This window comes from Pantoea sp., assembly GCF_028283705.1.
Lineage (GTDB): Bacteria > Pseudomonadota > Gammaproteobacteria > Enterobacterales > Enterobacteriaceae > Pantoea.
In genome coordinates this window covers 1-57671 of sequence record NZ_JAPWKD010000001.1, presented here as the reverse complement: position 1 = coordinate 57671, position 57671 = coordinate 1, and the positions used below count along the sequence as shown (strand labels likewise).

Annotated in this window: 52 protein-coding genes and 2 pseudogenes (1 of these 54 running past the window's edge); 15 read left to right on the top strand and 39 right to left on the bottom strand. The window is 55.7% G+C overall.

Annotation, left to right across the window (positions count from 1 at the left end):
* The 14 genes from nuoN to lrhA form a co-directional block, all read right to left on the bottom strand.
* Window positions 1–1340, bottom strand: the 5' portion of a protein-coding gene (nuoN, locus tag PW844_RS00270; protein ID WP_299445357.1) for an NADH-quinone oxidoreductase subunit NuoN. It extends 124 nt beyond the left edge of the window; 1340 of the gene's 1464 nt are visible here — the first part of the coding sequence; the start codon lies at window positions 1338–1340; its stop codon lies beyond the left edge, outside the window.
* Window positions 1341–1346: 6 nt separating this feature from the next.
* The gene (nuoM, locus tag PW844_RS00265) at window positions 1347–2867 is read right to left on the bottom strand and encodes an NADH-quinone oxidoreductase subunit M (RefSeq protein ID WP_299445355.1); all 1521 of its coding nucleotides are present in this window, start codon (window positions 2865–2867) and stop codon (window positions 1347–1349) included.
* Between the two features lie 91 nt (window positions 2868–2958).
* Window positions 2959–4794: an NADH-quinone oxidoreductase subunit L gene (gene nuoL, locus PW844_RS00260; RefSeq protein ID WP_299445353.1), complete on the bottom strand. Its 1836-nt coding sequence runs from the start codon at window positions 4792–4794 to the stop codon at window positions 2959–2961.
* Window positions 4791–5093, bottom strand: a complete 303-nt coding sequence (gene nuoK, locus PW844_RS00255; protein ID WP_013509877.1) for an NADH-quinone oxidoreductase subunit NuoK — start codon at window positions 5091–5093, stop codon at window positions 4791–4793. Before nuoK ends, nuoL begins: the two co-directional genes overlap by 4 nt.
* Window positions 5090–5641 carry an NADH-quinone oxidoreductase subunit J gene (gene nuoJ, locus PW844_RS00250; RefSeq protein ID WP_299445336.1) on the bottom strand — a complete coding sequence of 184 codons (552 nt, stop codon included), beginning with the start codon at window positions 5639–5641 and terminating at the stop codon, window positions 5090–5092. The genes nuoK and nuoJ overlap by 4 nt, the downstream gene beginning before the upstream one ends.
* A 9-nt stretch (window positions 5642–5650) precedes the next feature.
* On the bottom strand, window positions 5651–6193 hold the full coding sequence (gene nuoI / locus PW844_RS00245) for an NADH-quinone oxidoreductase subunit NuoI (RefSeq protein WP_013509879.1): 543 nt from the start codon (window positions 6191–6193) through the stop codon (window positions 5651–5653).
* Between the two features lie 11 nt (window positions 6194–6204).
* Complete coding sequence (gene nuoH / locus PW844_RS00240) at window positions 6205–7179, bottom strand: NADH-quinone oxidoreductase subunit NuoH (RefSeq protein ID WP_299445332.1); 975 nt, start codon at window positions 7177–7179, stop codon at window positions 6205–6207.
* The gene (gene nuoG / locus PW844_RS00235) at window positions 7176–9899 is read right to left on the bottom strand and encodes an NADH-quinone oxidoreductase subunit NuoG (RefSeq protein ID WP_299445330.1); all 2724 of its coding nucleotides are present in this window, start codon (window positions 9897–9899) and stop codon (window positions 7176–7178) included. The genes nuoH and nuoG overlap by 4 nt, the downstream gene beginning before the upstream one ends.
* A gap of 103 nt (window positions 9900–10002) precedes the next feature.
* Complete coding sequence (nuoF, locus tag PW844_RS00230) at window positions 10003–11343, bottom strand: NADH-quinone oxidoreductase subunit NuoF (protein ID WP_208617319.1); 1341 nt, start codon at window positions 11341–11343, stop codon at window positions 10003–10005.
* 2 nt (window positions 11344–11345) lie between these two features.
* Window positions 11346–11861, bottom strand: coding sequence for an NADH-quinone oxidoreductase subunit NuoE (nuoE, locus tag PW844_RS00225; RefSeq protein ID WP_299445328.1), 516 nt, complete (start codon window positions 11859–11861; stop codon window positions 11346–11348).
* A gap of 2 nt (window positions 11862–11863) precedes the next feature.
* Window positions 11864–13663, bottom strand: coding sequence for an NADH-quinone oxidoreductase subunit C/D (nuoC, locus tag PW844_RS00220; protein ID WP_084876119.1), 1800 nt, complete (start codon window positions 13661–13663; stop codon window positions 11864–11866).
* A 116-nt stretch (window positions 13664–13779) separates the two neighbouring features.
* Window positions 13780–14457 carry an NADH-quinone oxidoreductase subunit B family protein gene (locus tag PW844_RS00215; protein ID WP_084876120.1) on the bottom strand — a complete coding sequence of 226 codons (678 nt, stop codon included), beginning with the start codon at window positions 14455–14457 and terminating at the stop codon, window positions 13780–13782.
* 15 nt (window positions 14458–14472) lie between these two features.
* The gene (locus PW844_RS00210) at window positions 14473–14916 is read right to left on the bottom strand and encodes an NADH-quinone oxidoreductase subunit A (RefSeq protein ID WP_084876121.1); all 444 of its coding nucleotides are present in this window, start codon (window positions 14914–14916) and stop codon (window positions 14473–14475) included.
* Between the two features lie 661 nt (window positions 14917–15577).
* Entirely contained in the window at window positions 15578–16501 is a 924-nt protein-coding gene (lrhA, locus tag PW844_RS00205; RefSeq protein WP_007889314.1) for a transcriptional regulator LrhA, read from the bottom strand.
* A 968-nt stretch (window positions 16502–17469) separates the two neighbouring features.
* Between lrhA and PW844_RS00200 the strand changes: the two genes are divergently transcribed.
* Window positions 17470–18687: a pyridoxal phosphate-dependent aminotransferase gene (locus PW844_RS00200; protein WP_084876123.1), complete on the top strand. Its 1218-nt coding sequence runs from the start codon at window positions 17470–17472 to the stop codon at window positions 18685–18687.
* A gap of 70 nt (window positions 18688–18757) precedes the next feature.
* Window positions 18758–19357: a 5'-deoxynucleotidase gene (yfbR, locus tag PW844_RS00195; protein WP_299445317.1), complete on the top strand. Its 600-nt coding sequence runs from the start codon at window positions 18758–18760 to the stop codon at window positions 19355–19357.
* A 27-nt stretch (window positions 19358–19384) separates the two neighbouring features.
* On the opposite strand, the gene PW844_RS00190 is transcribed toward yfbR, so the two are convergent.
* The 3 genes from PW844_RS00190 to yfbV all read right to left on the bottom strand — a co-directional run bounded on the left by PW844_RS00190 (window position 19385) and on the right by yfbV (window position 21145).
* Complete coding sequence (locus PW844_RS00190; RefSeq protein ID WP_299445315.1) at window positions 19385–20044, bottom strand: sugar phosphatase; 660 nt, start codon at window positions 20042–20044, stop codon at window positions 19385–19387.
* A 14-nt stretch (window positions 20045–20058) separates the two neighbouring features.
* Entirely contained in the window at window positions 20059–20553 is a 495-nt protein-coding gene (locus tag PW844_RS00185) for a YfbU family protein (protein ID WP_084876126.1), read from the bottom strand.
* Between the two features lie 139 nt (window positions 20554–20692).
* Window positions 20693–21145 (bottom strand): terminus macrodomain insulation protein YfbV, encoded by a 453-nt coding sequence (yfbV, locus tag PW844_RS00180; protein WP_084876127.1) that lies wholly within the window; start codon window positions 21143–21145, stop codon window positions 20693–20695.
* Between the two features lie 339 nt (window positions 21146–21484).
* Between yfbV and ackA the strand changes: the two genes are divergently transcribed.
* Window positions 21485–22687 carry an acetate kinase gene (gene ackA / locus PW844_RS00175; protein ID WP_299445312.1) on the top strand — a complete coding sequence of 401 codons (1203 nt, stop codon included), beginning with the start codon at window positions 21485–21487 and terminating at the stop codon, window positions 22685–22687.
* A gap of 70 nt (window positions 22688–22757) precedes the next feature.
* Window positions 22758–24902, top strand: coding sequence for a phosphate acetyltransferase (gene pta / locus PW844_RS00170; protein WP_299445310.1), 2145 nt, complete (start codon window positions 22758–22760; stop codon window positions 24900–24902).
* 110 nt (window positions 24903–25012) lie between these two features.
* Here pta and PW844_RS00165 read toward each other — a convergent pair whose 3' ends face one another.
* On the bottom strand, window positions 25013–26098 hold the full coding sequence (locus PW844_RS00165; RefSeq protein WP_299445308.1) for an ABC transporter ATP-binding protein: 1086 nt from the start codon (window positions 26096–26098) through the stop codon (window positions 25013–25015).
* 275 nt (window positions 26099–26373) lie between these two features.
* Complete coding sequence (locus tag PW844_RS00160) at window positions 26374–27870, bottom strand: PLP-dependent aminotransferase family protein (RefSeq protein ID WP_299445306.1); 1497 nt, start codon at window positions 27868–27870, stop codon at window positions 26374–26376.
* A gap of 122 nt (window positions 27871–27992) precedes the next feature.
* On the opposite strand from PW844_RS00160, the gene PW844_RS00155 reads away from it, so the two are divergent.
* From PW844_RS00155 to PW844_RS00140, 4 genes are all read left to right on the top strand, one after another.
* Complete coding sequence (locus PW844_RS00155) at window positions 27993–29252, top strand: 4-aminobutyrate--2-oxoglutarate transaminase (protein ID WP_299445304.1); 1260 nt, start codon at window positions 27993–27995, stop codon at window positions 29250–29252.
* 117 nt (window positions 29253–29369) lie between these two features.
* On the top strand, window positions 29370–30395 hold the full coding sequence (locus PW844_RS00150; RefSeq protein WP_299445302.1) for an ABC transporter substrate-binding protein: 1026 nt from the start codon (window positions 29370–29372) through the stop codon (window positions 30393–30395).
* A gap of 69 nt (window positions 30396–30464) precedes the next feature.
* Complete coding sequence (locus PW844_RS00145) at window positions 30465–31733, top strand: ABC transporter permease (RefSeq protein ID WP_299445300.1); 1269 nt, start codon at window positions 30465–30467, stop codon at window positions 31731–31733.
* A gap of 11 nt (window positions 31734–31744) precedes the next feature.
* Window positions 31745–32572 (top strand): ABC transporter permease, encoded by an 828-nt coding sequence (locus PW844_RS00140; RefSeq protein ID WP_299445298.1) that lies wholly within the window; start codon window positions 31745–31747, stop codon window positions 32570–32572.
* 33 nt (window positions 32573–32605) lie between these two features.
* On the opposite strand, the gene yfcD is transcribed toward PW844_RS00140, so the two are convergent.
* Complete coding sequence (gene yfcD, locus PW844_RS00135) at window positions 32606–33124, bottom strand: NUDIX hydrolase YfcD (RefSeq protein ID WP_299445296.1); 519 nt, start codon at window positions 33122–33124, stop codon at window positions 32606–32608.
* Window positions 33125–33235: 111 nt separating this feature from the next.
* Window positions 33236–33877 (bottom strand): glutathione transferase, encoded by a 642-nt coding sequence (gene yfcF, locus PW844_RS00130; RefSeq protein ID WP_299445294.1) that lies wholly within the window; start codon window positions 33875–33877, stop codon window positions 33236–33238.
* 192 nt (window positions 33878–34069) lie between these two features.
* On the opposite strand from yfcF, the gene PW844_RS00125 reads away from it, so the two are divergent.
* Window positions 34070–34963 carry a TIGR01777 family oxidoreductase gene (locus tag PW844_RS00125; RefSeq protein WP_299445292.1) on the top strand — a complete coding sequence of 298 codons (894 nt, stop codon included), beginning with the start codon at window positions 34070–34072 and terminating at the stop codon, window positions 34961–34963.
* A gap of 45 nt (window positions 34964–35008) precedes the next feature.
* On the opposite strand, the gene hisP is transcribed toward PW844_RS00125, so the two are convergent.
* The 15 genes from hisP to PW844_RS00050 form a co-directional block, all read right to left on the bottom strand.
* Complete coding sequence (hisP, locus tag PW844_RS00120; protein WP_084876139.1) at window positions 35009–35782, bottom strand: histidine ABC transporter ATP-binding protein HisP; 774 nt, start codon at window positions 35780–35782, stop codon at window positions 35009–35011.
* A 7-nt stretch (window positions 35783–35789) separates the two neighbouring features.
* Window positions 35790–36506, bottom strand: a complete 717-nt coding sequence (locus tag PW844_RS00115) for an ABC transporter permease (RefSeq protein WP_084876140.1) — start codon at window positions 36504–36506, stop codon at window positions 35790–35792.
* Window positions 36503–37189 carry a histidine ABC transporter permease HisQ gene (locus tag PW844_RS00110; protein ID WP_299445286.1) on the bottom strand — a complete coding sequence of 229 codons (687 nt, stop codon included), beginning with the start codon at window positions 37187–37189 and terminating at the stop codon, window positions 36503–36505. The genes PW844_RS00115 and PW844_RS00110 overlap by 4 nt, the downstream gene beginning before the upstream one ends.
* Before the next feature lie 73 nt (window positions 37190–37262).
* The gene (argT, locus tag PW844_RS00105; RefSeq protein WP_208715920.1) at window positions 37263–38045 is read right to left on the bottom strand and encodes a lysine/arginine/ornithine ABC transporter substrate-binding protein ArgT; all 783 of its coding nucleotides are present in this window, start codon (window positions 38043–38045) and stop codon (window positions 37263–37265) included.
* 275 nt (window positions 38046–38320) lie between these two features.
* On the bottom strand, window positions 38321–38890 hold the full coding sequence (locus PW844_RS00100; RefSeq protein WP_084878532.1) for a UbiX family flavin prenyltransferase: 570 nt from the start codon (window positions 38888–38890) through the stop codon (window positions 38321–38323).
* Window positions 38891–38998: 108 nt separating this feature from the next.
* The gene (purF, locus tag PW844_RS00095; protein ID WP_299445281.1) at window positions 38999–40516 is read right to left on the bottom strand and encodes an amidophosphoribosyltransferase; all 1518 of its coding nucleotides are present in this window, start codon (window positions 40514–40516) and stop codon (window positions 38999–39001) included.
* 36 nt (window positions 40517–40552) lie between these two features.
* A complete protein-coding gene (gene cvpA, locus PW844_RS00090) occupies window positions 40553–41038 on the bottom strand; it encodes a colicin V production protein (protein ID WP_084876145.1) in 486 nt (161 codons plus the stop codon).
* Window positions 41039–41290: 252 nt separating this feature from the next.
* Window positions 41291–42028 (bottom strand): cell division protein DedD, encoded by a 738-nt coding sequence (gene dedD / locus PW844_RS00085; protein ID WP_299445279.1) that lies wholly within the window; start codon window positions 42026–42028, stop codon window positions 41291–41293.
* On the bottom strand, window positions 42018–43286 hold the full coding sequence (gene folC / locus PW844_RS00080; protein WP_299445277.1) for a bifunctional tetrahydrofolate synthase/dihydrofolate synthase: 1269 nt from the start codon (window positions 43284–43286) through the stop codon (window positions 42018–42020). The genes dedD and folC overlap by 11 nt, the downstream gene beginning before the upstream one ends.
* 66 nt (window positions 43287–43352) lie before the next feature.
* Complete coding sequence (gene accD / locus PW844_RS00075; protein ID WP_299445275.1) at window positions 43353–44261, bottom strand: acetyl-CoA carboxylase, carboxyltransferase subunit beta; 909 nt, start codon at window positions 44259–44261, stop codon at window positions 43353–43355.
* Between the two features lie 132 nt (window positions 44262–44393).
* Window positions 44394–45056 (bottom strand): DedA family protein, encoded by a 663-nt coding sequence (locus tag PW844_RS00070; RefSeq protein WP_299445273.1) that lies wholly within the window; start codon window positions 45054–45056, stop codon window positions 44394–44396.
* A 33-nt stretch (window positions 45057–45089) separates the two neighbouring features.
* Window positions 45090–45896, bottom strand: coding sequence for a tRNA pseudouridine(38-40) synthase TruA (truA, locus tag PW844_RS00065; protein WP_084876150.1), 807 nt, complete (start codon window positions 45894–45896; stop codon window positions 45090–45092).
* Window positions 45896–46906: an aspartate-semialdehyde dehydrogenase gene (locus PW844_RS00060; protein ID WP_299445269.1), complete on the bottom strand. Its 1011-nt coding sequence runs from the start codon at window positions 46904–46906 to the stop codon at window positions 45896–45898. The genes truA and PW844_RS00060 overlap by 1 nt, the downstream gene beginning before the upstream one ends.
* A gap of 70 nt (window positions 46907–46976) precedes the next feature.
* A complete protein-coding gene (gene pdxB / locus PW844_RS00055) occupies window positions 46977–48116 on the bottom strand; it encodes a 4-phosphoerythronate dehydrogenase PdxB (RefSeq protein WP_299445267.1) in 1140 nt (379 codons plus the stop codon).
* Window positions 48117–48168: 52 nt separating this feature from the next.
* Entirely contained in the window at window positions 48169–48948 is a 780-nt protein-coding gene (locus tag PW844_RS00050) for a helix-turn-helix transcriptional regulator (protein ID WP_299445265.1), read from the bottom strand.
* A 95-nt stretch (window positions 48949–49043) separates the two neighbouring features.
* Here PW844_RS00050 and PW844_RS00045 point away from each other — a divergent pair, with 95 nt between their 5' ends.
* Window positions 49044–49961 (top strand): DMT family transporter, encoded by a 918-nt coding sequence (locus PW844_RS00045; RefSeq protein WP_299445263.1) that lies wholly within the window; start codon window positions 49044–49046, stop codon window positions 49959–49961.
* Here PW844_RS00045 and PW844_RS00040 read toward each other — a convergent pair.
* Together PW844_RS00040 and tctD are read right to left on the bottom strand one after the other, a co-directional pair.
* Window positions 49935–51314 carry a sensor histidine kinase gene (locus tag PW844_RS00040; protein WP_299445261.1) on the bottom strand — a complete coding sequence of 460 codons (1380 nt, stop codon included), beginning with the start codon at window positions 51312–51314 and terminating at the stop codon, window positions 49935–49937. The two genes, PW844_RS00045 and PW844_RS00040, sit on opposite strands and share 27 nt — an antisense overlap.
* Window positions 51305–51976, bottom strand: a complete 672-nt coding sequence (gene tctD / locus PW844_RS00035; RefSeq protein WP_299445259.1) for a transcriptional regulator TctD — start codon at window positions 51974–51976, stop codon at window positions 51305–51307. The genes PW844_RS00040 and tctD overlap by 10 nt, the downstream gene beginning before the upstream one ends.
* A 165-nt stretch (window positions 51977–52141) precedes the next feature.
* Here tctD and PW844_RS00030 point away from each other — a divergent pair, with 165 nt between their 5' ends.
* The 4 genes from PW844_RS00030 to flk all read left to right on the top strand — a co-directional run bounded on the left by PW844_RS00030 (window position 52142) and on the right by flk (window position 56176).
* Window positions 52142–53074: a tripartite tricarboxylate transporter substrate binding protein gene (locus tag PW844_RS00030; RefSeq protein WP_299445662.1), complete on the top strand. Its 933-nt coding sequence runs from the start codon at window positions 52142–52144 to the stop codon at window positions 53072–53074.
* Window positions 53075–53085: 11 nt separating this feature from the next.
* Window positions 53086–53517 (top strand): tripartite tricarboxylate transporter TctB family protein, encoded by a 432-nt coding sequence (locus PW844_RS00025; protein WP_299445257.1) that lies wholly within the window; start codon window positions 53086–53088, stop codon window positions 53515–53517.
* 12 nt (window positions 53518–53529) lie between these two features.
* Window positions 53530–55038 carry a tripartite tricarboxylate transporter permease gene (locus PW844_RS00020; RefSeq protein ID WP_208717225.1) on the top strand — a complete coding sequence of 503 codons (1509 nt, stop codon included), beginning with the start codon at window positions 53530–53532 and terminating at the stop codon, window positions 55036–55038.
* 106 nt (window positions 55039–55144) lie between these two features.
* Window positions 55145–56176: a flagella biosynthesis regulator Flk gene (gene flk / locus PW844_RS00015; RefSeq protein ID WP_299445255.1), complete on the top strand. Its 1032-nt coding sequence runs from the start codon at window positions 55145–55147 to the stop codon at window positions 56174–56176.
* 23 nt (window positions 56177–56199) lie between these two features.
* Here flk and PW844_RS00010 read toward each other — a convergent pair.
* Window positions 56200–56622, bottom strand: a pseudogene (locus PW844_RS00010) (rhodanese-like domain-containing protein); the annotation flags it as partial.
* An 86-nt stretch (window positions 56623–56708) separates the two neighbouring features.
* Between PW844_RS00010 and PW844_RS00005 the strand changes: the two are divergent.
* Window positions 56709–57671 (top strand): annotated as a pseudogene (locus tag PW844_RS00005) (PLP-dependent aminotransferase family protein); the annotation flags it as partial.

Genomic DNA, 57671 nt, shown 5'->3' with positions numbered 1-57671 from the left:
GGGGTATCACGATCGCGCGTATGCAGTTCCGGCGGACTGAGGTACAGACTCACCGTTACACGCAGGTAGTAGTAAAGACCGATGGCGCTACCCGCCACCACTGCGCCGGTCAGCCACCACAGGTGCGCATTCACACCCGAAGCGATCACGTAGAACTTACCGATAAAGCCCAGCGTCATCGGGATACCCGCCAGCGACAGCATCATGATGGTCATCACCGCTGACAGAATCGGACGGTGCCAGAACAGGCCACGATAAGAGTACAGGGTGTCGGCATCCGGGCCACGATACGGGCTGGACATCAGGCTGACCACACCGAAAGCACCCAGGCTGCTGAACAGGTAACCGGCCAGATACACCCCGGCAGTTTCCAGTGACAGCTGATGGGTTTTCACCGAAATCAGCGCCACCAGCAGGTAACCCAGGTGGGCGATGGAGGAATAACCCAGCAGACGCTTGATGTTGCTCTGCGAAATCGCCATCAGGTTACCGAACAGGATTGAGACGAAGGCAATGACACCCAACACGGTGCGTACGGCTTCGCTGTCGGTCACCGGCGCGTACATAAACAAACGCATGATCACGCCGAAGATAGCGATTTTGCTGGCGGTCGCCAGGAAGGTAGAGACCGGTGCAGGTGCGCCCTGGTACACATCAGGCGTCCACAGATGGAACGGCACCAGCGACAGTTTGAAGCCGAGACCGATAATCATCATGCCGAGGCCAACCAGCAACAGCGGCTGCTGCATCATGCTGTCGTTCAGGCTTTTACCCAGCTGAACAAAGCTCAGGCTACCGGAGTCGGCATAGATCAGCGCAATACCGAACAACAGGAACGATGACGCTGCTGCCGACAGAATGGTGTATTTCAGTGCCGCTTCCAGTGAACGTTTCTGGCGGAAAGCGTAACCAATCAAACCAAACAGCGGCAGTGACAGCAGTTCGATACCGATAAACAGCGCCGCCAGATGGTTGGCGCTGGCCAGCACGATACCGCCGAGTGCCGCAATCAGCACCAGCAGATAGAACTCATCTTTGTTGTCCGGGAAACCGGCCAGCCACGGGTAAGCGAAGGTGCAGGTCGCGAGACTCGCCAGCATCACCAGCCCGGTGTAGAAGATAGAGTAGCCATCGACACGCAGCATCGGCGTGACATCCATTGGCCCGACATGGGCAACAAACCACAGAGAAAGCAGCGCCAGGTTAAGACCAATGACCGTCAGCGTGGCATTAACAAAATGGTTGCGTCGCCACGCAATGGACAGCATCACAACCACCACCGTCAATCCGACGATCAACAGCGGCAGTAACGCGATCAATTGTTGAGGAGTTATTGTCATGGCGAATTACGGCCTTGTAGTTGAAATTGAAGCGGTAAACCACTGCTGAATGTTGCTCATTGCAGCATGGGAAGTGTCGAGGATCGGCTGCGGATACACCCCGAGCAGAACCAGCAGCACCACCAGAACCATAATCATAATGAACTCACGCGGTGACATGCCTGGCAGCGGTGCCTGTGATTTTGCTTCACCGTAATAAGCGCGCTGCATCATCACCAGTGAATAGACTGAGGCGAATACCAGACCAAAAGTGGCAATCACGATAATCACCGGCACCACCTGGAAACTGCCGGTGAGAATCATAAATTCCCCGGCAAAGTTACCGGTGCCCGGCATCCCCAGATTGGCGACGGCAAAGAACAGCGACAGTCCCGGAATCCATTTAATACGTGACCACAAGCCCCCCATCTGACGCATATCACGGGTGTGCAGACGTTCATACAGCTGGCCACACAGGATGAACAGCGCAGCGGCGGACAGGCCATGCGCAATCATCTGTACCACTGCGCCCTGGAACGCCAGCTGGCTGCCGGTGTAGATAGCAATCAGCACGAAGCCCATGTGCGAGATAGAGGTGTAAGCGATCAGGCGTTTGATATCTGTCTGTGCAAACGCCATCCAGGCACCGTAGAAGATACCGATGACGCCCAGCCACATAGCAATCGGTGCAAACTCCGCCGAGGCATGCGGGAACAGCGGCAGACTGAAGCGCAGCAGACCATAAGCGGCGGTTTTCAGCAGAATCCCGGCGAGGTCCACCGAACCGGCTGTCGGTGCCTGACTGTGCGCATCTGGCAACCAGCCGTGCAACGGTACCACCGGCATTTTTACCGCGAAGGCGATAAAGAAGCCCAGCATCAGCAGATATTCCACGGTGTGGGACATCGGCGTTTTCAGCAATTCTTCGTAGCTGAAGGTCCACACGCCGGTGGCGTTGTAGTGCACAAACACCAGCGCCAGGATGGCAATCAGCATCACCAGACCCGATGCCTGGGTATAAATAAAGAACTTGGTGGCGGCGGTGATACGGGTTTTCCCGTCCGACGCTTTATGACCCCAGAGCGCGATGAGGAAGTACATCGGCACCAGCATCATTTCCCAGAAGAAGAAGAACAGGAACATGTCGATGGAGAGGAACACGCCAATCACGCCACCGAGGATCCACATCAGGTTGAGGTGGAAAAAGCCCTGATATTTCTCAATTTCTTTCCAGGAGCAGAGTACCGCCATCAGACCGAGCAGACCGGTCAGCACCACCATCAGCAGCGACAGACCATCAATCGCCAGATGGAAATGGATACCGAAACGCGGGATCCACGGCACCGAATATTCTGATTGCCACTGCGGCATTCCTGTCGCCTGCGTCAGTGAATATCCTCCCTGCAACCACAGCTGCATAGAGAGCACCAGCGTCAGCCCCATGGTGATCAAGGCGATCCAGCGCGGCACCTTCGCGCCAAGGCGCTCGGCCAGCCAGCACAGCAAGCCACCGAGAAAAGGTATGATTATTAGCCAAGGTAATAACACGGCGTACTTCCCTTTTTTTTGCCTTTATCAGGCAATTTTTACTTTCTCGACTGGGGTGAAGGAAAGACCGCCACCCCGCCCATCAATCTTTTTAAACCACCAGCAGCAGGGCCAGAACAACCACAGCACCGACACTCATGGACGCCACATACCAGCGCAGATAGCCGTTTTCGCTGACCACCAGCCCCTTGTTGCCAACGCGTGAAATCAGCGCGGGCAGATTCATCAGCGAGTTCAGCGGGTCACGGTGCAGCAGCCAGGCAATGCCGAGGAATGGCTTAACGAACACTTTGTCGTACAGCCAGTCGAAGCCCCAGGCCGCAAACCACCAGGTCCCGAAGAAACGGCCCGGTGCACTGTTGGCAACGCGGGTCACCAGCTGACGTTTGCCCAGCCACAGCGCCGCAGCAATCAGGATACCGACGATAGCCACCACGCCAGAGGTGATTTCCAGCCCCACTTTGCCGCCTTCACCAAACTCGTTCTGCGGCAGAACACCTGCCAGCGGTGGAGTAATCAGCGCACCAATGAAGGTCGACAGCACCAGCAGCACAATCAGCGGCAGATGATGAGTAATGCCTTTACCGGCATGGGCATGAATTTTTTCTTCGCCGTGGAAGACGATGAAAATCATGCGGAAAGTATAGATAGAGGTCAGGAACGCCCCGACCAGACCGGCAACCATCAGATTGATGTGGCCATTGGCCAGCGCACCAAACAGGATTTCATCTTTACTGTAGAAACCTGCGGTAATCAGCGGCAGCGCGGCCAGTGCCGCACCACCCACCAGGAAGCAGGCATACACCAGCGGGATGCTCTTACGCAGACCACCCATTTTGAAGATGTTCTGCTCGTGATGGCAGGCCAGAATCACCGAACCTGAAGAGAGGAACAGCAGCGCTTTAAAGAACGCATGGGTCATCAGGTGGAAAATCGCCGCATCCCACGCCTGAACACCAAGCGCCAGGAACATGTAGCCAATCTGGCTCATGGTTGAGTAAGCCAGCACGCGTTTGATATCGGTCTGCACCAGCGCGGCAAAACCCGCCAGCACCAGGGTGATAGCTCCCACGATACCGACCAGATGCAGCACATCCGGCGTCAGCAGGAACAGGCCATGCGTACGGGCGATGAGATAGACACCCGCCGTCACCATGGTCGCGGCGTGGATCAGCGCAGAAACCGGCGTCGGACCAGCCATCGCATCCGCCAGCCACGTCTGCAACGGCAGCTGTGCTGATTTACCCACCGCACCACCCAGTAACAGCAGGGTAGCCCACTGCAACATATGGTTGTCAGCCGCAAAGTGTGCCGGAGACAGTTCCATCAGTTCGCGGAAGTTCAGCGTACCCAGTTCGTTGTAGAGGATGAATAAGGCTAAAGCCAGGAACACATCACCCACACGGGTAATGATGAAGGCTTTCATTGCTGCTTTGCCATTGTCCGGATTGCTGTAGTAGAAACCGATCAGCAGATAGGAACACAGCCCCACCCCTTCCCAGCCGAGATACATCAGCATCAGGTTATCGGCCAGCACCAGAACCACCATGCTGGCGATAAACAGGTTGGTGTATGCAAAGAAGCGTGAGTATCCCTCTTCACCGCGCATGTACCAGGAAGCGAACATGTGGATGAAGAAGCCAACCCCGGTCACCACGGACAACATCGTCAGCGACAGGCCATCCAGCACCAGGTTGACTTTGATGTCGAAGTGCCCGACGTTCATCCAGGTCCAGAGCGCCTGCGTAAACGGCTGCTGCCCCTGGCTGAAGAAATCCATGCCGACAAAAATGGTGGTCAGGGCCGCCAGACCGACTGAACCCATCCCCACAGCGGCAGACAGGTTCTCCGACCAGCGACCACGGGAAAATGCCAACAGCACGAAGCCAATTAGCGGAAATAAAACGGTTAAGTAGAGAAGATTCATCCGCGCATCTCGCTCACAGTATCAATGTTCAGCGTCTGACGACGACGATAGAGCTGGAGCAGCAGCGCCAGACCAATACTGGCTTCCGCCGCCGCGAGGCTGATGGCCAGAATGTACATTACCTGGCCGTCCGCTTGTCCCCAGTAGCTGCCTGCCACCACCAGTGCCAGCGCAGCAGCGTTGATCATGATTTCCAGACCAATCAGCATAAACAGCAGGTTACGGCGCAGCACCAGTGAGGTCAGGCCAAGAACAAACAGCACAGCTGCCAGAATCAGGCCGTGTTGTAACGGGATCATGCGTGCTCCTCCTTATTCCCTTGCGCCTCTGCCGGACGGTTGCTTAACACTTCGCCCTGACGCTCTTCACGTCCGATATGGAAGGCCACAACCAGACCGGCCAGCAGCAGCATCGACGCCAGCTCCACAGCCAGAACATAAGGACCAAACAGGCTGATACCCACCGCTTTGGCGTCAATAACGGTGCCATCAATACCCTGATCATGTGCGGTGCTGATGGCATAAATCATCACCACCAGCAGCAGTAAGGACACGATGCCAGGACCAATCCACAGCGATGGCTTCAGCCACTCGCGCTCCTGATCCTGCTGGGTTTTGCCAAGGTTCAGCATCATCACCACGAACACGAACAGCACCATAATGGCACCGGCGTAGACGATGATTTCCAGCGCACCGGCAAAGTAAGCGCCCATCGAAAAGAACACACCCGCAATCGACAGCAGCGAAACAATCAGGTACAGCAGCGCATGTACCGGGTTGGTGTGAGTGATGACGCGTAGCGTCGTCAACACCGCCACCAGTCCACAAAGATAAAACGCAAATTCCATACCTGCTCCTTAAGGTAACAAGCCTTTGACGTCAATCGGTTTGGCTTCGTTTTCTGCATCGCCTTTACCTTTCCCGTCAATTGCCATACCCGCCATGCGGTAGAAGTTGTACTCCGGATATTTACCCGGGCCGGAGATCAACAGATCCTGTTTTTCGTACACCAAATCCTGACGCTTAAACTCACCCAGTTCGAAATCCGGGGTCAGCTGGATAGCCGTAGTCGGACAGGCTTCTTCGCACAGGCCACAAAAGATGCAGCGTGAGAAGTTGATGCGGAAGAATTCCGGATACCAGCGGCCATCCTGCATTTCGGCTTTTTGCAGCGAAATACAGCCTACCGGACAGGCTACCGCACACAGGTTACAGGCAACGCAACGCTCCTCACCATCCGGATCGCGCGTCAGCACGATGCGGCCACGGTAGCGTGGCGGCAGGTACACCGGTTCTTCCGGGTACATCTGGGTTTCGCGTTTGGCGAAGGCATGCATGCCTATCATCCAGATACTGCGCACTGTCGTGCCGAAGCCAACGACAATATCTTTTAAAGTCATCTCAAAACCCCTTACTGCGCAGACAGAATCACTGCGGCGGTCGCCAGCAGGTTCAACAGCGTCAACGGCAGACACACTTTCCAGCCGAACGACAGCACCTGGTCATAGCGTGGACGCGGAAGCGCAGCACGAATCAGGATAAACATCACCATGAAGAACGCAGTCTTAACGGCAAACCAGATGATCGGCGGCAGGAACGGCCCCTGCCAGCCACCGAAGAACAGCGTTACAATCAGCGCTGACACGGTGGTGATGGCCACGTATTCACCGACAAAGAACAGACCGAACTTCATCCCGGCGTATTCGATGTGATAACCATCGGCCAGTTCCTGCTCGGCTTCCGGCTGGTCAAACGGATGACGGTGACACACCGCAACGCCTGCGATACAGAAAGTAAGGAAGCCGAAGAATTGCGGAATGATGTTCCACAGGTGCGCCTGGCTTTCGACAATGGCATTCAGATTGAACGACCCCGCCTGCGCTACCACGCCCATCAGCGACAGACCGAGGAACACTTCGTAGCTCAGGGTCTGCGCGGAAGCACGCATCGCACCCAGCAGCGAATATTTGTTGTTACTCGACCAGCCCGCAAACAGCACCGCGTATACCGCCAGCCCCGCCATCATCAGGAAGAACAGCAGACCGATGTTCAGGTCGGTCACCATCCAGGTCGGCGTGACCGGCACAATCGCGAAGGCCAGCAGCAGCGATACAAACGCAATCACCGGGGCAAGGGTAAAGATGAAGCGGTCGGTAAACGGCGGAACCCAGTCCTCTTTAAAGAACATTTTGATCATGTCCGCTGCCAGTTGCAGCGAACCGCCCCAACCTACACGGTTCGGTCCGTAACGGTTCTGCCATAAGCCAAGCAGACGACGCTCGGCAAAACTCATGAAGGCACCACAACCCACCACCACCAGCAGGATGACGATGGCTTTGCCGATGCTAATCAGGATGTCAATAACGTCCGGTGTCAGCCAGCTCATTGCGCTGCCTCCTGCAATTTGTCAATTTGCGCACCCGAGAGGAACGGCGGTACACCCGGCATACCGAGTGGCAGACCCACCTGCCCTGCCTGCAATGATGCGGAGAAACGCACCGGCAGACGCAGAGTTTCACCGGCACACACCAGCTCCACTGCCGCACCGTTGTTCACGCCGAGCTTCTCAGCATCGGCTGGGTTGATCACCAGCGTGGCCGGAGACATACGTTTCTGGAACACCGGTGAACGTTGCGTCATCTCTTCACTACCGAACAGCTGATAGTAAGGGGCCACGCGCCACTGGCTGCCACCGACAAAACTTTCCGGCACGGCAGTGAACCACGGCAGTGAACCTTCTGCGGCCTCAAACAGACGCACACCCGGGTCGCCATTGCGCAACTTACCACCCACTTCGGCCTGGAATTTGTTCCATGCCTGTGGGGAGTTCCAGCCTGGCGCCCAGGCAAACGGAATCTGCGAACGCGCAGCATTCGGCTGGTTGTTCCCTTCCATCGAGAAGGCGAACATGGTGTCTTTATCCTGCGGCTGACGCGGTTCGTGCACGCTGATATTCGCGCGCGCCGCAGTACGGCCACTGTAACGATGCGGGGAACGCGCCAGTTTCTGACCACGAATACGGAAGCTGGCATCCGGTGCTGCATCTTTGATGCCTTTCAACTGCGGCAGCGCCGCGACGGCGGCATCAATCACATGGTCGAGCAGCGTCCAGTCAATGTGGCGACTTTCTACGGTGCTGTGCAATGAATGCAGCCAGCGCCAGCTTTCCAGCATCACCACGCTGTTGTCGTAGTAAGCCGGATCGTAAACCTGGAAGAAGCGCTGAGCGCGACCTTCATGGTTGATCGAGGTACCGTCGCTTTCGGCAAAGCTGGCTGTGGAGAACACCAGGTTGGCTTTTTCCAGCGTGGCGGTGCGTTGATGATCAACCACAATCACGTTGGCAGCCTGCGCCAGTGCCGCGTCCACCGTCTCCTTCGGCGCGTGGCGATACAGATCGTTTTCCAGCACAACCAGCGTATCGGCTTCGCCGTTGCTCAGTTGCGCCAGGGCGCTATCCAGCGATGCGCCGCCCATCAAGCCAAGGCCGATGCTGTTAGCGGCGGATGCCAGCAGGGTGATGCCGACATCCGCACCACGCGCTTTCAGCGCTTTAGCCACGTTGGCGGCCGCTTCAATCATTGCGGTGCTGCCAGAGTGAGTACCGGAGATAATCAGCGGCTTTTTCGCCCCGGTCAGCGCCTGTACCACCACATCCAGCTTACCGTTCAGCGCCTTGTCAAAATCGCCAACCGCTGGCGCGCTTTCATCCAGCGCATGCGCGATGGCAAAACCGAGACGCGCCTGATCTTCCACCGGAGCGCGATAGCTCCACGCGGCGATATCATCCAGACGGGTTTCATCGACGTTGGTCACGAACAGCGGGTGTTTGGCGTGTTGTCCGATGTTGAGGATCGCCGCGATTTGCCAGTCAGCCACTTTCTGTGCGGCGGCCATTTCGCGTGCTTTACCCTTCACCGCCTGACGCACGGACAGTGCCACGCGTGCGCCAACCTGAGTCAGATCTTCGCCCAGCACCAGCACCGCATCGTAGCTTTCAATCTCACGCAGAGACGGGGTATAGATACCGCCTTCACGCAGCACTTTGAGCATCAGTTCCAGACGCGCCTGCTCGCCTGCTGGCATACCGGTAGAGAAGTTATCCGCTCCCACCAGCTCGCGCAGGGCAAAGTTACTTTCGATGCTGGCACGCGGAGAGCCAATCCCGATGACTTTTTTCGCCTGACGCAACACATCTGCCGCTGCGTTCACAGCCTGCTCAGCATTCAGGGTGACCCAGTCATTGCCACGCAGCTGTACCGGATGGCGCGGACGGTCCTTCAGGTTGACGTAACCGTAACCAAAACGACCACGGTCACACAGGAAGTAGTGGTTTACCGTGCCGTTATAACGGTTTTCGATACGACGTAATTCGCCGTAACGCTCACCGGGGCTGGTATTACAACCAACGCTGCATTGCTGGCAGATGCTCGGCGCAAACTGCATATCCCACTTACGGTTATAACGCTCGGAGTGGGTTTTATCGGTGAAGACCCCGGTCGGACAGATTTCTACCAGGTTACCGGAGAATTCGCTTTCCAGCGTGCCATCTTCCGGACGACCAAAGTAGACGTTGTCATGCGCGCCATAGACGCCAAGGTCGGTGCCATCGGCGTAATCTTTGTAGTAACGCACACAACGATAACAGGCGATACAGCGGTTCATTTCATGAGAAATGAACGGGCCGAGGTCCTGATTCTGGTGAGTACGTTTGGTGAAGCGATAGCGACGGAAGCTGTGGCCCGTCATTACCGTCATATCCTGCAGGTGGCAGTTACCGCCCTCTTCGCACACCGGACAGTCATGCGGGTGGTTGGTCATCAGCCATTCCACCACGCTTTCACGAAACTCTTTCGCTTCACCATCGTCGATGGAAATAAAGGTGCCGTCCGATGCGGGCGTCATGCATGACATGACAAGGCGACCGCGGGTATCTTCGGCATTCTGGAATTGCTTTACCGCGCATTGGCGACAGGCACCCACGCTTCCCAGCGCCGGATGCCAGCAAAAATAAGGAATATCAAGGCCCAGAGACAGACAAGCCTGTAGCAGGTTGTCCGACCCGTTCACTTCATACTCTTTACCGTCTACATGGATAGTAGCCATAGTGAATATGCTTCCGTAAGGCCCGTCCGGGGACGAGCGTTAAACATCTATTTCTTCCCCCACGCGAGGCAATCGCGCCGGGTAATCCGTGTACGGCGGCTGATTACCAGCGCGCTTTCAGCAGGTTCGGCTGGATACCGCCGATGGCTCGGGTATTGCCAAATACCTGCGGCGCAATGCCGGCTTCAAACTCTTCACGGAAATATTTAATGGCACTCTGCAATGGCTCTACCGCACCAGGCGCATGGGCACAGAAGGTTTTACCTGGGCCAAGCTGGCGACAAAGCTGTTGCAGGGTTTCGATATCACCCGGCTGGCCTTGTTTCTGTTCCAGCGCACGCAGGATCTTCACGCTCCACGGCAGACCATCACGGCATGGCGTACACCAGCCGCAGGATTCGCGGGCAAAGAACTCTTCCAGATTGCGCACCAGAGACACCATGTTGATCTCATGGTCAACCGCCATCGCCAGCGCGGTCCCCAGACGGCTACCGGCTTTACCAATGCTGGCAAATTCCATCGGCAGGTCGAGGTGTTGATCGGTGAGGAAGTCAGTGCCAGCGCCACCCGGTTGCCAGGCTTTGAACTTCAGGCCATCGCGCATGCCACCGGCATAATCTTCCAGAATCTCACGTGCGGTGATACCGAACGGCAGCTCCCAGACACCCGGGTTTTTCACGCGGCCCGAGAAGCCCATCATTTTGGTGCCGGTATCGTCACTTTTAGAGATGTTCTTGTACCACTCCACCCCATTGAGGAAGATGGCCGGTACGTTCGACAGGGTCTCAACGTTATTAACACAGGTCGGTTTGCCCCAGACGCCGGCACTGGCCGGGAACGGTGGCTTGGAACGCGGGTTAGCGCGACGCCCTTCCAGTGAGTTAATTAACGCGGTTTCTTCACCACAAATGTAGCGACCCGCCCCGGTATGCACGATCAGCTCGAAATCAAAACCGGTGCCGAGAATGTTTTTGCCGAGAAATCCGGCTTCGGTGGCTTCGGCGATTGCTTTGCGCAGATGCACCGCCGCCTCGATATATTCACCGCGCAGGAAGATGTAGCCACGGTAGGCTTTCAGTGCAAAGGCGCTGATCAACATCCCTTCCACCAGCTGGTGTGGCAGTTGCTCCATCAGCAGGCGGTCTTTATAAGTACCTGGTTCCATCTCATCAGCGTTACACAGCAGGTAACGGATGTTCATGGATTCGTCTTTCGGCATCAGGCTCCATTTCAGGCCGGTGTTAAAGCCTGCACCACCACGGCCTTTCAGACCGGAGTCTTTCACCGCTGCGACGATTTCGTCCTGACTCATGCCTTTCAGCGCTTTTTCCGCGCCAACGTAACCGTTTTTGCTGCGATATTCGTCGATCCATACCGGCTGTTTGTCATCGCGCAGACGCCAGGTCAGTGGATGCGTTTCCGCAGTACGAATGATCTGTTTGATAGTCATTGATACTGCTCCAGTAAGTTGGCAATACCTTCCGGCGTCAGATGAACGTGGGTATCTTCATCCACCATCATGGTCGGGCCTTTATCACAGTTACCCAGGCAGCAGGTCGGCAGCAACGTAAAGCGGCCATCCGGCGTCGTCTGGCCCGGTTTGATGTGCAGGTTTTGTTCTAAAGCGGCCTGAATCCCCTGATAACCGGTGATATGGCACACCACGCTGTCGCAGTAGCGAATCACATGACGTCCTACCGGCTGACGATAGATCTGGCTATAGAATGTCGCCACACCTTCGACGTCACTGGCGGGAATACCCAGCACCTCGGCAATGGCGTGAATCGCGCCGTCAGGCACCCAGCCACGCTGTTTCTGCACGATCTTCAGCGCTTCGATGGAAGCCGCACGCGCATCTTCGTAATGGTGTTTTTCGTGCTCAATCGCGTGGTGTTCTGCCTCGCTCAGCACAAAGACCTCATTCGGGTCGATCGTTTGGATGGCAATTTTTTGATCGTGCATAATTAGCGGTCCACGTCTGACATAACAAAATCGATACTACCGAGGTAAACGATCAGATCGGATACCAGGCTGCCACGGATCACCGAAGGGATCTGTTGCAGATGCGGGAAGCTCGGCGTACGCACGCGGGTGCGGTAGCTCATGGTGCTGCCATCGCTGGTCAGGTAGTAACTGTTGATCCCTTTGGTCGCCTCGATCATCTGGAAGGATTCGTTGGCCGGCATTACCGGGCCCCAGGAAACCTGCAGGAAGTGAGTGATCAGGGTTTCGATGTGTTGCAGCGTGCGCTCTTTCGGCGGCGGCGTGGTTAGCGGGTGATCCGCTTTGAACGGCCCTTCCGGCATATTTTTCAGGCACTGCTCCAGAATGCGCAGCGACTGCCACATCTCTTCCATTTTCAGCATCACGCGGGTGTAGGCATCGCTGATCCCGGCACCGACCGGAATCTCGAAATCGAAATTCTCGTAACCTGAATACGGACGCCATTTACGCACGTCAAAATCAAGACCCGTGGCGCGCAGACCGGCACCGGTGGTGCCCCACGCCAGTGCTTCGTCCATGTTGTACGCGGCAACGCCCTGAGAACGGCCCATCAGCACGCGGTTGCGCAGCGCTGCTTTGTCGTACTCTTTCAGACGTTTTGGCATCCAGTCGAGGAATTCACGCAGCAGACGTTCCCAGCCTTTCGGCAGATCGTGCGCCACACCACCAATACGGAACCATGCCGGGTGCATACGGAAACCGGTAATGGCTTCGACCACATCATAGATTTTCTGACGATCGGTAAAGGCGAAGAATACCGGCGTCATAGCGCCGACGTCCTGAATAAAGGTAGAGATGTACAGCAGATGGCTGTTGATGCGGAACAGTTCCGACAGCATCACGCGAATCACATTGACGCGATCCGGAACGGTGATACCCGCCAGTTTTTCCACCGCCAGCACATACGGCATTTCGTTAACGCAACCACCGAGATACTCGATACGGTCGGTATACGGAATGTAGCTGTGCCAGGACTGGCGCTCACCCATCTTCTCGGCACCGCGGTGGTGATAACCAACATCCGGCACGCAGTCGACGATCTCTTCGCCATCCAGTTGCAGAATGATACGGAACGCACCGTGGGCAGACGGGTGGTTTGGACCGAGGTTAAGGAACATAAAGTCCTCGTTGGCGGTGCTGCGCTTCATCCCCCAGTCTTCGGGTTTGAAGGTCAGCGACTCCATTTCGAGGTCTTCTTTTTGTTTGGTCAGCGTGAAGGGATCAAATTCGGTCGCACGCGCTGGATAATCCTTGCGCAACGGATGCCCTTCCCACGTTTGCGGCATCATGATGCGCGTCAGGTGCGGGTGACCATCAAAGGTCATGCCAAACATTTCCCAGGTTTCGCGCTCATACCAGTTGGCATTGGCAAAAATTTTGGTGATGGTCGGCAGACGCATATCGTTTTCAGACAACGCGACTTTGAGCATGATGTCGCGATTGCGTTCAATCGATAGCAGATGATAGAAAACAGAAAAATCCGCGGCAGGCAGGCCCGCACGGTTGGTACGTAAACGCTCGTCCATGCCATGCAAATCATACAGCATGACGTAAGGCTTCGGCAGTTTGCGCAGGAATTCGACAATTTCCAGCAATTGTTCACGCTTCACCCACACCACCGGAATACCGGTGCGGGTGGCCTGAACGGTAAAGGCATCCGGCCCAAAACGGTTACGCAGCTCGCCGATCACCGGGTCGTCCAGGTGATCCCGGGTTTGCCATGCAGGCTGAGCGAGATCTTGCGTGGTTAAATCTGTCATACGTTACTCACCATTCCGGCCTGTTATCAGGCACTCAAAAGAAGGCGTCAGGATGGCGGCACACATTAAATTGTGGTGTTCTGCTGCGGCCGTGGCTCCATCCGTGTACGGGTAGCTTAAACTTCGTCGGGAGTTCTCAGGTTGGTGACGGCGATACGGTCACCACGTTTTCTTTCGCGTTCTGATTGCATATTCGCGCGATAGACGCCCTGATCCCCCACCACCCACGAGAGCGGACGACGCTCTTTGCCGATGGATTCGCGTAACAGCAGCAGCGCCTGCATATAAGCTTCCGGACGCGGCGGGCAACCTGGGATATACACATCCACTGGCAGGAATTTATCTACGCCCTGTACCACCGAATAGATGTCATACATGCCGCCGGAGTTGGCACAGGCCCCCATTGAGATGACCCATTTGGGTTCGAGCATCTGGTCATACAGACGCTGAATCACCGGGGCCATTTTGGTAAACGGCGTACCGGCAATCACCATGAAGTCAGCCTGACGCGGTGAGGCACGCATAACTTCCGCACCAAAACGCGCCACGTCATGCACCGCAGTGAATGACGTGGTCATCTCCACGTAGCAACAGGAAAGGCCGAAGTTGTACGGCCAGAGAGAGTTTTTACGACCCCAGTTCACCATGTCGTGCAGGGCATTTTCGAGTTTGCCCATATAGACGCTGCGGTGAACGTGCTGCTCCAGAGGATCAGCGACGATCTCCTGTTTTTGCAGCGGATAGCGATCGTTATCGCCCCCATTCGGGTCTACGCGTGTCAGCGTGTAGTCCATCTTATTGCCTCGCTTTTACTGCTTTTGAGGATTGGTGTGGCTGTGACTGACCGGGCTTGACTTGACCACCACGCGACGACGCGCCGGTGCCCAATCCAGCGCACCGATGCGAACCAGGTAAACCAGGCCTGCCAGTAGCACCAAAATGAAAATTGCGGCTTCGACAAAGCCGACCCAGCCACTTTCGCGGATGGAAGTCGACCATGCGTATAAAAAGAGGGCTTCGACGTCGAAAATCACGAAGAACATCGCAACCAGATAGAATTTTGCAGAGAGGCGAATATGGGTGTCACCGACCGAGTCGATACCCGATTCAAACGGGGTGTTCTTGTAACGCGCGCGGGCACGACCACCTAACAACCAGCCACCGGTCAACATAAAGGCGCAAAGACCGAACGCGAGAACAATGAAAACAATAAATGCCCAGTGATGAGCGATCACTTCTGTGGTTGTTGACATACTCTTTGCTTACTCATCAAAAGTGGCGATGGCATCCTGCACATTCGCAGCAAACGCACCACATCGATTCAAGGGAAGGATAAAAAACCTTATAAACTTTGCTGTCATTAGCAATTAAGCAGCAATTTTATGGGGTTTTTTACTCCTTTCTATAACCTTTTGTCAACTTTGACAAAAGTATCCAAACATTATTTTACATCCGCAGCATATTATTAACATACAAGGCCCGTTGCGCCAGCTAAATCGCTTCAGTTTGTGAGGTTACTTTCAGTGTAGCGGGTATTCACATGCATGGATCGTGCATTTAACAATCATATTTTGACAGGAATTAACCGGATTTCCTTGTCCTTTTCAGGGCTATTTTCTTGATCCAGGACACATAACAATGCTTTTTGCTGTAAAAAGAGACAATTCTCGCAGGCAGATGCCCAGGGAAAGATGGCACGAAATGAGAAAATCTTTCCACTTCAGATGAAAATGAAACGCATTTCATTTTTTCAGGCGGAGGGAAATTTATTGCAGGCTTGTCAGCATCAGAATGGCAGAGATAAAAGACATAAAAAAAGCCTTAGCAGAGAAAAATCATGCTAAGGCTTATTTATCTAAGTTTTAACAATTGCCTGGTATTCTATTTGAGAATGATTACCCGCGCAGATTGTGCTTACTCTTCGTCGTCCAGCAACAGTGTGCCGTCCGGATTTGCACTCAGATTGTACGGATCATTAGTGGACTGCATAGCATTGAAGATGGCCAGCGCCAGTTCATTATCGCTGTCCGGATTACGGCACAGCAGATATTGGGTATCCGGCAGAACAGGCAAGCCTTCAGCAGCCCCCATCACACGCAGTTCCGGGCTCATCATTTCCACCGGACGCGCGGTAACGCCAAGACCGGCTTTTACTGCCGCACGGACTGCCGCCAGCGTCGAGGCCACATAGGAAATACGCCACGGAATACCCGCTTCGTTCAGATGGTCAATCGCCATGTCGCGGTACGGGCTTGGTTCATCCAGCAGCACCAGTGGAATCGCTTCACCGCGCTGGAAGATGTAATCAGCCGCACAATACCACAGGGTCGGCGAGGTACGCAGAACCTGGTGGGTAAAGTTACCCGGACTGGAAGTGGTGACCACCAAATCCACTTCTCCCTGGTTCAGCATTTCCATCATAAATGGATTACGCTTCACGCGGACATCAATCGCCAGCTTCGGATAAACCGAGGTCACACGATTGAGCAGGAAAGGCAGAATGGTATCTGAGGTGTCGTCAGAAGCGCCAATGGTCAGCACGCCCTGAATATTGCTATACATCAGAGAGGTACAAGCTTCGTCATTGAAACGAAGGATTTTTCTGGCGTAGCCCAGCAGTTGGATGCCATGCTCCGTCAGTAATTTATTACGTCCATGTCTGGCAAACAGCTCTTTACCTACCAATTGTTCCAGACGCTGCATCTGCTGGCTTACTGCTGATTGCGTTCTGCACACGGCCGCAGCCGCAGCCGCAAAAGTGTTCAGGTCAGCAACGGCGACGAAAGTTCTCAGCAGATCGAGGTCGAGATTCAGTATCGGACGATTTGCATTAGTCATGTTTTTTCTTCACTTATAAGATTTTTTACAAACTACTACCCTGGTGTATTACCTTACTTATCATTGGGATAAGAGGTAATGGTGCTTAATGACAGTCCTGTGTGGAGACTGTCATGAAAAAACTGGGTCAGGCGGATTCCAACGATTACGTCACTCTGAAAACAGAGCAGCGGCGTCACAAAGACAGAACAACTTCTCGGGCCGAAAGCGTAAATCGCGCAAATGCAGGAAGCTGTGTAGTTGCCTGGTTTCCCGCCAAAAGTGTGCGCGGGTCAAAAAATGATAACTGTATGTTATGGTGATGCGAAGAGGTAAAGTGCATCAAATAATAAATTATACTTAATCATTTTTGCGCCAGAAATGGAAATGTTTTTGTTAGAAAGCTCATAATTTTTGACCTGTCCCCTTTTCCCGCACATCCTGCCACAAAGCTGTTCATTTTTTAAGCCCTTCTGGTTCCGAAACTTCATAGGGAAAGCTTAAGTTTCAGCGCAAATGCTATTTAATACAGACTACGGACACCGCCCTGCTGCCGATAGTTATCCGATTCTGTCTCTGAAACTGAATGAGAATCGGGTACAGTTTCTGACGCCAGCGGACAATAAACTGGCAATGACTAATTATTCGACTTCCTACAAGGATTCTTTAACTATTTCATTACGTCGCTAACGATTCAATGCGACAGTTGTGAATAAAAATATACGCAATCCCCTTCTTTACGTCTGGATTAAGGAGTTTACAGCTCCCCGGCCCCCTGTCAGCATTAAATATCAACCCTGGTAACTTTACTGGATAATTCAACCAGATTAATCAGTGTAAAATGCCTTTTCAGCCAGTATCAGCATAAAAAATTGCCAAACTCGCCAAAACCTTTCGTTACCCTTCTTTTGTTCCGGGGAGAGGAGTAAATTGGGCGGGTTTGTTTTTTGAGGCAGGTTAAATGGACTCTGCCCGTTAAGGCGGTAGCGATGAATTTTCAAATTGATAAATCCGGCAAGCTGGATAATGTCTGTTATGACATCCGTGGTCCGGTACTGAAAGAGGCGAAACGTCTCGAAGAAGAAGGCAACAAAGTTCTCAAACTCAACATTGGCAACCCTGCCCCGTTTGGTTTTGAAGCCCCCGATGAAATCCTGGTTGATGTGATCCGCAACCTGCCCAGTGCCCAGGGATATTGTGACTCCAAAGGTCTCTATTCAGCGCGCAAAGCAATCATGCAGCATTATCAGGCGCGCGACATGCGCGATATGACGGTTGAAGACATCTATATTGGTAACGGTGTTTCGGAGCTGATTGTGCAGGCCATGCAGGCGCTGCTGAACAGCGGTGATGAAATGCTGGTGCCTGCACCGGATTACCCGTTGTGGACCGCTGCCGTCTCCCTTTCCAGTGGTAAAGCGGTACATTATCTGTGTGATGAATCCGCCGGCTGGTTCCCGGACCTGGATGATATCCGCAGCAAAATCACCCCGCGCACGCGCGGCATCGTGATTATCAACCCGAACAACCCCACCGGTGCGGTGTACAGCAAAGAATTGCTGATGGAAATCGTTGAGATTGCCCGCCAGCATAACCTGATCATCTTTGCCGATGAGATTTACGACAAGATCCTGTATGACGAAGCGCAGCATCATTCCATTGCCGCGCTGGCTCCCGATCTGTTGACCGTCACCTTTAACGGCCTGTCAAAAACCTATCGCGTTGCTGGTTTCCGCCAAGGCTGGATGGTGCTGAACGGTCCGAAGAAACACGCGAAAGGCTACATTGAAGGTCTGGAAATGCTGGCCTCAATGCGTTTGTGTGCCAACGTACCCGCACAACACGCGATTCAAACCGCGTTGGGTGGCTATCAGAGCATCAGTGAATTTATCGTGCCGGGCGGCCGCCTTTATGAGCAACGCCAGCGCGCCTGGGAATTGATTAATGACATCCCGGGCGTCAGCTGCGTCAAGCCGCAGGGTGCGCTCTATATGTTCCCGCGCATTGATGCGAAGAAATTCAATCTGTTCGACGATCAGAAAATGGTGCTTGATTTCCTGCTCCAGGAAAAAGTGCTGCTGGTGCAGGGTACCGCGTTCAACTGGCCATGGCCGGATCACGTGCGCATCGTTACCCTGCCCCGCGTTGACGATCTGGAAATGGCCATCACCAAATTTGGTCGCTTCCTGCAAGGGTATCGTCAGTAGCGTCACACGCGTATAGTGAGTGTATTTCGGGGAGAGGCTTCCCTCCCCGCCGTCCGATCAGGAACTGCTCATGACCCGTAGCCACTTTTTTGCCCATCTCTCCCGTCTTAAACTGATCAACCGCTGGCCACTGATGCGTAACGTACGCACCGAGAATGTCTCTGAGCACAGCCTGCAGGTCGCCATGGTCGCCCATGTGCTGGCCGTGATTAAAAACAAAAAATTCAACGGCAATCTGAATGCCGATCGCATTGCCATGCTGGCGCTTTATCATGATGCCAGTGAAGTGCTGACCGGCGATCTACCGACCCCGGTGAAGTATTACAATGCGCAAATTGCCCATGAATACAAAAAGATCGAGAAGATTGCCCAACACAAACTGATTGAAATGCTCCCGGCGGAACTGCAGGAAGAGTTTCGTCCGTTGCTGGATGAGCATCTGCATAGCGAAGCGGAACAGGCAGTGGTGAAGCAGGCCGATGCCCTGTGTGCGTACGTCAAATGCCTTGAAGAACTGTCTGCCGGTAACAATGAGTTTTTGCTGGCAAAAGCGCGTCTGGAAAAAACGCTGGCGCAACGCCGTTCGCCGGAAATGGATTATTTTGTTGAGGTTTTCATCCCCAGCTTCAGCCTGTCGCTGGATGAAATTTCGCAGGATACGCCGCTGTAGCGGCGCGATCTATCGCGCCGCTACGGATTATGCTTGCAGCGACAGGGTAAAACCGCCCTTGCCGTCACCGGTCACGACCAGGGCTTCCAGCGTGGTAAGCGCAAAAGTTACCTCGTCAAGACGCGGAGTATCTTTCGACGCATTCACCGCAATCACCGCGCTGCCCGCATTCAATCCGGCCAGCACACCCGCAGGCGCATCTTCCACCACCACGCACTCGCCAGCCGCCAGACCCAGTTTCTCTGCGCCCAACAAATAGGCATCCGGTTCCGGCTTGCCGCGTTTTACATTCTCGGCGGTGATAAACACGGCAGGTGCAGGCAATCCGGCGGCTTTGTGACGCGCATGGGCAACCGGGACTGAACCTGACGTGACAATCGCCCACGGAATTTGCAGCTCGTTGAGTGTCACCAGCAGTGCCTGTGCACCCGGCAAAGCACACACCCCGTCAGTATCTTCCGCTTCGATACGCTCCAGACGCAAAAACTCCGCCTGAATCGTCTCCTCGCTCTGGCCCACCATAAAATGGCGCAGCGAAGTAATTGCCTGTTTACCATGAATGAAGCTCAGGATTTCTTCCGCCGCAAAACCATGACGTTCACCCCATTGGGTCCACGCGCGCTCAACAGCAGGCAGCGAATCCACCAGCGTGCCATCTAAATCAAACAGAAAACCCCTGTACTTCACTCGATGCTCCTTCTTCAGGCATTAAGGATTTGCGCGATCTCGTTCGCGCTCAAATGATACTGACGCGGACAAGTGTGCCACACCGCCAGCATACGTTGGTATTTTTCCCACATCGGCGTTTGGGCATTAAACCCGTGGGTGCCGGAATCAAAGTGGGTGTAGCGCCCTTCGGTATTGACCATAAAGCGCACATAGCCGAGGTAGCGTGCTTCCGTGGCGGCGTCAAAACCGAGAAAGGCCAGACGACGTTCCTCAATCAGCGCGGAATCTTTGAGATTGGACCAGGAAACATGCAGCGCGTGGTGCATCTCCATAATATCGATCAGGGTGCGACAGGTGTCTTCGCTAAGCTCGCCGAACTCTTTATCCAGTTCGCGTAACTGCAGGCCATAGCCACGTTCAATGATGGTCTGATAACGGCGGTAACGTTCAGCGTTGTCCGGCTCCAGCATCGCCATCATTTTGTACTGATTCGACAGGATGAGCCGCTGTGCGTGGGTCATTTCCATGGTTGTTCTCCCGGGGCATCAATTTAGGTATAGAGAAATGATTGCACAAGGGAACAGATGCGGGTATGTCCGCACCACTTTTCTTTGATTTGAACCGGGATCAGCGGCGAATTCTGTCCCGGCGGGAAACGTTTATCGATCAAAGATCGTCAAGGAAGGTGCGATCCAGCTGTTTAAATGCCCGCTTCAGCACATCGGCCAGTGCCTGGTAGGTCGGTTTACCTTCGACCGGCGCAATCGCCTGTCCGGCTTCTTCCAGTTTGGCGCGGACCTCATGGAACCATTGCAATAAAGAAGGTGGCAACGGTGTCATCGAGCGCTTACCCAGCCACCATAAACCCTGCATCGGCAGGCTACAGGCAAACAATGCCGTCGCCACCGCTGGCCCCAGCTGTCCCCCCATGGCGATCTGCCACGTCAGGGTAAAAATTGCCAGGGGAGGCATAAAGCGAATGGAAAAACGTGTCGCCGTCACCACACGATTTTCAGGAAACACCGGAGCCAGGCGTTTATCGGCTGGCCAGGTCTTCATGTAATGCTGGCCGCGCTGAAATAAGCCGAACCAGCCTGGATTACCTGTATCATTCGCCATGGTAGACCTCAACTATTACTGCAAGATTTAAAATAAACTGACAACCACACAACTTTACGTGACATCCTTCAAAAGTTTTTGTCTTTAAGGGTGACACTGGGTATTCTGACGCCGTTTTAGCAACATTACCGGAAGCTTCTGCTCAATAAAAGCGCAGTTTAGAGCCATGTTTCGCTAAGCTGATTTAAAAAAATCGCGTAAAATTACCAAAATTTTTTTGCGGATCGGTCTCTTTTTGACTACCGCATGATGTTAATCATTAATTTACCAGCTTTCATGAACTACGCTGTTAGTCTGATTGCGTTATTTCTCGCCACTATTTAACCAATAGGTACTTCCATGTCGACGAAGTTAGTTCTGGTTCTGAACTGCGGCAGCTCCTCACTCAAGTTTGCCATCCTCAACCCCGCCAACGGTGACGAATTCCTCTCCGGTCTGGCTGAATGCTTCCACCTGCCTGAAGCGCGTATTAAATGGAAACTCGAGGGTAGCAAACAGGAAGCCCCTCTGGGCGCGGGCGCAGCGCACAGCGAAGCCCTCAACTTCATTGTTAAAACTATTCTGGCACAAAAACCAGAGCTTTCGGCACAAATCGCTGCAATCGGCCATCGTATCGTTCATGGCGGCGAACAGCTGACGAAATCTGTCGTGATTGATGAGTCCGTTATTCAGGGCATTAAAGATGCTTCTTCATTTGCTCCGCTGCACAATCCGGCACATCTGATCGGTATCGACGAAGCAATGAAAAATTTCCCGCACCTTTCAGATAAGAATGTGGCGGTTTTTGATACAGCATTCCATCAGACAATGCCTGAAGAATCGTATCTCTACGCTCTGCCGTACAAATTGTATAAAGAACACGGCGTACGTCGCTATGGTGCCCACGGTACCAGCCACTACTATGTGACCCAGGAAGCGGCAAAAATGCTGGGTAAACCGGTAGAAGAGCTGAACGTCATCACCTGCCACCTGGGCAACGGCGGTTCTGTTTCCGCCATTCGTAACGGCATTTGCGTCGATACCTCAATGGGTCTGACGCCACTGGAAGGTCTGGTGATGGGCACCCGTAGCGGTGACATCGATCCGGCCATCGTCTTCTTCCTGCATGACACCCTCGGCATGAGCGTTGATGCCATCAACAAACTGCTGACCAAAGAGTCTGGCCTGCTGGGTCTGACCGAAGTGACCAGCGACTGCCGCTACGTGGAAGATAACTACACCACCAAAGAAGATGCCAAACGCGCCATGGACGTGTTCTGCCATCGCCTGGCGAAGTACATCGGCGGCTATACCTCGCTGATGGAAGGCCGTCTGGATGCGGTAGTCTTCACCGGCGGTATCGGTGAAAATGCCGCGATGGTGCGTGAGTTGTCGCTGCAAAAACTCGGTCTGCTGGGCTTTGAAGTGGACCACGAACGTAACCTGGCGGCGCGTTTCGGTAAATCCGGCTTCATTAATAAAGAAGGCACCCGCCCAGCGGTGGTGATCCCCACCAACGAAGAGTTGGTCATCGCCCAGGACGCCGCGCGTCTCACCGCGTAAATGCTTCTCTCCGTCAGCTCAGGCTGACGGAGTTGTTTTTGACACCCTGCAACACCTGAGAGGTTATAAAGTGTCACGTACAATTATGCTCATTCCAACCGGCACCAGCGTCGGTCTGACCAGCGTCAGTCTTGGCGTGATCCGTGCGATGGAACGCAAAGGCGTGCGCCTGAGCGTATTCAAACCGATTGCGCAGCCACGTACTGGCGGCGACAAACCGGACCAGACCACCACCATCATCCGTAAGAACTCCACGATCCCAGCCGCTGAACCGCTGCTGATGTCGCGTGTTGAGTCGCTGCTGGGTTCGAACCAGCAGGACGTGCTGATGGAAGAGATCATCGCCCGCTACCATGAAAACACCAAAGATGCCGAAGTGGTGCTGGTGGAAGGTCTGGTGCCGACACGCAAACACCAGTTTGCCTCCGCACTGAACTATGAAATCGCCAAAACCCTGAACGCCGAAATCGTCTTCGTCACCGCCCTGGGTAACGATTCTCCGGCCCAGCTGAAAGAGCGTATCGAACTGACGCAAAGCAGCTTTGGCGGCAGCAAGAACAAAAACATCACTGGCGTGATCATCAACAAACTGAATGCTCCGGTGGATGAACAGGGACGCACGCGTCCGGATTTGTCAGAGATTTTTGATGACTCTTCCAAAGCCAGCATCGCCAACATCGATCCTAAAACGCTGTTCACCAACAGCCCGCTGCCGGTGCTGGGTTGTGTGCCGTGGAGCTTTGATCTGATCGCCACCCGCGCGATTGATATGTGCCGTCACCTGAACGGCGACATCATCAACGAAGGCGAAATCCAGACGCGCCGGGTGAAATCCGTCACCTTCTGTGCCCGTAGCATCCCGCACATGCTGGAGCATTTCCGTCCGGGTTCTCTGCTGGTGACCTCAGCAGACCGTCCTGACGTGCTGCTGGCAGCCTGTCTGGCCGCGATGAACGGCGTGGAAATCGGGGCCATTCTGCTGACCGGTGGTTACGAGATTGATGAACGTATTGGTCGTCTGTGCGAGCGTGCCTTCCAGACCGGCCTGCCGGTATTTATGGTGAAAACCAACACCTGGCAGACCTCGCTCAGCCTGCAAAGCTTCAACCTGGAAGTCCCGGCTGATGATACCCAGCGTATTGAAAAAGTGCAGGAGTACGTCGCCAGCTACATCAATGACGACTGGATCGAATCGCTGACCGCCACCTCCGAGCGCAGCCGTCGTCTGTCACCGCCAGCCTTCCGCTACCAGCTGACCGAGCTGGCACGCAAAGCAGGCAAGCGTATCGTTCTGCCGGAAGGCGACGAACCGCGTACCGTGAAAGCCGCCGCCATCTGTGCCGAACGCGGAATCGCCACCTGTGTGCTGCTGGGTAACCCGGATGAGATCCAGCGTGTGGCTGCGGCTCAGGGCGTGGAACTGGGCAAAGGCATCGTCATTGTCGATCCGGAAGTGGTGCGTGAAAACTATGTGCCGCGTCTGGTTGAACTGCGTAAGAGCAAAGGCATGACCGAAGTGGTTGCGCAGGAACAGCTGGAAGACAACGTGGTGCTGGGCACCATGATGCTGGAAAGTGGTGAAGTTGATGGCCTGGTTTCCGGTGCCGTACACACCACCGCCAACACCATCCGTCCGCCGTTGCAGCTGATCAAAACTGCGCCGAACAGCTCACTGGTTTCTTCGGTGTTCTTTATGCTGCTGCCGGAGCAGGTGCTGGTGTATGGCGACTGCGCCATCAACCCGGACCCGAACCCGGAACAGCTGGCCGAAATCGCGATTCAGTCTGCCGATTCTGCTAAAGCCTTCGGTATCGACCCGCGCGTCGCGATGATCTCCTACTCCACCGGTAACTCCGGTGCCGGTAGCGACGTTGAGAAAGTCCGTGAAGCCACGCGTATCGCGCAGGAAAAACGCCCTGACCTGGTGATCGACGGTCCGTTGCAGTATGACGCCGCCATCATGGAAGACGTGGCGAAATCCAAAGCGCCGAACTCGCAGGTTGCAGGCCGTGCCACCGTGTTTATCTTCCCGGATCTGAACACCGGTAACACCACCTACAAAGCGGTACAGCGTTCAGCGGACCTGATCTCCATCGGACCGATGTTGCAGGGTATGCGCAAGCCGGTGAACGACCTGTCACGCGGTGCGCTGGTGGACGATATCGTCTACACCATCGCCCTGACAGCGATTCAGTCTCAGCAGGCTGAAGGTTAAAACGCTTAAGGCGTCCCTTGGGACGCCTTGTTTTGCGCGATAAATCGCGCCGCTACGTACACTGCACACATTTGTAGCGGCGCGATTTATCGCGCAAGGTCGACAGCGATTTATTGCAACATCACATCCAGCGCACGCAGATGCTGCGGCTGCCACGACAGGCTTACCTGCGCGCCCGGCTGCCAGCTTTTGTCCATCTTCGACGGTGACAGTTTCACCATAAAGTTCTCCTGCCCGGCCACGCTGGTCAGCATACGAACATGGTCACCCAGGTAAATAAACTGCTGGATCTGCGCCTGCACGATCTGATCGCCCTGCTCCGGCGCATTGACGTTCACACGCTCCGGGCGAATGCTGAGCTGGATCTTTTTGCCCGGTGAACTGGGGCGCACTTTCAGCGCATCAAGCTGCGTACCATCATCCAGTTTCACCTGATAGAAATCACCGTTCTGCGCCACCTGCGTCGCCAGTAAGCTGTTGTTTTCGCCAATAAACTGAGCGACAAACGCATTCTCCGGCTGCTCGTAAAGTTTGTCCGGGCTGTCCATCTGCTGGATCATGCCATCGTTGAATACCGCGACCCGATCGGACATGGTCATCGCTTCGCTCTGATCATGCGTCACATAGACGATCGTCAGGCCCAGCATATCGTGTAACTGTTTGATCTCCATCTGCATATGTTCGCGCAATTGCTTATCCAGCGCCCCGAGCGGTTCATCCATCAGCACCAGCTTCGGTTCAAACACCAGCGCACGCGCCAGGGCCACACGTTGCTGCTGCCCCCCGGACATTTGGGCCGGATAGCGATCCGCCAGTGACGTCAGTTTGATCATATCCAAAATGCGATCAACGCGGGATTTGATGTCGGCTTTGTTCATGCGGCGGATCGACAGCGGAAAGGCAAGATTTTCCGCCACCGTCATATGGGGAAACAGCGCATAGTTCTGGAACACCATGCCGATATCGCGCTGGTGTGGTGGCAAGGTATGCAACGGTTTATCACGCAATAAAATCTCGCCATCAGTCGGCGTTTCAAAGCCCGCCAGCATCATCAGGCTGGTGGTTTTACCTGAACCGGATGGACCAAGCAGCGTGAGAAACTCCCCTTCCTCCACGTCAAGATTGAGGTTACGCACCACCAGCTTATCGCCGTCGTAACTCTTTTTTATGTTCCTGAAACTAACGAAATTTCTCATGACGTTCTCTCGTAAAGCGTGAAGGAAAAGTAATCCGGCACGATTCCTGCATCGACATGTCTGACATGCGCATGCTGGCGGCTCTTTTTTTAGCACTACCACAACGCATTTCAGGAACACAAGAGAAATTTGACAATTTGAATACAAAGTTAGTCTGAATCAAAAAGCGCAGGCTATTGATTTCTATTGTCTTTTAAAAACAAGCGTTACAAAAATGTTAATAATAGCGCTAATGCACTGATTACGTGCCCTGCACCGGGACAGGGCAGCATAGGTCACATCGGCACCGGTGTGGTTTTGAGATGGTGTTGCAGGCGTTGCAGAATCGGCGCGAACGCAGTGGCCATCTGCGCTTCGTCAACGCAGGCGTAGCCCAGCAGCAGGCCCCGACGCAACGTCCCGCGCTGGTAGTACGAGGAGAGCGGACGCGTCAGCACGCCGTTCTGCTCCAGCTCAGCGCTGAAAGCCACATCGTCGATACTTTCCGGCAGGCCGAGAATCAGGTGCAGCCCGGCGTTGCTGTGGTGTACCACCCAGGACGCGCCGAGGGTGTCGGTAATCAGCGCCACCAACGCCGCACGGCGACGGCTGTAAATCTGCCGCATCCGCCGCACATGGGCTGCGTAGTGCCCTTCACGAATAAACTCCGCCAGCGTCAGCTGCACCAGGCCATATCCGCCACGATAAAGCTCCGAATGGGCCATTTTCATACGCGTCGCCAGGGGTTTTGGCACCACCATGTAACTCAGACGAATCCCCGGGTAGAGCGTCTTGCTGAAGGTGCCGAGATAAATTACTGGTGCATCCGGCGACAAGCCCTGGAGTGCCGGAATCGGACTGCCAGCAAAGCGGAACTCACCGTCGTAATCATCCTCAACCACCCAGCTACCGGTACTTTTGGCGCGATTTAATAACTCATGGCGGCGTTGCAGGCTCATCACTGCCCCCAGCGGATACTGGTGCGAGGGGGTGACGCAAATCAGGCGTGGCGCAGGACGGTCACTCTGTTCCGCGGGCAGCACCAACCCCTGCTCGTCCACCTCGGTGGGGATCAGGTCGATACCATTGACTGCCAGCACGTTGCGGATGCCCCAGTAACCCGGCTCCTCCACCAGCGCACTGTCGCCCGGATCGCACAGCATTTTCGCCAGCAAATCGAGCGACTGATGGGTGCCCGCCGTGACCAGCACCTGTTCCGCCGTGCAGTTGACCGAACGGATCACCCGCAGATACTCAGCCAGCGCCTGTTGCAGCTCGACGCATCCACCGTGGTTGGCATAGCTCAGTGATTCCACCGGCAGACGTCGGCTGATGCGCAGCTGGATTTTGCGCCAGATATCGTGCGGCATATAACTCACATCCGGCACGCCCGGCATAAACGCCCCCCACTGAAACGCCCCGGCACCACTTTGCGACAGCAGACGCGCCCCGCGTCGTGACAGGCGGATAGTATTCATACCACGGGCGCGTGGAACAGGTGCCGGGGCCACTTCCGGGCTTTGTTCCGGTAGCACCAGGCAGACGAAGGTACCACTTCCGGTGCGGGTTTCCAGATAGCCTTCCGATTGCAGTTTTTCGTACGCCGCCAGTACGGTATTACGCGACACCGAAAGCTCGCGCGCCAGGTCACGGCTGGCGGGCAGACGCACTCCGGTGGCAATGGCACCTTCCTGAATCGCCCCCTGCAACACGTCGTACAGGCGCTTGGCCAGCGAGCCGCCGGAAAGCTGATTTAAACGCTGAAACAGCAGGTCACCCAGTAAGCTGCGCAAAATTGGTACCTCAAAATAAAAAAAACTGGCTCTGGATTATAAAACCCTGAAAACGCTAAAAAGCAAGCAGGGCAGTTTTCCGGCGTGAAGTCAGCCGGCGAATCACATGATGAGGTTGAGCTATGAGTAACAGCGAATTACAGGCACGTCGTTTAAACGCCACCCCACGCGGTGTTGGTGTGATGTGCGATTTCTATGCCGTGAAAGCGGAAAACGCCACGCTCTGGGATCATCAGGGCCGTGAATACACCGATTTCAGCGCCGGTATTGCGGTACTAAACACCGGCCACCGTCACCCGAAAGTGATGTCTGCGGTGAAACAGCAGCTGGATTGCTTCACCCACACCGCGTTCCAGGTGATCCCTTACGAGAATTACATCAGCCTGGCCGAGCGCCTGAATGAGCGCGTACCGGTTACCGGTCCGGCCAAAACCACTTTCTTCTCCACCGGAGCCGAAGCGGTGGAGAACGCGGTGAAAATTGCCCGCGCGGCTACCGGTCGTCCCGGCATCATCGCCTTTACCGGTGCGTTTCATGGCCGTACCCATATGACCATGACGCTGACCGGCAAAGTGGTCCCCTACAAGACCGGCTTTGGTCCGTTCGCCAGCTCAGTATTCCATGCCCGCTATCCCAATGCACTGCATGGTCACAGCGTGGCAGCGGCACTGGAAAGTCTCGAAGCCATCTTCAAGTGCGATATCAGTCCGCAGCAAGTCGCCGCCATCATTTTCGAACCGATTCAGGGCGAAGGTGGTTTTAACGTGGCACCGCCGGAATTTGTCAGCGCGCTGCGCACGCTGTGCGACCAGCACGGCATTTTGTTGATTGCCGACGAAATTCAGAGCGGCTTTGCCCGCACCGGTAAGCTGTTTGCCAGCGAATATTATGACGTGAAGCCTGACCTGATCACCATGGCGAAAAGCCTGGCGGGCGGCATGCCGTTGTCGGCGGTATCCGGACGCGCTGAGGTGATGGATGCACCGCAACCAGGCGGTCTCGGCGGCACTTACGCCGGCAGCCCGCCAGCGATTGCTGCGGCACACGCGGTACTCGACGTGATCGACGAAGAACAACTGTGTCAGCGCGCGAACCAACTCGGCGCAAAATTGAGTGAAACCCTACAGGGTGCCGGGTGCCGTTCACTGGCTGAAGTACGCGGTCGCGGTTCAATGATTGCGGCGGAGTTTAATGACGCCGCAGGTAAACCTTCCGCCGATATCGCGCGCGCCATCCAGCAGCAGGCACTGGCACAGGGGTTGATTCTGCTGACCTGTGGCGTGCACGGTAACGTGATCCGCTTCCTTTACCCGCTCACCATTCCGGACGCGCAGTTCAACAGCGCATTGCAACTGCTGTCCGGCATTCTGGCGCAACACTAAATCTCTCCCCCGATGCATAGCGCCGTTCCCGCTATGCATCGGTACCTGGCATAAAAGCTGCATTGCAAACACTACGCAGGTTCGCCTGCACATCAATAATAATTCAGGAGTTGTGGGATGGTTAAAAAGTTAGCTGTACTCATTTTCGCTACCATAGCACTGCAAGCACAGGCAGAAACCCTGACTGTGATCTCTTTTGGTGGCACCAACAAGGACGCCCAGGACAAAGCATTCTATAAACCCTTTACCGCTGCCGGGAAAGGCACCATTGATGCTGGCGAATACAACGGCGAGATGGCGCGTATCCGTGCCATGGTGGAGACCAAACAGGTCGGCTGGGATGTGGTTGAGCTGGAAACCCCGGAACTGCTGCGTGGTTGTGATGAAGGCCTGTTCGAGACGCTCGACTGGAGCAAGCTGGGCAACAAAAGTGATTTCATTCCTGGCAGCGTCAGCGAATGTGGTGCCGGGATTTTTGTCTGGTCTACCGTGCTGACCTACGACGCCGACAAGCTGAAAACCGCCCCCACCAGTTGGGCTGATTTCTGGGATGTGAAGAAATTCCCCGGCAAACGCGCGCTGCGTAAGAGCGCCAAATACACCCTCGAAATCGCGCTGATGGCGGATGGCGTGAAGCGTGAAGATGTCTACAAAGTGCTGGCGACCCCGGCCGGTGTCGACCGCGCCTTCAAAAAGCTGGATGAGCTGAAACCAAATATCCAATGGTGGGAATCCGGCGCACAACCGCTGCAATGGCTGGTATCGGGTGACGTGGTGATGGCATCGGCTTATAACGGCCGTGTCGGTACTGCCCAGGCGGAAGGCCACAACTTCAAAATCGTCTGGGACGGCGGCCTGTATGACCTGGATAACTGGGCCATCGTCAAGGGCTCGAAGCATAAAGCCCTGGCAGAACAGTTTATCGCCTTCGCCAACCAGCCCGAAAATCAGAAAGTCTACGCCGAAAATATTCCTTACGGCCCGACCAATATCAAGGCCGGTGCCCTGCTGGCACCTGAGCGCCTGAAGCAGCTGCCCACCTCGCCGGATAACCTGGCGAAATCGGTGCAGGTGGATGCCAATTTCTGGCTGGAACACGGCGAAGAACTGGAACAGCGCTTTAACAGCTGGGCCGCGAAGTAATGTTGTCCGGTAACGGCGCGATCTAACGCGCCGTTGCACAGCACAGAATTTTCAGTAAGGAGTCCGGCCATGAGCCAAAATCCCGTTTTGGATCCCCCAGCACAATCAGTGCATAACCCGCGCGTTCCGACGCTGCGCCAGCGTCTGCAACGCAGCGAGTTTGCGAAGACGCGACGTTCGCTGCTGCTGATTGCACCTCTGCTGGTGTTCGTGGTGGTCTGCTTCCTGTTCCCAATTGGCTCGATCCTGAGCATGAGCATCAATAACCCGGAGCTGCCGGAAGCATTGCCGCAAACCAGCAAAGCGTTGCAGCAGTGGTCAGGCAACGCGCTACCGGATGAGCGCGTTTATGCGCTACTGGCCAAAGAGTTGATCGCCGCCCGCGATCAGGGACAAATCTCCAGCGTGGCGAAACGTCTCAGCTACGAAGATGCCAGCTACCGTCGCCTGATCCTCACCGTTCCGCGCATCGCCCCTGCCGACGGGGTGGATGTGAAAAACACGATGATGGCTAAACAGCCGCTGTGGGGCGATCTCACCACCTGGCGCACGCTGCAACGTGCCGCAAAACCCTTCACCAGCCTCTACCTGCTGTCGGTGTTTGACCGTAAAGTCGATGCCAAAACCGGTGACATCGTCAGCCAGCCTGCTGATCAGGCGCTGTACGTGAATGTATTGCTGCGCACCTTATGGATGGCGACAGTGGTGACGCTACTGTGCGTCGGTATCGGTTATCCGCTGGCCTACTGGCTGGCGAAGCAACCTTCTGGCCGCGCCAATCTGCTGATGATTCTGGTGCTGCTGCCGTTCTGGACCTCACTGATTGTGCGTACCGCCAGCTGGATTGTGCTGCTGCAATCGGGTGGTCTGATTAACCGTGCGCTGATGGGCATCGGGGTGATCGACCATCCACTGACGCTGGTATTTAACCGCCTGGGTGTTTATATCTCGATGACCCATATTCTGCTGCCGTTTATCGTGCTGCCGCTGTACGCAGTGATGAAAGGCATTTCTCCCAGCTATATGCGCGCCGCTATCTCGCTCGGTGCGCATCCCTTCCTTGCCTTCTGGCGCGTCTACGTGCCGCAAACTTTTGCCGGTATCACCGCCGGTGCGCTGCTGGTATTTATGATGGCGATTGGTTATTACGTCACCCCCGCGCTGCTCGGCGGCCCGGATGACCAGATGGTCAGCTATTTCGTGGCCTTCTTTACCAACAGCACCATGAACTGGGGCATGGCCGCCGCCCTGGGCAGCCAGCTGCTGGTTATCGTGATGCTGCTGTACATCGTTTATATCCGTGTCACCCGAACCTCCGCAGAAGCGGCGGCGCGCTAAGGAGCGAAGAAATGAAACAACAAGGTTCTACTCTGCTGCGCCTGTGGGGCGCGTTCTTCAACTTCTATGGCGCGGCGGTGCTGCTGTTTTTAATTCTGCCGATTCTGGTGATCGTGCCGCTATCGTTTAACTCCAGCTCATTCCTCAGCTATCCGCTGAGCGGCTTTTCACTGCGCTGGTATCAAACCTTCTTTCATTCACAGGAATGGCTGGGCGCGCTGGGGAACAGTTTGCTGATTGCGCCGCTGGCAACATTGCTCGCCACCATTCTTGGGGTGCTGGCGTCAATGGGACTGGTACGCGGCGAATTTCGCGGCAAAGGCATCGTAATGGCGATTATCATCTCGCCGATGGTGGCACCGGTGGTGATTATCGCGGTAGGGATGTTCTTCTTCTTCGCCCGGTTATCGCTGCTGAACAGCTACCTCGGACTGGTGCTGGCGCATACGCTGCTTGGCGTACCCTTTGTAGTGATTACCGTGGTGGCGGTGCTGAAAAGCTATGACACCAACCTGTCACGCGCGGCAGCCAGCCTGGGCGCATCACCGCTGCTGACCTTCCGCAAAATCACGCTGCCGCTCATCGCTCCAGGGGTGTTCTCTGGCGCGTTATTTGCCTTTGCCGCCTCGTTCGATGAAGTGGTGGTGACGTTGTTTCTCGCCAGCCCGAGCCAGCGTACCCTGCCGATTCAGATGTTTGCCGGGATTCGCGAAAACCTCGATCCCACCATCGCGGCAGCGGCGACGCTGATGATTGCGGCGTCACTGGTGCTGCTGATTGTGATGGAGATACTGCGACGGCGTGGTGAGCGTATGCGTCAGTCGCATCCCGCCCATTAATGCAAAAGGCACCACTTGCGGTGCCTTTACTTTTTAGGATTCGCTGTTGCGACTCAGCCACAACGACAATGCTTTCAGCGAATCATCAGTGAACTCATCACAGCGGGCGGTGATCTCTTCCGGCGTCATCCAGAAGACTTCATCCACCTCCTCTTCCTGCATCGCAAACGGACCATGCGACACGCAGCTGAACAAACCGCCCCAGACGCGGCAATGTTCATCTTCGAAGTAGAATTTTCCATGCTCAGCAAACGGCACTGCGGCAATACCGAGTTCTTCTTCCGCTTCACGACGCGCCGATTCCAGCATGTCTTCACCGCTCTGCACCACACCACCGGCGGTGGCATCGAGCATACCGGGCATGAAGTCTTTGATTTCGGTACGACGCTGCACCAGAATCTTGCCCATGCCGTCATGCACCACGATATAGGTGGCGCGATGACGCAGGCACTGCGCACGCATCTGCGCGCGACTGGCCTGCGCAATCACTTCATTCTCTTCGTTAACGATATCTACCCATTCGATACCGTTATCTGCAGGTTGATCCACCATCCGTAACCCTTTTCTGTTTAGGCGTGCCGGGCACGCGCCTGTTTACTGTTCTTTATTAGAGTGTGCGGTAAGGTAAAGGGTTCTTTTCCCCACCGCAAGACCTCTTCGTGCTTAGCGTTGTTTGCCCGATTCCGTCAGCCAAAGCTGGACCGAAGCACGCTGCCACTGGAACTCAGCATAGTGCTGTAGCTTTACCGGTAGCACATCACCATGCAGAGCCAGACGATTAATCATCACCGCCAAATCGGTATCTGCAATCGACCATTCGCCAAACAGATTCTGCTGTCCATCCGGCAGCAGACGTTGCACCGCCGTAATCAGCTTCTGTGCCGCCTGCTCTCCGGCGCGGCTTAGCGGCGCAAAACGTTCACCGGCAAACAACACTTCGGTTGGGCGCTCCTGACGTAGCGGCATCAGGTCGCTGCGCAGCCATGCCTGAATCTCACGGGCATGGGCGCGCTTTTCCCGGTCGCGCGGGTACAGACGTTCGTACTCCGGTGCCGGGAAGCGCTCCTCAAGATATTCGGCAATCGCTGAGGATTCATTAAGAATAAAATCATCAATTTGCAATGTCGGCACCCGGCAGGTGAGCGACAGCGCACGATAATCATCATCCCATTGCGCATTACGCGACAGATCAACACGTTTCAGGGTGAAGGGAATGCCCTTTTCGGTCAGTGCCACGTAGACCGACATGGCATAAGGGCTGAAGAAAGAAGCATCGGACCACAACGTCATGTTCGGGTAATTCATCGGCTGCCTCGGATGTGCATCTGGAGTGCTTCATGTTTACCGATTTTTATTTAGTAAGGCAATGTGGATCTGAACCGGTAAGACCAGCGCAGACTACGGTTTTTTCATCGTAAGCGTCGGTGCGGTCACGCCAGCCGTGTGCTTCTCTTCTATGCTGAAACTGAGCACATAACAAGCACAAGGAGGCTCAACATGCATCTGCTTATTACCGGCGGCACGGGTTTGATTGGCCGCCATCTGATCCCGCGCCTGTTACAGCTTGGTCAACAGGTGAGCGTGGTGACGCGTGATGTCGCAGCCGCACGCGAGAAGCTGGACCCACGCGTTGCCTGCTGGTCCGGCCTTGCGCAGCAGCAGGACCTCAATGGTATCGATGGGGTGATTAACCTTGCCGGTGAGCCCATCGCCGACAAGCGCTGGACCGCAGAACAGAAACAACTGCTGTGCGAAAGCCGCTGGCAGGTAACCGAACGCCTGGTGTCGCTGATCCATGCCAGCAGCCAGCCGCCGAAATTTTTGATCTCCGGCTCAGCCACCGGTTTCTATGGCGATACTGGCGATTTGATACTGACCGAAGACGATCCCGGCCATGAAGAGTTTACCCATACGCTATGTGCCCGCTGGGAGCAGCTGGCGCTGGCGGCGCAGAGCGATCGTACCCGGGTGTGCCTGCTGCGTACCGGCGTGGTACTGGCGAAGGAAGGCGGTGCGCTGGCAAAAATGAAGCTGCCGTTCAGGCTCGGCGTCGGTGGCCCCATCGGTAGCGGCAAACAATATCTGCCATGGATTCATATCGACGACCTGGTGAATGCGATCTGGTGGCTGATTGATAATCCGTTGCAGGGGCCATTCAATCTGGTGTCACCCTATGCGGTCCGCAACGAACAATTTGCTGCCACGCTCGGCCAGGTGATGCATCGTCCGGCCTTTATGCGCACCCCGGCCAGCGCTATCAGGCTGATGATGGGTGAGTCTGCCGTGCTGGTGCTCGGCGGCCAGCATGTGCTGCCGAAACGGCTGGAGGAGTCAGGATTTGGTTTTCGCTGGTATGACTTGCAGGAGGCATTGCAGGATACGGCGGCGTAACGGAATCGCCAGGTCGCCAATCCATGGCGACCTGGTTACCGCAGATTATTTCAGCGAGCCTTTCAGGAACTGCTGCAAACGCGGGCTTTTCGGGTTGTTAAACACTTCATCGGGCGCACCCTGCTCTTCAATTTTCCCCTGATGCAGGAAAATCACATGGCTGGAGACGTGACGGGCAAACTCCATTTCGTGGGTGACCACCACCATGGTTTTCCCTTCTTCAGCCAGCTTCTGCATGATGCGCAGCACTTCACCGACCAGCTCCGGGTCAAGCGCCGAAGTCGGTTCATCAAATAACAGCACTTCCGGTTCCATCGCCAGCGCACGGGCGATGGAAACGCGCTGCTGCTGACCACCGGACAGGTGCACCGGATATTTGGCACGGGCGCGTTCATCAATGCCGACTTTATCCAGATACTTAATCGCACGTTCGCGCGCTTCGGTTTTGCTCAGGCCCAGCACCTGAATCGGTGCTTCCATCACGTTCTCCAGCACCGTCATGTGGCTCCACAGGTTGAAGTGCTGGAACACCATGGTGAGACGGGTACGCAGCGAACGCAACTGCTCCTTATTCGAGACCTTCAGCTGACCATCGGTGTCGCGCACCAGGTTGATCTGCTCATTGTTAACTGCGATGGTGCCTTCACTCGGTTTTTCGAGGAAGTTAATGCAGCGCAGAAAAGTACTTTTCCCGGAACCGGACGAGCCAATGATACTAATAACGTCACCGGCATCCGCCTGTAATGACACGCCTTTCAGGACTTCATGTTCACCGTAACGCTTGTGCAGTTCGGTAACGCTTAATTTATTTTCAGCCATAGGTTACTCAATGCGATGAAGAAGGTTTCACGTGGGCCAGCCAGCGGCGCTCCGCCATACGGAACAGGCTAATCAACACGTAAGAGATAATCAGGTACAGCACCGCGGCAATACCAAAAGCGACAAACGGCTGATAGGTAGCGGAGTTGATATCACGCGCCACTTTCAGCAGGTCTGGCACTGTGGCGGTAAACGCCAGCGCGGTGGAGTGCAGCATCAGGATCACTTCATTGCTATAGGCAGGCAGCGCGGTACGCAGCGCCGAAGGCAGAATGATGCAACGATACAATTTAAAGGTTGAGAACCCATAGGCGCGTGCCGCTTCGATTTCACCGTGTGGTACGGCGCGAATAGCCCCGGCAAACATTTCGGTAGTATAGGCGCAGGTGTTGAGGGTAAACGCCAGCAGGGTACAGTTAAGTCCGCTGCGGAAGAAGGCGTTCAGCAATTCGGACCCTTTCACTACTTCCAGCGTATACATGCCGGAGTAGAACACCAGCAGCTGCACATACAATGGCGTACCGCGGAATATGTAGGTGAACAACCATACCGGGGTGGAGATAAAGCGATTGGGTGACACCCGGGCAATCGACAGCAACACCGCCAGACAGCCGCCAATCGCCACAGAAATAATCAACAGCCACAGGGTGATAGCCACGCCGGTAAAACGGTAACCATCGGTCCAGAGCAGGGATTTCCAATACTCCTGAATAATATCGATCATAGCTCTGCCCTTTTCACACCCACTGAGTAGCGGCGTTCAAGCCACCACAGCACGCCGTTCGACAGCGTGGTAAACACCAGATAAATCACCCCGGCAACAATCGCGAAGTAGAACGGCTGCCAGGTGCTTTTACCTGCCAGCTGGGTGGCTTTCACCACATCCTCAAGGCCGAGCAGCGAAACCAGCGCGGTCGCTTTGAGGATCACCTGCCAGTTGTTACCGATGCCTGGCAGCGCAAAGCGCATCATCGCCGGGAACAGAATGCGACGGAAAGTTTGCGAGCCGGTAAAACCAAACGCGGTGGCCGCTTCAATCTGCCCCTTCGGCACAGCGAGAAACGCACCACGGAAGGTTTCAGTAAAGTAAGCACCATAGATAAAGCCGAGGGTGATGATACCGGCCACCATCGGGTCGATATCGAACTGCGCGACACCCATCGCATCGGTCAGGGAGTTCAGGGCGATCTGCAGACCGTAGAAAATCAGCAGCATCAACACCAGATCCGGTACACCGCGAATCAGCGTGGTGTAGCCTTCAAAAAGCATCGCCAGCGGGCGATTGCGGGAAAGTTTGGCGCCAGCGCCAATTAAACCAAGCACCACGGCCAGCAACACCGAACTGAGCGCCAGTTCCAGTGTAACCAGGGTGCCTTTTAGAATGACGTCAGAATAGCCATACAACATGAATTTGATCCTGTCGTGGGGAAATTAACGAAGCACTGCCCGCATGTCGCGGGCAGTCTGGTAGACAGGATAATCAGTCACCGTACACATTGAAATCAAAGTATTTCTTCGCAATCTTGTCGTAAGTACCGTCTTTGCGCATCGCTTCGAAGGCTTTGTCGATGGCGGCTTTCAGATCCGCATCATCTTTACGCAGGCCCATACCGGTGCCGACGCCAAAGATTTTATCATCTTTCACCGCCGGGCCAGCAAAGGCGTAGTTTTTACCTACCGGCTGCTTCAGGAAACCTTCGCTCGCCTGCACTTCGTCCTGGAAAGCGGCATCGATACGGCCCGCATTCAGGTCCTGATACACCAGATCCTGGTTAGCATACGGCGTAACGGTGACCCCCTGCGGACGCCAGTATTGATTGGCGTAAGTTTCCTGGGTAGTGCCCTGCAACAGACCAATATTCTTGCCTTTCAGTGACTCAATGGTCGGCTGAATGGTGGAACCTTTTGGTGCAACCAGACGGGCGTTTGCTGCGTAGAGTTTTTCAGAGAAGCCAATCTCTTCCTGACGCTTTTCAGTAATGGAAAGTGAAGAGATGATGGCATCGATCTTCTTCGCTTTCAGCGACGGGATCAGCGCATCGAAATCGCTTTCCACATAAGTACATTTAGTCTTGATGCGTTTACAGATCTCGTTAGCCAGATCAATGTCAAAACCCACTAACTGTCCTTGCGCGTTTTTCGATTCAAACGGCGGGTAAGTCGGGTCAGTCCCGATGCGCAGCGTATGCGGTACCGCCGCGAACACGCTCGCGGCGCTGGACATTGCCAGCATCAGAGAAAGAGCCAGAACTCGCTTTTTCATAGGTAACCCTCAAGTGAAGTGCTTTTTGTTATGTGGTGCGTGATGTGTTTGCGCTGTTTAATTTGCATGTTTCATGCCAGTTGTGCAAATTGGCGAAACCCTGTACAGACGCACTAAATCCTGCGTCCACCAGGGGCGCAAGCACTTAGTTTGTGAGGAAAATATAACAGTCGGGTGAGCAGGAAAAAGCGACATTGTTAACTTTTGGTGCATGAAATGCACGAAGAGTGATCCTGCGCGCAATTTCGCACCATAACAGTGCAACTCTGCACCATTTATGCGCCTTGCCAGCGAGTGAACAGATCCTGCGGTAACTCAATATCGAACTGGTCCAATACGCGATTGACCGTTTGATCCACCAGCTCGGCAATATTTTGCGGACGGTGATAAAACGCGGGTACCGGCGGCATAATCACGGCGCCCAGTTCAGCGGCAGTGGTCATCATACGCAGATGGCCTACGTGCAACGGGGTTTCCCGCACACACAGCACCAGTTTGCGCTGCTCTTTCAGCACCACGTCAGCGGCACGCGTCAGCAGGCTATCGCTGTAGCTGTGCACAATGCCGGACAGGGTTTTCATCGAACAGGGGAGGATCACCATGCCAAGTGTTTTAAATGAACCGGAGGAAATGCTGGCTGCAATATCGCGCACGTCATGCACCACATTGGCCAGTGCCTGCACCTCGCGCAGATTGAAATCGGTTTCCAGCGCCAGGGTCTGACGCGCAGCCTGACTCATCACCAGATGGGTTTCCACCTCGGCCAGCGGTTGTAACACCTGCAACAGGCGCACGCCGTAGATTGCGCCGCTGGCGCCGGAAATACCAATGATGAGTCGTTTCATAATTATTTTGCCCTGCAGGTAAACCACAATCATAACCCGCAGCAGAAGAGGAAGACAAACCAGGAGGGAAATGCAGCGCCCGCCTGAATATCAGACGGGCGCAGGGACTTAACCTTCGTTATGTAATTCCAGACCTTCCACTTCAGTCTGACGTGCAATAGCTTTTGCATCGTCATTACGCAGTGACTGGAGGTAATCAAGATAACGTTGGTCAACGTCTTTAGTCACGTAGATACCGTTAAATACCGAGCACTCAAACTGCGCGATATCCGGGTTCTCTTCGCGTACTGCTTCGATCAGATCGTCGAGGTCCTGGAAAATCAACGCATCGGCTTTAATCAGCTGACGAATCTCTTCCACTTCACGACCATGGGCGATCAGCTCGGTCGCGCTCGGCATATCGATGCCATACACGTTCGGGAAACGAATTTCCGGCGCGGCTGAAGCCAGATAGACGCGCTTCGCACCCGCTTCGCGTGCCATCTCGATAATTTGCTCCGAGGTGGTACCACGCACGATAGAGTCATCCACCAGCAGCACGTTCTTATCACGGAACTCAGCACGGTTGGCGTTCAGCTTGCGGCGTACCGCGCTGCGACGCAGATGCTGGCCCGGCATGATGAAGGTACGGCCAACGTAGCGGTTTTTCACAAATCCCTGACGATAAGGTTTATCGAGGATACGTGCGATTTCCAGCGCCACATCGGTTGAGGTTTCCGGAATCGGGATCACCACATCGATATCAAGATCTTCCCACTCACGCGCGATCTTCGCACCCAGCTTGGTGCCCATACGTACGCGCGCACTGTAGACCGAAATTTTGTCGAGGAAGGAGTCCGGACGCGCAAAGTAGACATACTCGAACAGGCACGGATTGCTTTTCGGGTTCTCAGCACACTGACGCGTGGAGAGCTGGCCCTGCTCGGTGATGTAGACCGCTTCACCCGGTGCCACGTCACGAATGAATTCAAAGCCCAGCGTATCCAGCGCCACGCTTTCAGACGCGACCATATACTCGATACGGCCATCGGCGATTTGGCGTTTACCCAGCACCAGCGGACGGATGCCGTTAGGATCGCGGAAGGCAACCATGCCATGACCGATAATCATCGAAACCACCGCGTAAGCACCACGCACCTGCTGGTGCACGGCAGCCACCGCGGCAAAAATGTTGTCAGCTTCCAGCGGGTAATGCTGAAAACGGTCCAGCTCCTGCGCAAAGATGTTGAGCAGAATTTCGGAATCAGAGGTGGTGTTGACGTGACGGCGACCCACTTCGAACAGCTGCTTACGCAGTTCGTGCGCGTTGGTCAGGTTACCGTTGTGCGCCAGCGTAATGCCGTAAGGGGAGTTCACATAGAAAGGTTGCGCTTCAGAGGCGCTGGAGCTGCCTGCTGTCGGATAACGTACGTGACCAATCCCGATGTTGCCTTGCAAACGCTGCATGTGGCGTGCTTCGAAGACATCGCTCACCAGCCCATTGGCTTTGCGCAGACGAAAGCAGTTAAGCGCATCGATGGTACAAATGCCGGCGGCATCCTGCCCGCGGTGCTGCAGCACCGTTAACGCGTCATAGATCGACTGGTTTACTGGCATAAAACCGGTGATACCAACAATACCGCACATGTTGTCATTTCCTCATTAGCCGCACTCCCGGTGGCGTCACCGGGGTAAAAAACTCGACGTGCTTTTCAGATAGTCAAAAAACCACCTGATGATGTAACTGAACTGGGGAATGAGTTGGGACTGCTGCCAGTCCGGGCTTTTCGAGAAGCCGGTGAATGTATCAAGGAAGAAGAGAATAGCGGCAACGATTAGCACGCCACGCAACGCCCCGAAACAGACCCCCAACACCCTGTCGGTTCCCGACAGGCCGGTCTTTTCAACCAGCGTGCCGATCACATAGTTCACGATGGCACCCACAATCAGGGTAGCAACGAACAGTACCGCGATAGCGATACCGTTACGAACCAGTTCGTCGTCAAAACCTGTAAACCAGACTGCAAGGTAGGCGTAGTAGTGACTGGCGACAAAAAACGCACATCCCCAGGTAACGAGAGATAAGGCTTCCCGGACAAACCCGCGAACCAGGCTGACCAGAGCCGAAAAACTAACTACCGCAATAATGACGTAATCAATCCAGATCATGAACTCTTCCAGCGCCAGCGCGATTGCACCCCTGCATCCAGTTCGGGGCGCATTCTAACAGAAAAAGAAAACGTTTGCGTAGGGTTTTCCGGTTCCGTATCCATAAAAAGGGCGAAGAAAAAAAATCACCTCGCCCCGACGTATCTCAGCAAGGTAACCAACTGAAATAAAATAATTTTTCTGTCATCAATTTGATGAACAACCTGTGCTATACCGCGCCTTTTTCTGCTATCGGCGCGGCTTATCAACGGTTTAGCGCGTGCTGTACGGTTTGACGACCCCACCGAGTCCGGAAAGGTTTTTCAGCTCACCCAGCGCCGCCTGCATCTTCGCTTTTGACGCATCCGGCCCGACATAAATACGGGTGATCTGGCCTTGAACTGGCGTTGACGGCACCGTAAAGGCGCGATAGCCCGAGAGACGCAACTGCGCCACAATCTCGTTGACCTTCGCTGCGTTTTTCAACGCCCCGAGCTGCACCACATAAGCCTGACCCGCGGGTGCTGGCGCTTCTGCTTCACTCTGCTTCGGCGTTTCGACCGGTTTCGGCTGTTCCACCGGCTTAGGCTCAACCGGTTTCGGCCTGGGTTGCTCAATCGGTTTCGGCTTAGGCTGCTCGACGGGTTTAGGTTTCGGCGTCTGTACCGGCGCGCTTTGATGGATCGGCGGCGGCGTCACCACACTGGGTTCGCTATTCTGAGCTGGCTGAGTATTGCCGCTCTCTGCCGGACTGGTGGACGTTTTGCTATTGGTCGCACTCGGCTCGGTCGTCGAACCCGCGCCTTCCGGCGGCTGAGCAGGCAACGGCTGGGTGACCGGTGGCACCATCTCGCTGTCCTGCTGATCATCCGGTTTCGGCACCAGCGGAATGGCAGCGAACTCCTCTTTGTAGTGCTTTTTCTTACCATCCAGCAGGCCAGGTAAGACGATGACGCCAACCGCCACCAGAATCACTGTGCCAACCAAACGGTTCTGAAACTTACTTGCCACTGCCGTTCTCCGCTGCCATCGATTCCATTACCTGTGCCACGGTGTGGAAAGAACCACACACCAGAATCACGTCCTCGGGATGCGCCTGCAACCGCGCTGCCTGCCAGGCAGCATCCACGGTAGCAAATGCTTCACCACTCGCGAGATGGGCAATCAGCTGCTCCGCTGTCGCACCGCGTGGGCCCTCAAGGGGAGCGCAGTACCAGCTATCCACCTGAGGTGCCAGCGCCGCCAGCGTTCCCGCGATATCTTTATCATGCAGCATACCTACCACCGCATGAACCTTACCGGAACGCGGCAGTTCCGCCAGACGCGAAGCCAGATAATAAGCGGCGTGGGGATTATGTGCTACATCCAGGATCACACGTGGTGATTCACTGACCGTCTGGAAACGACCCGGCAAAATAGCCAGCGGCAGATGCTGACGAATAATCGCCTCGCTAACCGGTAAACCCGACGCACGCAGCGCGATAAGCGCGGTCGCGGCATTGGGTAACGGCACCTGCGGTAACGGCAGGTCGCGCAATTCACCCTGCGCATCCTGCAGCGTCCAGCTGTCGCCATGCTGCTGCCATTGCCAGTCGTGGTTACGCTGCAACAGCAATGCGCCCTTCTCTGCCGCAACGATCGCGATGGTATGCGGCATATCCGGTTCCCCCACTACGGCCGGTTTACCTGCACGGAACACACCCGCTTTTTCACGGCCAATGCTTTCGCGATCCGGCCCCAGCCAGTCGGTGTGGTCCAGCGCGATGCTGGTGACCACCGCCACATTGGCATCGACGATATTAGTCGCGTCGAGGCGTCCACCCAGGCCGACCTCAAGGATCACCACATCCAGCCCCGCTTCACGGAACAGATTTAACGCGGATAAGGTACCGAACTCGAAATAGGTCAGCGAGATGTCGCCGCGCCCGGCTTCAATGGCGGCAAAACTGGCGCTGTGCAGAGCTTCATCCAGCTCCTCGCCCTGAATGCGCACCCGTTCGGTGTATCGCACCAGATGCGGTGAACTGTAGACCCCGACACGGAAACCGGCGGCCATCAGTAACGTTTCCAGCGTACGGCAGGTGGTGCCTTTGCCATTGGTTCCGGCAACAGTGAAGACGAAGGGAGCAGGTTTTAGCAGGTTGAGGCGTGCAGCGACGCGTTGAATACGATCCAGACCCAGTTCGATGGTCTGAGAATGCAGATGTTCAAGATAATGAAGCCACGTGGCCAAAGGCGACGTGGCTTGAGGAAGGTGAAGAGTGTCCATGTTTCCCGTTCAGCATGTGTCGCGGCATTAGTAAAAAGGCGCATTGCTGCGCCTTTCCGTTGCCTGTCAGGCCTCGCTGCTTTCCGGCTCAGCCGCAGTGGGCTGATCACCATCCTGCAGCGGCGCTGGCAGGTTCATCATTTTCGCCAGCAGGCTTGCCAGCTTAAAGCGCATTTCCGGACGACGGATGATCATATCGATCGCGCCTTTCTCAATCAGGAATTCACTGCGCTGGAAGCCCGGCGGCAGTTTTTCACGTACGGTCTGCTCGATAACACGTGGGCCGGCAAAGCCGATCAACGCTTTCGGTTCCGCGACGTTAAGATCGCCCAGCATCGCGAAGCTGGCAGAAACGCCACCCATGGTTGGGTCAGTCAGTACCGAGATATACGGCAGACCGCGTTCCTGCATTTTCGCCAGCGCTGCACTGGTTTTCGCCATCTGCATCAGCGACATCAACGCTTCCTGCATACGTGCACCACCACTGGCGGAGAAGCAGATCAGTGGGCAGTTATCTTCCAGCGCCTGTTCAACTGCACGCACAAAGCGAGCACCAACAACCGAACCCATTGAGCCACCCATAAAGGCAAACTCAAACGCCGCAGCCACCACCGGCATACCGTGCAGCTGACCTTTCATGACGATCAGGGCATCTTTCTCGTCGGTTTCTTTCTGCGCCGCAGACAGACGATCTTTGTACTTTTTCGAGTCACGGAACTTCAGCAGATCCTTCGGTTCCAGCTCGCTACCTAATTCTACCAGTGTTCCTTCATCCAGCAGGCTATGCAGGCGCTCACGGCCATGCATGCGCATGTGATGGTCGCACTTCGGGCAGACCTCAAGATTACGCTCCAGCTCGGCGCGATACAGCACCTGGCCACAGCTGTCGCACTTAGTCCACACCCCTTCCGGGATACTGGCACGGCGCGTCGGCGTAATATTGCTTTTGTTAAGTATGCGTTCAATCCAGCTCATTGATGACCTTTCTGTTTAAAACCGACCTGGTCCAGTCTTCTCATTGCTGCTGAAATCACCTTCAGCAGGCCGTAAATGTCGCTCATTAAACCACAACCGCTTCTCGCTGTGGATAAAAATCTGGTTTTGCGCTTACTGAGATTTCTGCTGACGTGCCTGACGGCGATGACGCCAGACTTCAATTACGCCCGGCAGAATCGACACCACAATAATCGCGACGATCAGCAGTTTCAGGTTCTCCTGCACCACCGGCAGATCCCCAAACAGGTAGCCCGCGTAAGAGAACAGCAGCACCCACAGCAGCGCACCCGAGACGTTAAAGAGCGCGAAGTGGCGATAAGACATATGTCCCATCCCTGCCACAAAGGGGGCAAAGGTTCGCACGATTGGTACAAAGCGCGCAAGTATAATGGTTTTACCGCCATGGCGTTCGTAGAAGGCGTGGGTCTTGTCCAGGTAGCTGCGACGGAAAATCTTCGAGTTGGGATTGCTGAATAACTTCTCACCAAACAGGCGACCAATGGTGTAGTTAACCGCATCACCCAGAATCGCCGCGATCACCATCAATGCCACCATCATATGCACATTGAGGTCGTTGCTGGGCAGCGCCGCCAGCGCACCGGCCACAAATAACAGCGAATCACCCGGCAGGAAAGGTGTCACCACCAGCCCGGTTTCGCAGAACAGAATCAGGAACAGAATGGCGTAAATCCAGATGCCATACTGCGCCACCAGTTCGGCCAAATGCACATCAATATGCAGGATAAAATCGACGATAAAATGGATGAACTCCATAAAGCCAGGCTCCTTACATCCTTCGGGTAACAATTAATCTGCGAGGAACAACGGTCCCAGCGCAGGCTGAGGTAACGCAAAGTGGGATGGATAATCCACCGCCACCAAATACAAACCCTCGGCTCGGGCCGTTGCGGCCGCAAGTGTGCGATCTTTCGCTGCCAGTAACGTCGCCATCCAGTCTTCCGGCTGATTACCACAGCCAATTTCCATCAGGCTACCCACGATATTGCGCACCATATGATGCACAAACGCATTGGCCTTAATATCGACAATGACGTATGGCCCCTGGCGCGTGACGTTCAGATGCATCACATTGCGCCACGGCGTACGTGACTGGCACTGCACCGCGCGAAACGACGTGAAATCATTTTCGCCCAGCAGACACTGACCGGCGCGCTGCATCTTTTCGGCATCCAGCGGATGGTAAAAATGCGTTACACCATTGCCGAGAATCGCCGGACGCAGCCGCTGGTTGTATATCACGTAGCGATAACGGCGCGCCGTGGCGCTGAAGCGGGCATGAAACTCGTCCGGCACCGCTTTCACCCAGCGCACCGCGATGTCCGGTGGCAGATTGGCGTTGACGCCCAGCGTCCAGGCTCCGTCGGCACGCTGCGAAGTGGTTTCAAAATGCACCACCTGACCGGTGCCGTGCACGCCGGCATCAGTACGCCCGGCGCAGAACACGCTGACCGGATGATTCGCCACTTGCGACAGCGCTTTTTCCAGCTTTTCCTGCACGCTGCGGACTTCCTGCTGCCGCTGCCAGCCGTAGTAACGGCTGCCATCATATTCAATGCCTAACGCCAGCTTATGCGTGTTACCTTCAGACAACATTAATACAGATACTCCTGCACTAACTTCTCAGCAGTTTTCACCGCCATCAGCGCACCGCCGAAACGGATGTTGTCCGCCACCGACCAGAATTGCAGCAGCTCAGGAATACCATAATCATTGCGGACACAACCGATGCTCAGCTCACCGTTACCGGAAGCATCCTGCACCTGGGTTGGGTAGTCGCCCTCGTCGCTGAGACGGATATCATCCGCCCGCGCCAGTTCATCCCGCGCTTCTTCGGCAGACAGCGGGCGCAGATTCTCCAGGTGTACGATTTGCGCATTGCCGTAGAACACCGGCACCTGCACGCTGCTCACTGCAATCGGTAAGCCTTCGTCCTGCAACACCTTGCGTACCTGATCCACCAGACGACGTTCACTTTCCACGCTGCCCTGACTGTCCACCAGCTGCGGCAGCAGGTTGAACGCCAGCTGGCGGCCATAATAATGTTCATCCGCCGGGACGCCGTTCAGCAAACGCGCGCTCTCTCCAGCCAGCGCATCCACCGCGCTTTTACCATCACTGGAGACAGAAATCAGGTTGGTCACCTGTAAACGGCCCAGACCGGCGGCTTCCACCAGCGGTTTGATGGCGCTCAGTAACTGGCTGACCAGGCTATCCGCTACGCAAATGATGTTACGGTTGCGATAATCCGCCAGCACTTGTGGATTGACATCCGGCACCACCAGCGGCACATCCGGCTCCAGTGCGAACAAATCGCTGCTGTCGATCACCAGGCAACCCTGGCTGGCCGCTTCTTCGGCGTAACGCGCGGCGGCGTTACGCCCCGCAGCGAAAAACGCCAGCTGGGCCTGGGACCAGTCAAATTCTGCCGCATCCTCTACCCGCACCGAGCGACCTTCGAAACGCTTAATTTCGCCTGCGCCGTTTTCGCTCGCCAGCAAATAGATTTCACCAACCGGGAACTGGCGTTCCGCCAGCAGTTCCAGTACAGCGTTCCCTACTGCGCCTGTCGCGCCCAATAGCGCAATATTCCAGCCGTCAGACATGTTGGTTTACTCCAGACAATGACATAAAAACAGAAGGCGGTGATATTCACCGCCCATTAATTCGGACAAATCAGGCACCTGCCGGTTGCAGCGTGGCGCGGAACCCGAGTTGATTAAGCATGTCCGCCGCCCCGGCGTCATCGCAAATCACCTGCAATGATGACCATTCGCGGCGTTCTTCATATTGCTTACGCAGGCGGTCAAACTCGCCCGGCTGCGCCGCCACTTTACGCAGCGGAGCATCATCGCGGCGCACATCATACACCAGGTGCACCAGACGTTTCAGCACTGGCTGGTCAAGCTTGCCGTGTAAGGTAATGCTGCCAAACTCCGGGGCGGGCAGCAGGCTTTCCAGCGGCACCTGCTGCGGCTGACCGAGAAACTCACACCAGGCTTCAAACACCTGCGTGGTACCGCGCGCTTTGCCTTCGAGGGTGTAACCGGCGATATGGGCGGTGGCAATGTCCACCTTATCCAGCAGTTCCAGCGACAGCTCCGGTTCCGGCTCCCACACATCCAGCACCACGCTGAGATCCTGGCGCATATTCAGCACTTGCAGCAGTGCCGCGTTATCCACCACCGGGCCACGACAGGCGTTGATCAGAATGGTATTCGGTCGCAGCGCCATCAGCAGCGCCGCATCCGCAAGATGCCAGCTTTTATACCGGCCATCTTTAAATAACGGCGTATGGAAGGTGAGAATATCGGCCTGCGCCACCAGTTCATCCAGCGAGTGGAAAACTTCCGCATCACCGCGATCGGCACGCGGCGGATCGCACAACAGGGTTTTCACGCCCCACGCCTGCAAGCGTTTTTGCAGACGACCACCGACATTGCCTACGCCGACAATCCCCACGGTACGATCGCGCAGATTAAAACCATCGCGCTCCGCCAGCAGCAGCAGCGAGGAGAAGACATATTCCACCACTGCGATGGCGTTGCAGCCCGGCGCGGCGGAGAAGGCGATACCCGCCTCCACCAGCGAGGTCTCATCGATATGGTCGGTGCCCGCCGTCGCGGTACCGACAAATTTCACCGGCGTACCGGCCAGCAGGGCCGCATTGACTTTGGTGACTGACCGCACCATCAGCCCGCTGGCATCAGCGAGTTCAGCTTCCGGTAAGGGACGTCCCGGCACCGCCAGCACCTCACCGGTGCGGCTAAAGAGTTCACGGGCATACGGCATGTTTTCATCGACGAGAATTTTCACCACGGCAGTCCTGTAAATTCGAAAGGCCCATATTCTGGCACAAAGCCTTTGATTAACCTAACCGGCTACGATAGCGATCCGGTGTGGTCCCGGCCTGGTGCTGAAACATGACAATCAGCGCCGAGGCGGAGCTGTAGCCCAGCTCAAAAGCAATCGCCTGTACACTCATCCCCTGCTCCAGCAAGGCAATCGCACGCAAAAAACGCAGACGTTGTCGCCACTCGCTAAAGGACATATGCAGCTGCTGCTGGCAACGCCGCGCCAGCGTACGCTCGGTGGTAAACACCCGTTTAGCCCATTGTGCCAGCGTGGTGTTATCGCCGGGATGCGCCTGGAGCGCGTGCAGAATCGGTGCCAGCAATTTGTCATCCGAGGTGGGCAGATAGCTTTTATGCGATGGCGCGAGGCGCAGCCGGTCACATAGCACCTCGCACAATCGCCAGTCTGCTTCACTGCGTGGCTGCTCCAGGTTGCGTTGGGCAAACTCGTCCATAATGGCATGAACGATGGCATCCGCATTCAACAGGCAGGCTTGTGATGGCAAGCCCAGGCAAAGATCGGCGGCAATATTGAAGGTGCGAAACTGCGCTTGACGATGGTTATAGCTGCTGTGGCGCTGGCCGGGTGGGATCCAGATCGGCATATCGGCTGGCGTCAGCAGGCGCTCCCCTTCCACCTCCATCTCCAGCACATGGCTTTTGACGACAATCAGCTGCCCCCAGGGATGGGCGTGGGGCAGATACTCGGTATTGGCGTTGGCCTGCTCGAAGCGCATAAAGTAGCGCAGCTGTGAGGCATCGAGCGGCGGCTGATATTCAACCTGTAAACTCATTCTGTCCGGTCATTAATGATTTTTGTCCGATTTTAGTTATCTGTCTTAAACCGGTCAAATGTAAACTTTTCGCGTTTACTTTCTGGAGCCGTACGATGAATTTTCTCTTTCCGCTGGTGGCGGTGCTGATCTGGTCGATCAACACCATCGTCAGCAAACTCTCCGCCGGGAGCATCGATCCCGCCGCCATCTCCTTTTATCGCTGGATTCTGGCGCTGGTGGTGCTGACGCCGTTTGCGTTGCCTGGCGTCTGGCGTCATCGTCGGCAAATTATCGCCAGCAGCGGACGCCTGCTGATCCTCGGCCTCCTCGGTATGGTGCTGTATCAAAGCCTTGCCTATTACGCGGCGCATAGCGTATCGGCGGTGATGATGGGGATTCTTGGGGCCACCATTCCACTGCTGACCATTCTGCTCAGCCTGGTGGTGTTACGTCTGGCTCCGACGCGCGGGATTTTAATTGGCGGATTGCTGTCGTTTGCCGGTCTGGTGTGGCTGGTCAGCGCTGGCAACCCGGCACAGCTGCTGCATCAGCGCCTCGGCAATGGTGAATTGATGATGCTGGCCGCTTCAACCTCCTACGCGTTGTACGGCGTGCTGACCAAACGCTGGGCCATCCCTCTGCCGACCTGGCAAAGTTTATATGTGCAGATTTTCTTTGGCGTGCTGTTGCTGCTGCCCGGCTTTCTGCGCACGCCGGATGTGTCGCTTAATGCGCATAATATCCCGCTGGTGCTGTTTGCCGGGCTGTTCGCGTCGATCATCGCCCCATTCCTGTGGATCCTGGGCGTGCAGCGCCTCGGGGCCAGCACCACCAGCATCTTTATGAATTTTGTCCCGGCCTTTACCGCCGTCATTGCGATCCTGTTCCTGCATGAACAGCTGCATGGTTATCACTGGATTGGCGGCGGCATGACGTTGCTGGGGGTGATTCTGGCACAGCGGCTGCGCACGCCGTTACGTCGCCCCCGGACAGTCACGCCCCTGTCAGTGGAAGCTGATCGTCACCCGTAGCCCGCCCAGTTGCGGGCTGCGGTCCAGCCTTAACTCCGCGCCATGCCAGGCGCAGATATCTTTTACCAGCGCCAGACCGATACCGGCACCGGGTTGTTGCTGGCCGTTATCCAGCCGCGAGAAAGGTTGCAGCGCCTGTTGCTGCTGGGCATCGTCAATCCCTGGCCCGCTATCCTCAATTTCCATCATCCCGGATGCTATGCGTGCCGTCACAGTGCCGTGTACGGGGGTGTATTTGATGGCGTTATCCAGCAGGTTGCTGCACAACTCCGCCAGCAGCAGCGCATCGCCCTGTACCTGACATTGGCTATCCCCTTCGTAACCGAGATCGATCTGCTTATGGCGCGCCGCTGCATAGCCACTGAAGCATGCCTGCTGCGCAATGGCCGCCAGATCAACGCGCTCCAGCGGTTTATCTTCGCCGTGGCGGGCTTTGATCTGCGCCAGCTGCAACAGTCGATCGGTGAGATGTACGGTGTCTTCCAGGGTATGGCGCATCCCTTGCAGGCTTTCACGCCATTGCCGTGGATCGTCGCTGTTAAGTGCCACGCCCACCTGGGTTTTCAGAATGGTGAGCGGCGTGCGCAGTTGGTGGGACACATCGGCGCTAAAACGTTCCTGACGCGCCAGCAAACCACGCAACCGCTCCAGATGACGGTTGAACGCGATAATCAGCGGCTGTAGCTCGGACCAGGGCAGCAATGACGGCAAAGGCTGCAACTCCCCCGGAGCACGGCGCAGAACGATGCGCGACAAACGACGCAATGGGCGTAGCACCTTACGCGACAACAACCCCGCCAGAATCAGGGTGATCAGTACCAGAATGCTTTGGCTGATCAGTGCGGTACGTAATAAACCCTCGGCAAAGGCATGGCGAGAATTAAGGGTTTCCGCCACCAGTACCAGAGCCATGCCCTCCACGCCCTCTTCACTAATCGGTTGCCACAGGGCAACCACCCGAATCGGCTGCTGGCGATAGCGGGCATCGTAGAAATGAACCAGCGCCGGAAACAGCGTGGAGAGCGGCGCATTACGCGGCAGCGGCGGTAAATCCTCGTAGCCTGACAACGTTTGCCCTTCTGGCGAGATCACCTGATAGAAAAGTTGATCGTTCATATTGCGTTCAAAACTGTCGAGCACCACCCAGGGAACATCCACCTGCAATTGTCGCTGCCGCACCACCAGCCGTTCAGCCACGGTGCGCGCGGAAGCCACCAGCGAACGATCATAAGCCTGATTCGCCGCCTGAAGCGCGCTGTAATAATGGGTGTATACCGATAATCCCCACAGCAGCACCAGCGGCACACCCAGCCATAGCAGCAACTCGCCGCGCAGCGAGCGAATCAGGCGCATGGCTGACACTCAAGGCTATAGCCCAACCCGCGCAGCGTGACGATCGCCACATCACTACCCGCCAGTTTTTTACGCACCCGGTGCACATATAACTCGATGGTTTCCGGGCTGGCCTCATCACGCAGGGAAAAAGTTTGTTCATAGAGATGCTGGCGCGATACCGGGTGGCCGGGACGCCGCATTAAGGTGGTCAGCACGCTGGCTTCACGCGGAGTCAGATGTAATGGCTGGCGATTCAGCAGGAAACAACCTTCATTGTCCCGCTCCAGCTGGCCGATCACTTGCGATTGCGGCGTTTGCCCGTGGCTGCGGCGCAGCAAGGCACGCAGCCGGGCTTCCAGCTCATCCAGCTCGAAGGGTTTGGTCAGATAATCATCTGCCCCGGCGTTCAGCCCCTGTACCCGCTGTGCCAGGGCGTTACGTGCGGTCAGCAGCAGCACGGGAACATTCTGCCCACGCCGTCGGAGCCGCGTCAGCACCTCAAGACCATTCATACGCGGCAGCGTCACGTCCAGCACTACCAGGGCATACTCTTCGCTTTGCAGCACATGATCCGCCGCCACACCGTCAGCCACCCAATCTATCGTAAATCCTTTTTGCGTCAGCGCTTTTTGCAACCAGCTCGCCAGCTCGACCGTGTCTTCCACCAGTAAGAGACGCATGTCACACCCCGCCATTTTCCCCGAGGAATGAAAGGTAAATGAAAGGTTGTCACCTTAACAATTCATTAACCGCGAATTTTCGGCGGTAATCACAAACTGGAATCATCAATGGAGCGACAAATGAAAAACAACATTCGCACCCTCCTCGCCACAACCTTACTGGCTATGTCGGTTTCCACCGCGTTCGCGGCGGCACCAGAGCGTACTGAATGTATCGCCCCGGCAAAACCGGGCGGTGGTTTCGATCTCACCTGCAAGTTATTGCAGGTTTCGATGCAGGAAACCGGACAAATCACTACCCCAATGCGCGTTACTTATATGCCAGGTGGCGTAGGTGCGGTGGCGTACAACGCCATCATTGCGCAACGTCCGGCAGAAGCCGGGACGGTCGTTGCCTATTCCGGCGGGTCATTGCTCAATCTTTCCCAGGGCAAGTTTGGTCGCTATACCGTGGATGATGTGAAGTGGCTGGCGGCAATCGGCACCGACTACGGCATGGTTGCGGTACGCAATGATGCACCGTGGCAAAACCTCGGTGAACTGATGGAGGCAATGAAAAAAGATCCCACCAAAGTGGTGGTGGGTGCGGGGGCTTCCATCGGCAGCCAGGACTGGATGAAGACCGCACTGCTGGCGCGCGAGGGCGGTATCGATCCACGCAAAATGCGTTACGTCGCCTTTGAGGGCGGCGGTGAGCCCGTCACCGCACTGCTCGGGAATCATATCCAGGTCGTCTCAGGAGATATGAGTGAAATGGTGCCTCATCTGCAAAGTGGCAAGTTACGCGTGCTGGCAGTGATGGCCGACCAGCGCCTGCCAGGCGAGCTGGCTAACGTCCCCACCGCTAAAGAGCAGGGATTCAACGTTTCCTGGCCGATTATCCGCGGTTACTACCTCGGCCCGAAGGTAAGTGATGCCGATTATCAATGGTGGGAAGCGGCGTTTAAAAAGCTGGTCACGACGAAAGAATTCCAGCAGCAGCGCGATATGCGCGGCCTGTTCGAATTCAATATGTTCGGCAGTGAGCTGGATAGCTATGTGAAGAAGCAGGTTGCTGACTACCGCGAACAGGCGAAATCCTTCGGTCTGGCAAAATAATGGGGGCGATAATGAGCGATCGTATTTTCGCCGCTATCTGGCTGGTGCTCTGTATCGGCGGGCTGTTTATCGCCTGGCAAATTCAAAGCGAATACAGCTATGAGCCGGTTGGACCGCGTCCGTTTCCGATGATGTTGCTGGGGCTGATGGCGGTATGCGCGTTACTGATGCTGCTGCGTAAGCCCGATAACGTGCAGTGGCCTGCGCCTGCCACGCTGAAGAAGCTACTGATACTTTGTGTGTTGCTGCTGCTGTACGGCTGGTTTTTTGAACGACTGGGCTTTGCCCTGTGCACCACGCTGCTGACCTTCGGTATCGGCCTGTTATTCGGTGCACGCTGGTGGGCTGCGGTGATTTCCGGCGGCGTGATGGGTATTGCGCTGTTTTATGCCTTCGATCATCTGCTGGATGTCACGCTGCCGGTCGGCAGCTGGTTCAGTTAACGGGAGATAATGATGGATACCTGGTCTTTTCTGATGCAGGGTTTCGCCGTCGCCATGACGCCGGAAAACCTGATGATCGCCCTGATCGGATGCTTTATTGGCACCATTGTCGGGTTATTGCCTGGTCTTGGGCCGATTAATGGCGTTGCGATTTTGATGCCGCTGGCGTTTGCCCTGCACTTACCGGCGGAGTCGGCGCTGATCCTGCTGGCGACAGTCTATATTGGCTGTGAATATGGCGGGCGCATCTCCTCGATTTTGCTCAATGTGCCGGGCGATGCCGGGGCGATTATGACCGCTCTCGACGGCTACCCGATGGCGCAGCAAGGCAAAGCAGGGGTAGCGCTTTCCATCTCCGCAGTCAGTTCTTTCGTCGGTTCCACCATCGCCATCATCGGCATCATTCTGTTCGCACCGCTGCTGGCTAACTGGTCGCTGGCGTTTGGTCCGGCGGAATACTTCGCGCTGATGGTGTTCGCCATCGCCTGCCTCGGCAGCATGATGAGCCACAACCCGCTGAAGTCATTTCTCGCCGCGTTGATAGGGCTGGGTATGGCGACGGTAGGCGTTGACGCCAATACCGGCGTGTATCGATTCACCTTCGACAGCGTGCATCTCTCCGATGGCATCCAGTTCGTGGTGGTAGTCATTGGGCTGTTCTCGGTCAGCGAGATTCTGCTGATGCTGGAATCCACCAGCAGCGGTCAGAAAATGGTGCGAGCCAGTGGCCGGATGATGTTCAATATGAAAGAGGCGGCGATGTCGACCGGCGCGACACTGCGCGCGTCCTTTATCGGCTTCTTTGTCGGCGTGCTACCCGGTGCCGGTGCGACCATTGCCAGCGCCATCGCGTATATGAGTGAGAAGAAAATCAGCGGCAGCGATCAATTCGGCAAAGGGGATATTCGCGGCGTGGCCGCGCCGGAAGCGGCGAATAACGCCTCCGCCTGCGGTTCCTTCATTCCGATGCTGACGCTGGGGATCCCCGGTTCCGGCACCACGGCGGTGATGGTGGGTGCGCTGACGCTGTACAACATCACCCCCGGCCCGGCGATGTTTACCGAGCAGCCCGATATCGTCTGGGGATTGATTGCCGCGTTGTTGATCGGCAACGTAATGCTGCTGATCATGAACATCCCGATGATCAATATTTTCGCACGGATGCTGACCATTCCATTGTGGTTCCTGGTTCCGGCGATTGCCGCGATATCGGCAGTGGGTGTTTACGCGGTGCACAGTACCACTTTCGATTTATTGCTGATGGTGGGGCTGGGTATTTTCGGTTATATCCTGCGTAAGATGGATTTTCCGATGTCGCCGCTGATCCTCGGCTTTGTGCTGGGAGAAATGCTGGAGCAAAACCTGCGGCGCGCCTTGTCAATCAGCAACGGCAATCTGCCGATCCTATGGGAAAGCCTGATCTGCAAGGTATTGCTGGTGCTGGCGGTGTCGGTACTGGTCGTGCCACCGCTGTGGAAACGCTGGCGACGTAAACGCCTGAAGTTGGCCGAGGCAAAATAATTCCCTGCTGCCTGCTGCCCCCGTGGATTTCCCGGGGGCTTTTGCTATCATATGGCCTCGTTTTTCCGGCGCACCCGGATCTGACTCAGTTTTCAAGGATTCCGCCATGCAACCTCTCAGCGGTCCCGGTGTGCCCTCGGGCGATCGTTCCCCTCTTACCAACGCAGCTGGCTCTGCGCGCCCTGGTGCCCCGGCAGGCGAACAGCCATTATCTCCCGCTCAGCGCACCACGCTGGAACGCCTGATCGTACGTATCATGTCGCTCAGTACCCTGAAAGCCCCGGAATTGTGGGCCGGAGTGCGCCATGAAGTTGGCGTGAAAAACGATGCTGAACTGCAATCGCGCCACTTTCCCGCCGCCGAGCAGCATCTCAATAGTCGCTTAACCCAAGTGCAGGACAGCCACGCTACACGTCAGCTGTTGCAGCAACTGCTGGAGAAACTGCCGCTGGGCAATAACCGCCAGGCGGTGAGTGATTTTATCCGCCAGCAATTTAACCAGACGGTACTGAGCGCGCTGTCACCGGACCAGCTGCGTCAGGTGCTGACCATGCTGCAGAACGGCCAGATGGCGATCCCGCAGCCACAGCAGACGCGTATCAGCGATCGGTCACTGCTGCCTGCCGAACATCAGGCGCTGAATCAGCAGGTGACGCGCCTCGCCGCCAGCACCGGTGAATCGCCGGTGAAAGTGCTGGGGGATGTTCTGAAGTTGGTTAACCTGAAAAGTAGCGATCCGATTCCGTCACGCCATTTCCCGCTGTTGACGCAATATTTACAGGTGCGTCAGACGCTGAGCCAGCTGAGTTCGCCTACGTTGCACATGCTGGAAAGCTCGCTGAAGCAACCTTTGAGCGCCGATGAGCAGCGCTTGCTGGAGGATTACAGCCAGCAGCGTTTCCAGGCCACGCCGCAGATGGTACTGACCCCGGCGCAAACCCAGGATCTGCTCAACCTGCTGTTCAGCCGTCGCGCCGAAAAAAACCTCGAGCAGCCGCTGTCCGCCAGCGAACTGCGCCCACAACCCATCTGGGCACCGATCTTCAATCAGTTACCAGCACCTCTGGCGCAGCGCCCGGCGCTGACGTTAAGCCTGGCGCTAGTGGTGTTTATTTTCCTGATGTGGATATTCCTCTGATTCAGCAACCACAATTGCGCGGCCGGGGCAGCGGTGGGCCATTCGCCCACCGCACTGCCCCACGCCATCGGGTGACCGTCTCGCTTCCAGAAATCCAGCCCACCAATCAATTCCTTGACCTGAAAACCTAATGCCGCCAGCTTCAGTGCCGCTTTGGTCGAACCATTGCAGCCGATGCCGTCACAATAGGTGATGTAAACTTTCTGCCGATCCAGCTGCGCGGTGGTGGATTCGTTCATGGTGCGATGCGGGAAGGAGAGCGCGCCGCAAATATGACCAGCCTGATACGCCTCCGTGGCGCGTGCATCAAACACCACAATCTGCGCGATGCCCGCCGCCAGATCTTCGGCTAAATCCCAGGCATCGGTGTAATACGCCAGTTTGTGTTGCAGATAAACCAGACTTTCAGCGGCACTGGCCGGGGGGAAGGCTAAAACCGATGACATCGCATTCTCCTGTTGTGAATTTCCCTCAGTGTACGGCAAAGTGGTCTGCATCCTGATACCACTTTATCACTCCGGATAAGACCACTATGACGTCATCTCCCTTGCTGGCCCTGTTCAGTCATCAAAGCCAGGGCGGCCTGCGCGAACGGTTGTGCGGCACGTTGCGCCAGGCGATTGCCAGCGGCCATCTGCGCTATGGACAAAAGGTACCTTCCAGCCGCCAGCTGGCGATGGATCTCGGTCTTTCCCGCGTCACCGTGGAAGCCGCCTACGCTCAGCTGGAAAGTGAAGGCTATCTGCAACGCCAGAGCGGACGCGGCACCTTTGTTGCCATCGCCATGCCGCTGCGTGCGCAACCGGGTAAACAGCATGACATCCTGAATTTTTCAGCGCGTGGCAGCCAGGTGCTGGCAACGGGAGGATGTCAGGAACCACCGTTCCCGCAGGCATTTGCTGCCGGTTCACCGGAATTACGTGCGTTTCCACATGCAGCATGGCGACGCATCAGCGCCAGCGTACAACGTTCACTGGGCAGCAAAGTGATGGGGTATGGTGATCCCTGCGGTTATGCGCCATTACGTCAGGCGGTGGCCGATTATCTGGCATTGTCGCGCGGCCTGCGTTGTGACGCCGGGCAGGTGATGATTCTGACCAGCTCACAACAGGCGTTACAGCTGCTGGCACTGATGTTTCTCGATAGCGGCGACGACGTCTGGCTGGAGGAACCGGGATATCCGGGAGCACGCAATGCCTTCCTTGCCGCCGGTGCGCACTGCAATGCCACTGGATGCTGAGGGGGCGGTCCCCCTCAGTGGCCGCGCAAAGCTGGTCTACCTCACCCCATCACACCATTATCCCACTGGCATACCCATGAGCCTGGCGCGGCGCTTACAGTGGCTGGCGTGGGCACGTCAGCAGGATAGCTGGCTGATTGAGGATGATTACGATAGCGAGTTTCACTATGGTGAACGCCCACTGCCTGCGCTGCAGGGGCTGGAAGCGGAGAGCCGGGTCATTAGCCTCGGCACCTTTTCCAAAACGCTGTTCCC

Coding starts and splice junctions, on each gene's coding strand:
- nuoL (WP_299445353.1), bottom strand. CDS start 4,794: ATGAATCTTCTCTACTTAACCGTTTTATTTCCGCTAATTGGCTTCGTG.
- nuoK (WP_013509877.1), bottom strand. CDS start 5,093: ATGATCCCGTTACAACACGGCCTGATTCTGGCAGCTGTGCTGTTTGTT.
- nuoJ (WP_299445336.1), bottom strand. CDS start 5,641: ATGGAATTTGCGTTTTATCTTTGTGGACTGGTGGCGGTGTTGACGACG.
- nuoI (WP_013509879.1), bottom strand. CDS start 6,193: ATGACTTTAAAAGATATTGTCGTTGGCTTCGGCACGACAGTGCGCAGT.
- nuoH (WP_299445332.1), bottom strand. CDS start 7,179: ATGAGCTGGCTGACACCGGACGTTATTGACATCCTGATTAGCATCGGC.
- nuoG (WP_299445330.1), bottom strand. CDS start 9,899: ATGGCTACTATCCATGTAGACGGTAAAGAGTATGAAGTGAACGGGTCG.
- nuoE (WP_299445328.1), bottom strand. CDS start 11,861: ATGCACGATCAAAAAATTGCCATCCAAACGATCGACCCGAATGAGGTC.
- nuoC (WP_084876119.1), bottom strand. CDS start 13,663: ATGACAGATTTAACCACGCAAGATCTCGCTCAGCCTGCATGGCAAACC.
- PW844_RS00215 (WP_084876120.1), bottom strand. CDS start 14,457: ATGGACTACACGCTGACACGCGTAGACCCGAATGGGGGCGATAACGAT.
- PW844_RS00210 (WP_084876121.1), bottom strand. CDS start 14,916: ATGTCAACAACCACAGAAGTGATCGCTCATCACTGGGCATTTATTGTT.
- lrhA (WP_007889314.1), bottom strand. CDS start 16,501: ATGACTAATGCAAATCGTCCGATACTGAATCTCGACCTCGATCTGCTG.
- PW844_RS00200 (WP_084876123.1), top strand. CDS start 17,470: ATGAATTTTCAAATTGATAAATCCGGCAAGCTGGATAATGTCTGTTAT.
- yfbR (WP_299445317.1), top strand. CDS start 18,758: ATGACCCGTAGCCACTTTTTTGCCCATCTCTCCCGTCTTAAACTGATC.
- PW844_RS00185 (WP_084876126.1), bottom strand. CDS start 20,553: ATGGAAATGACCCACGCACAGCGGCTCATCCTGTCGAATCAGTACAAA.
- yfbV (WP_084876127.1), bottom strand. CDS start 21,145: ATGGCGAATGATACAGGTAATCCAGGCTGGTTCGGCTTATTTCAGCGC.
- ackA (WP_299445312.1), top strand. CDS start 21,485: ATGTCGACGAAGTTAGTTCTGGTTCTGAACTGCGGCAGCTCCTCACTC.
- PW844_RS00165 (WP_299445308.1), bottom strand. CDS start 26,098: ATGAGAAATTTCGTTAGTTTCAGGAACATAAAAAAGAGTTACGACGGC.
- PW844_RS00155 (WP_299445304.1), top strand. CDS start 27,993: ATGAGTAACAGCGAATTACAGGCACGTCGTTTAAACGCCACCCCACGC.
- PW844_RS00150 (WP_299445302.1), top strand. CDS start 29,370: ATGGTTAAAAAGTTAGCTGTACTCATTTTCGCTACCATAGCACTGCAA.
- PW844_RS00145 (WP_299445300.1), top strand. CDS start 30,465: ATGAGCCAAAATCCCGTTTTGGATCCCCCAGCACAATCAGTGCATAAC.
- PW844_RS00140 (WP_299445298.1), top strand. CDS start 31,745: ATGAAACAACAAGGTTCTACTCTGCTGCGCCTGTGGGGCGCGTTCTTC.
- yfcD (WP_299445296.1), bottom strand. CDS start 33,124: ATGGTGGATCAACCTGCAGATAACGGTATCGAATGGGTAGATATCGTT.
- yfcF (WP_299445294.1), bottom strand. CDS start 33,877: ATGAATTACCCGAACATGACGTTGTGGTCCGATGCTTCTTTCTTCAGC.
- PW844_RS00125 (WP_299445292.1), top strand. CDS start 34,070: ATGCATCTGCTTATTACCGGCGGCACGGGTTTGATTGGCCGCCATCTG.
- hisP (WP_084876139.1), bottom strand. CDS start 35,782: ATGGCTGAAAATAAATTAAGCGTTACCGAACTGCACAAGCGTTACGGT.
- PW844_RS00115 (WP_084876140.1), bottom strand. CDS start 36,506: ATGATCGATATTATTCAGGAGTATTGGAAATCCCTGCTCTGGACCGAT.
- PW844_RS00110 (WP_299445286.1), bottom strand. CDS start 37,189: ATGTTGTATGGCTATTCTGACGTCATTCTAAAAGGCACCCTGGTTACA.
- argT (WP_208715920.1), bottom strand. CDS start 38,045: ATGAAAAAGCGAGTTCTGGCTCTTTCTCTGATGCTGGCAATGTCCAGC.
- PW844_RS00100 (WP_084878532.1), bottom strand. CDS start 38,890: ATGAAACGACTCATCATTGGTATTTCCGGCGCCAGCGGCGCAATCTAC.
- purF (WP_299445281.1), bottom strand. CDS start 40,516: ATGTGCGGTATTGTTGGTATCACCGGTTTTATGCCAGTAAACCAGTCG.
- cvpA (WP_084876145.1), bottom strand. CDS start 41,038: ATGATCTGGATTGATTACGTCATTATTGCGGTAGTTAGTTTTTCGGCT.
- folC (WP_299445277.1), bottom strand. CDS start 43,286: ATGGACACTCTTCACCTTCCTCAAGCCACGTCGCCTTTGGCCACGTGG.
- accD (WP_299445275.1), bottom strand. CDS start 44,261: ATGAGCTGGATTGAACGCATACTTAACAAAAGCAATATTACGCCGACG.
- PW844_RS00070 (WP_299445273.1), bottom strand. CDS start 45,056: ATGGAGTTCATCCATTTTATCGTCGATTTTATCCTGCATATTGATGTG.
- truA (WP_084876150.1), bottom strand. CDS start 45,896: ATGTTGTCTGAAGGTAACACGCATAAGCTGGCGTTAGGCATTGAATAT.
- PW844_RS00060 (WP_299445269.1), bottom strand. CDS start 46,906: ATGTCTGACGGCTGGAATATTGCGCTATTGGGCGCGACAGGCGCAGTA.
- PW844_RS00050 (WP_299445265.1), bottom strand. CDS start 48,948: ATGAGTTTACAGGTTGAATATCAGCCGCCGCTCGATGCCTCACAGCTG.
- PW844_RS00045 (WP_299445263.1), top strand. CDS start 49,044: ATGAATTTTCTCTTTCCGCTGGTGGCGGTGCTGATCTGGTCGATCAAC.
- PW844_RS00040 (WP_299445261.1), bottom strand. CDS start 51,314: ATGCGCCTGATTCGCTCGCTGCGCGGCGAGTTGCTGCTATGGCTGGGT.
- tctD (WP_299445259.1), bottom strand. CDS start 51,976: ATGCGTCTCTTACTGGTGGAAGACACGGTCGAGCTGGCGAGCTGGTTG.
- PW844_RS00030 (WP_299445662.1), top strand. CDS start 52,142: ATGTCGGTTTCCACCGCGTTCGCGGCGGCACCAGAGCGTACTGAATGT.
- PW844_RS00025 (WP_299445257.1), top strand. CDS start 53,086: ATGAGCGATCGTATTTTCGCCGCTATCTGGCTGGTGCTCTGTATCGGC.
- PW844_RS00020 (WP_208717225.1), top strand. CDS start 53,530: ATGGATACCTGGTCTTTTCTGATGCAGGGTTTCGCCGTCGCCATGACG.
- flk (WP_299445255.1), top strand. CDS start 55,145: ATGCAACCTCTCAGCGGTCCCGGTGTGCCCTCGGGCGATCGTTCCCCT.